This window comes from Streptomyces sp. NPDC030814 (genome assembly GCF_055572155.1).
The window spans coordinates 215385-271555 of sequence record NZ_JBVIDX010000012.1; the positions used below are offsets into that span (position 1 = coordinate 215385).

The 56171-nt window shown below is 70.7% G+C and carries 51 protein-coding genes and 1 rRNA gene; 19 read left to right on the forward strand and 33 right to left on the reverse strand.

Going from position 1 to position 56171, the window contains the following annotated elements; all coding sequences use genetic code 11:
• Positions 1–211: 211 nt before the first annotated feature.
• Positions 212–703, reverse strand: coding sequence for an ATP-binding protein (locus ACZ43N_RS25485; RefSeq protein ID WP_468100623.1), 492 nt, complete (start codon positions 701–703; stop codon positions 212–214).
• 406 nt (positions 704–1109) lie between these two features.
• Here ACZ43N_RS25485 and ACZ43N_RS25490 point away from each other — a divergent pair, with 406 nt between their 5' ends.
• Positions 1110–1877 carry a transglutaminase domain-containing protein gene (locus ACZ43N_RS25490; protein ID WP_468100624.1) on the forward strand — a complete coding sequence of 256 codons (768 nt, stop codon included), beginning with the start codon at positions 1110–1112 and terminating at the stop codon, positions 1875–1877.
• Positions 1878–2277: 400 nt separating this feature from the next.
• Here the strand turns inward: ACZ43N_RS25490 and ACZ43N_RS25495 are convergent, their stop codons facing one another.
• Entirely contained in the window at positions 2278–3768 is a 1491-nt protein-coding gene (locus tag ACZ43N_RS25495; protein ID WP_468100626.1) for a HAMP domain-containing sensor histidine kinase, read from the reverse strand.
• An 11-nt stretch (positions 3769–3779) separates the two neighbouring features.
• Positions 3780–4529, reverse strand: a complete 750-nt coding sequence (locus ACZ43N_RS25500) for a response regulator transcription factor (protein ID WP_468100627.1) — start codon at positions 4527–4529, stop codon at positions 3780–3782.
• Positions 4530–4772: 243 nt separating this feature from the next.
• Between ACZ43N_RS25500 and ACZ43N_RS25505 the strand changes: the two genes are divergently transcribed.
• Entirely contained in the window at positions 4773–6074 is a 1302-nt protein-coding gene (locus tag ACZ43N_RS25505; RefSeq protein WP_468100701.1) for a glycosyltransferase family 4 protein, read from the forward strand.
• 27 nt (positions 6075–6101) lie between these two features.
• Here ACZ43N_RS25505 and ACZ43N_RS25510 read toward each other — a convergent pair whose 3' ends face one another.
• A complete protein-coding gene (locus tag ACZ43N_RS25510; protein WP_468100703.1) occupies positions 6102–7181 on the reverse strand; it encodes an LLM class flavin-dependent oxidoreductase in 1080 nt (359 codons plus the stop codon).
• Positions 7182–7322: 141 nt separating this feature from the next.
• Between ACZ43N_RS25510 and ACZ43N_RS25515 the strand changes: the two genes are divergently transcribed.
• The gene (locus tag ACZ43N_RS25515) at positions 7323–8150 is read left to right on the forward strand and encodes a DUF6597 domain-containing transcriptional factor (RefSeq protein ID WP_468100629.1); all 828 of its coding nucleotides are present in this window, start codon (positions 7323–7325) and stop codon (positions 8148–8150) included.
• Here ACZ43N_RS25515 and ACZ43N_RS25520 read toward each other — a convergent pair whose 3' ends face one another.
• Complete coding sequence (locus tag ACZ43N_RS25520) at positions 8151–8306, reverse strand: hypothetical protein (protein ID WP_468100631.1); 156 nt, start codon at positions 8304–8306, stop codon at positions 8151–8153.
• Entirely contained in the window at positions 8306–9082 is a 777-nt protein-coding gene (locus tag ACZ43N_RS25525; RefSeq protein ID WP_468100632.1) for an SDR family NAD(P)-dependent oxidoreductase, read from the reverse strand. Before ACZ43N_RS25525 ends, ACZ43N_RS25520 begins: the two co-directional genes overlap by 1 nt.
• Positions 9083–9186: 104 nt before the next feature.
• Here ACZ43N_RS25525 and ACZ43N_RS25530 point away from each other — a divergent pair, with 104 nt between their 5' ends.
• Entirely contained in the window at positions 9187–9624 is a 438-nt protein-coding gene (locus ACZ43N_RS25530; RefSeq protein ID WP_468100633.1) for an ester cyclase, read from the forward strand.
• A 75-nt stretch (positions 9625–9699) separates the two neighbouring features.
• On the opposite strand, the gene ACZ43N_RS25535 is transcribed toward ACZ43N_RS25530, so the two are convergent.
• Positions 9700–10893, reverse strand: coding sequence for an RtcB family protein (locus tag ACZ43N_RS25535; RefSeq protein WP_468100634.1), 1194 nt, complete (start codon positions 10891–10893; stop codon positions 9700–9702).
• Between the two features lie 213 nt (positions 10894–11106).
• Between ACZ43N_RS25535 and ACZ43N_RS25540 the strand changes: the two genes are divergently transcribed.
• From ACZ43N_RS25540 to ACZ43N_RS25550, 3 genes are all read left to right on the forward strand, one after another.
• Complete coding sequence (locus tag ACZ43N_RS25540; protein ID WP_468100636.1) at positions 11107–11997, forward strand: DUF3558 domain-containing protein; 891 nt, start codon at positions 11107–11109, stop codon at positions 11995–11997.
• A 142-nt stretch (positions 11998–12139) separates the two neighbouring features.
• On the forward strand, positions 12140–13111 hold the full coding sequence (locus ACZ43N_RS25545; RefSeq protein ID WP_468100638.1) for a hypothetical protein: 972 nt from the start codon (positions 12140–12142) through the stop codon (positions 13109–13111).
• Between the two features lie 225 nt (positions 13112–13336).
• Complete coding sequence (locus tag ACZ43N_RS25550; RefSeq protein ID WP_468100639.1) at positions 13337–14710, forward strand: DUF2637 domain-containing protein; 1374 nt, start codon at positions 13337–13339, stop codon at positions 14708–14710.
• Positions 14711–14782: 72 nt separating this feature from the next.
• Here ACZ43N_RS25550 and lysS read toward each other — a convergent pair whose 3' ends face one another.
• Entirely contained in the window at positions 14783–16528 is a 1746-nt protein-coding gene (lysS, locus tag ACZ43N_RS25555; protein WP_468100640.1) for a lysine--tRNA ligase, read from the reverse strand.
• 451 nt (positions 16529–16979) lie between these two features.
• Here lysS and argS point away from each other — a divergent pair, with 451 nt between their 5' ends.
• A complete protein-coding gene (argS, locus tag ACZ43N_RS25560; RefSeq protein ID WP_468100641.1) occupies positions 16980–18767 on the forward strand; it encodes an arginine--tRNA ligase in 1788 nt (595 codons plus the stop codon).
• 120 nt (positions 18768–18887) lie between these two features.
• On the opposite strand, the gene ACZ43N_RS25565 is transcribed toward argS, so the two are convergent.
• Positions 18888–19595, reverse strand: coding sequence for a hypothetical protein (locus tag ACZ43N_RS25565; protein ID WP_468100642.1), 708 nt, complete (start codon positions 19593–19595; stop codon positions 18888–18890).
• A gap of 187 nt (positions 19596–19782) precedes the next feature.
• Here ACZ43N_RS25565 and ACZ43N_RS25570 point away from each other — a divergent pair, with 187 nt between their 5' ends.
• Positions 19783–20607, forward strand: a complete 825-nt coding sequence (locus tag ACZ43N_RS25570; protein WP_468100643.1) for a DUF4253 domain-containing protein — start codon at positions 19783–19785, stop codon at positions 20605–20607.
• Positions 20608–20805: 198 nt separating this feature from the next.
• Here ACZ43N_RS25570 and ACZ43N_RS25575 read toward each other — a convergent pair whose 3' ends face one another.
• Positions 20806–22029 carry an aminotransferase-like domain-containing protein gene (locus ACZ43N_RS25575; protein ID WP_468100704.1) on the reverse strand — a complete coding sequence of 408 codons (1224 nt, stop codon included), beginning with the start codon at positions 22027–22029 and terminating at the stop codon, positions 20806–20808.
• 184 nt (positions 22030–22213) lie between these two features.
• Between ACZ43N_RS25575 and ACZ43N_RS25580 the strand changes: the two genes are divergently transcribed.
• A complete protein-coding gene (locus tag ACZ43N_RS25580; protein WP_468100645.1) occupies positions 22214–23146 on the forward strand; it encodes a phosphotransferase family protein in 933 nt (310 codons plus the stop codon).
• A 47-nt stretch (positions 23147–23193) separates the two neighbouring features.
• Here the strand turns inward: ACZ43N_RS25580 and ACZ43N_RS25585 are convergent, their stop codons facing one another.
• Positions 23194–24096 (reverse strand): SAM-dependent methyltransferase, encoded by a 903-nt coding sequence (locus ACZ43N_RS25585; RefSeq protein ID WP_468100646.1) that lies wholly within the window; start codon positions 24094–24096, stop codon positions 23194–23196.
• Positions 24097–24190: 94 nt separating this feature from the next.
• The gene (locus tag ACZ43N_RS25590; protein WP_468100648.1) at positions 24191–25657 is read right to left on the reverse strand and encodes a helix-turn-helix domain-containing protein; all 1467 of its coding nucleotides are present in this window, start codon (positions 25655–25657) and stop codon (positions 24191–24193) included.
• A 248-nt stretch (positions 25658–25905) separates the two neighbouring features.
• Between ACZ43N_RS25590 and ACZ43N_RS25595 the strand changes: the two genes are divergently transcribed.
• A complete protein-coding gene (locus tag ACZ43N_RS25595) occupies positions 25906–26673 on the forward strand; it encodes a DUF4232 domain-containing protein (RefSeq protein WP_468100650.1) in 768 nt (255 codons plus the stop codon).
• Positions 26674–26800: 127 nt separating this feature from the next.
• Here ACZ43N_RS25595 and hemB read toward each other — a convergent pair whose 3' ends face one another.
• On the reverse strand, positions 26801–27793 hold the full coding sequence (gene hemB, locus ACZ43N_RS25600) for a porphobilinogen synthase (protein WP_468100651.1): 993 nt from the start codon (positions 27791–27793) through the stop codon (positions 26801–26803).
• A 185-nt stretch (positions 27794–27978) separates the two neighbouring features.
• On the opposite strand from hemB, the gene ACZ43N_RS25605 reads away from it, so the two are divergent.
• Entirely contained in the window at positions 27979–29814 is a 1836-nt protein-coding gene (locus tag ACZ43N_RS25605; RefSeq protein ID WP_468100653.1) for an APC family permease, read from the forward strand.
• Here the strand turns inward: ACZ43N_RS25605 and ACZ43N_RS25610 are convergent.
• The 5 genes from ACZ43N_RS25610 to ACZ43N_RS25630 form a co-directional block, all read right to left on the reverse strand.
• Positions 29798–31600: a hypothetical protein gene (locus ACZ43N_RS25610; RefSeq protein ID WP_468100655.1), complete on the reverse strand. Its 1803-nt coding sequence runs from the start codon at positions 31598–31600 to the stop codon at positions 29798–29800. The two genes, ACZ43N_RS25605 and ACZ43N_RS25610, sit on opposite strands and share 17 nt — an antisense overlap.
• A complete protein-coding gene (locus ACZ43N_RS25615) occupies positions 31597–32625 on the reverse strand; it encodes a hypothetical protein (RefSeq protein ID WP_468100657.1) in 1029 nt (342 codons plus the stop codon). The genes ACZ43N_RS25610 and ACZ43N_RS25615 overlap by 4 nt, the downstream gene beginning before the upstream one ends.
• Positions 32626–32630: 5 nt before the next feature.
• Complete coding sequence (locus ACZ43N_RS25620) at positions 32631–33071, reverse strand: hypothetical protein (protein ID WP_468100658.1); 441 nt, start codon at positions 33069–33071, stop codon at positions 32631–32633.
• 98 nt (positions 33072–33169) lie between these two features.
• Complete coding sequence (locus tag ACZ43N_RS25625) at positions 33170–33400, reverse strand: hypothetical protein (RefSeq protein ID WP_468100660.1); 231 nt, start codon at positions 33398–33400, stop codon at positions 33170–33172.
• Positions 33401–33609: 209 nt separating this feature from the next.
• Positions 33610–34656, reverse strand: a complete 1047-nt coding sequence (locus tag ACZ43N_RS25630; RefSeq protein ID WP_468100661.1) for a helix-turn-helix domain-containing protein — start codon at positions 34654–34656, stop codon at positions 33610–33612.
• A gap of 752 nt (positions 34657–35408) precedes the next feature.
• On the opposite strand from ACZ43N_RS25630, the gene ACZ43N_RS25635 reads away from it, so the two are divergent.
• Both ACZ43N_RS25635 and ACZ43N_RS25640 read left to right on the forward strand, forming a co-directional pair.
• Positions 35409–35969: an SMI1/KNR4 family protein gene (locus tag ACZ43N_RS25635; protein WP_468100662.1), complete on the forward strand. Its 561-nt coding sequence runs from the start codon at positions 35409–35411 to the stop codon at positions 35967–35969.
• A 239-nt stretch (positions 35970–36208) separates the two neighbouring features.
• Entirely contained in the window at positions 36209–37252 is a 1044-nt protein-coding gene (locus tag ACZ43N_RS25640) for an immunity 49 family protein (protein WP_468100664.1), read from the forward strand.
• A gap of 187 nt (positions 37253–37439) precedes the next feature.
• Here the strand turns inward: ACZ43N_RS25640 and ACZ43N_RS25645 are convergent, their stop codons facing one another.
• Positions 37440–37913 (reverse strand): ATP-binding protein, encoded by a 474-nt coding sequence (locus ACZ43N_RS25645; protein ID WP_468100666.1) that lies wholly within the window; start codon positions 37911–37913, stop codon positions 37440–37442.
• A gap of 128 nt (positions 37914–38041) precedes the next feature.
• Here ACZ43N_RS25645 and ACZ43N_RS25650 point away from each other — a divergent pair, with 128 nt between their 5' ends.
• Positions 38042–38875: a helix-turn-helix domain-containing protein gene (locus ACZ43N_RS25650; RefSeq protein WP_468100668.1), complete on the forward strand. Its 834-nt coding sequence runs from the start codon at positions 38042–38044 to the stop codon at positions 38873–38875.
• Positions 38872–39075, forward strand: a complete 204-nt coding sequence (locus ACZ43N_RS25655; RefSeq protein WP_468100670.1) for a DUF397 domain-containing protein — start codon at positions 38872–38874, stop codon at positions 39073–39075. Before ACZ43N_RS25650 ends, ACZ43N_RS25655 begins: the two co-directional genes overlap by 4 nt.
• A gap of 83 nt (positions 39076–39158) precedes the next feature.
• Here the strand turns inward: ACZ43N_RS25655 and ACZ43N_RS25660 are convergent, their stop codons facing one another.
• The 5 genes from ACZ43N_RS25660 to ACZ43N_RS25680 all read right to left on the reverse strand — a co-directional run bounded on the left by ACZ43N_RS25660 (position 39159) and on the right by ACZ43N_RS25680 (position 44967).
• Positions 39159–40910, reverse strand: coding sequence for a bifunctional uroporphyrinogen-III C-methyltransferase/uroporphyrinogen-III synthase (locus tag ACZ43N_RS25660; protein WP_468100671.1), 1752 nt, complete (start codon positions 40908–40910; stop codon positions 39159–39161).
• Positions 40907–41899 (reverse strand): hydroxymethylbilane synthase, encoded by a 993-nt coding sequence (hemC, locus tag ACZ43N_RS25665; protein ID WP_468100672.1) that lies wholly within the window; start codon positions 41897–41899, stop codon positions 40907–40909. The genes ACZ43N_RS25660 and hemC overlap by 4 nt, the downstream gene beginning before the upstream one ends.
• Positions 41896–43620 carry a glutamyl-tRNA reductase gene (locus ACZ43N_RS25670; protein WP_468100674.1) on the reverse strand — a complete coding sequence of 575 codons (1725 nt, stop codon included), beginning with the start codon at positions 43618–43620 and terminating at the stop codon, positions 41896–41898. Before ACZ43N_RS25670 ends, hemC begins: the two co-directional genes overlap by 4 nt.
• Positions 43617–44372 (reverse strand): redox-sensing transcriptional repressor Rex, encoded by a 756-nt coding sequence (locus ACZ43N_RS25675; RefSeq protein WP_159771274.1) that lies wholly within the window; start codon positions 44370–44372, stop codon positions 43617–43619. Before ACZ43N_RS25675 ends, ACZ43N_RS25670 begins: the two co-directional genes overlap by 4 nt.
• Positions 44373–44688: 316 nt before the next feature.
• A complete protein-coding gene (locus ACZ43N_RS25680) occupies positions 44689–44967 on the reverse strand; it encodes a glutaredoxin family protein (RefSeq protein ID WP_468078307.1) in 279 nt (92 codons plus the stop codon).
• 157 nt (positions 44968–45124) lie between these two features.
• Between ACZ43N_RS25680 and ACZ43N_RS25685 the strand changes: the two genes are divergently transcribed.
• The 3 genes from ACZ43N_RS25685 to ACZ43N_RS25695 all read left to right on the forward strand — a co-directional run bounded on the left by ACZ43N_RS25685 (position 45125) and on the right by ACZ43N_RS25695 (position 48842).
• Positions 45125–46063 (forward strand): HAD family hydrolase, encoded by a 939-nt coding sequence (locus ACZ43N_RS25685; RefSeq protein WP_468100676.1) that lies wholly within the window; start codon positions 45125–45127, stop codon positions 46061–46063.
• A gap of 379 nt (positions 46064–46442) precedes the next feature.
• A complete protein-coding gene (locus ACZ43N_RS25690; protein ID WP_468100678.1) occupies positions 46443–47270 on the forward strand; it encodes an ECF subfamily RNA polymerase sigma factor, BldN family in 828 nt (275 codons plus the stop codon).
• Positions 47271–47561: 291 nt separating this feature from the next.
• A complete protein-coding gene (locus ACZ43N_RS25695; RefSeq protein WP_468100679.1) occupies positions 47562–48842 on the forward strand; it encodes a DUF5667 domain-containing protein in 1281 nt (426 codons plus the stop codon).
• Between the two features lie 101 nt (positions 48843–48943).
• Here the strand turns inward: ACZ43N_RS25695 and ACZ43N_RS25700 are convergent, their stop codons facing one another.
• From ACZ43N_RS25700 to rrf, 9 genes are all read right to left on the reverse strand, one after another.
• The gene (locus ACZ43N_RS25700) at positions 48944–50023 is read right to left on the reverse strand and encodes a lysophospholipid acyltransferase family protein (protein WP_468100681.1); all 1080 of its coding nucleotides are present in this window, start codon (positions 50021–50023) and stop codon (positions 48944–48946) included.
• 14 nt (positions 50024–50037) lie between these two features.
• Positions 50038–51105, reverse strand: coding sequence for an NAD-dependent epimerase/dehydratase family protein (locus ACZ43N_RS25705; protein WP_468100683.1), 1068 nt, complete (start codon positions 51103–51105; stop codon positions 50038–50040).
• Positions 51106–51379: 274 nt separating this feature from the next.
• A complete protein-coding gene (locus tag ACZ43N_RS25710) occupies positions 51380–51478 on the reverse strand; it encodes a 30S ribosomal protein bS22 (protein ID WP_003948845.1) in 99 nt (32 codons plus the stop codon).
• Positions 51479–51644: 166 nt separating this feature from the next.
• Positions 51645–51857: a helix-turn-helix domain-containing protein gene (locus tag ACZ43N_RS25715; RefSeq protein WP_004984898.1), complete on the reverse strand. Its 213-nt coding sequence runs from the start codon at positions 51855–51857 to the stop codon at positions 51645–51647.
• A 129-nt stretch (positions 51858–51986) separates the two neighbouring features.
• Entirely contained in the window at positions 51987–52802 is an 816-nt protein-coding gene (locus ACZ43N_RS25720; protein ID WP_468100685.1) for a phosphatase, read from the reverse strand.
• A 129-nt stretch (positions 52803–52931) separates the two neighbouring features.
• On the reverse strand, positions 52932–54104 hold the full coding sequence (locus ACZ43N_RS25725) for an acetoin utilization protein AcuC (RefSeq protein WP_468100687.1): 1173 nt from the start codon (positions 54102–54104) through the stop codon (positions 52932–52934).
• Positions 54055–55275, reverse strand: a complete 1221-nt coding sequence (locus tag ACZ43N_RS25730) for an MFS transporter (RefSeq protein ID WP_468100688.1) — start codon at positions 55273–55275, stop codon at positions 54055–54057. Before ACZ43N_RS25730 ends, ACZ43N_RS25725 begins: the two co-directional genes overlap by 50 nt.
• A gap of 54 nt (positions 55276–55329) precedes the next feature.
• Positions 55330–55974: an HAD family hydrolase gene (locus ACZ43N_RS25735; RefSeq protein ID WP_468100690.1), complete on the reverse strand. Its 645-nt coding sequence runs from the start codon at positions 55972–55974 to the stop codon at positions 55330–55332.
• Positions 55975–56090: 116 nt separating this feature from the next.
• Positions 56091–56171: ribosomal RNA gene (gene rrf, locus ACZ43N_RS25740) — 5S ribosomal RNA — on the reverse strand; the annotation flags it as partial.

Sequence of the window (56171 nt, forward strand, 5' to 3'; positions counted from 1 at the left end):
CCGTGGAGGAGCTGGGTCTGGAGGTCGGCATGGAGGCCACCGCCCGCGTGAAGTCCACCAACGTCCACATCGACCGGACCTGAGCCGCCGGCTCCCCCACCACCGGCTCCCCCACAGCCGGCCGTGCTCCAGGCCTTGAAGCAAGGAACCCCTGTCAACCCCCGGTTGATCCGCGCGCGTCCACCCCGAGGACGGCCCCTCGCTCACTGCTCTAGTTGGGCGAGGCCAGGTCGAACCAGACCGCCTTGCCGTCGGGGTGGACCAGACCGCCGCCGTAGGGGAGGGCGGCGGCCGTCCCCCAGTGGCCCTCGGTGAGGGCGTCCACGAGGTGCAGGCCGCGGCCTCCCTCCTCCCACCCCTCGGGGGTCAACTCCCGCATGACCGGCGGGCTCTCGTCACCGTCGTAGACGATCACCCGGACCCGCCAGGTCTCCACCGCCAGCCACAGAACCGATCCTGCACCTTTGGCGTGGACGCACGCGTTCGTGACCAGTTCGGAGGTGCACAGCGCGGCCGCGTCGACGAGGTCGTCCAGGCCGAGGGCGCGCAGCACGGTGGCGACGAAGTCGCGGGCGATGAGCGGGGAGGTGTCGAGGGGCGGGCAGAACAGGGTGTAGGTCGTCGCCGACGGTGAGACCCAGGGGGTGGGGGACGACGTACGGGGGGACGGTACGGCGGGGAGGTTGGGGGCGGTATCGGGCATGGGCAGACCAACTCCATTGCGACGAGAAGGGATGAGGTGGGTCCCTACCGCGTCTGGCTCCTCCTCGGGTGTCGACGGCCCGGGGTGCGCTTTCAACTGGCGGTACTCAGGGGGTGAGTTGCGGACTGGTTGCTCTTTGTTCATCACTTGAGCACTCTCCGTGAGCGCAGGAATGACCGTAGTCGGCGTATTTGCACCGCCGCAATGGGGTCGCTGGAAGTACTACGAAAGCGCGTCGCCGGAGGAGCCGACACGGGGCCCTCGTCGTCGAGCGGATCACCGGCCTCGCGGGAGGGGGACGGTCACGGCCGCGGGCCCGCCTCGTGTGAGGATGGACGGGGCGCTCGCCGGGGCCGCGCGGGGGCCCGTGCGGGGAACAGCGGGACGCAGGGGGATCGGGACGGACATGACCAGTCGGTTGCTCATGGCGTACGGCGCGCGGGACAGGCGGGCCGGCGCGGCGGTACGGAGCGCGGAGGACGTGCGCGGATCCACGCGGGCCACCCCCGTCCTGGACCACGACGACCCGCGGGTGAGGGCGATCGCGGGCCGGGTGGTGAGCGAGGCGACCCCGCTGGAGGCGCTGCGCGTCGCGCACCGGATCGTCGCGCGGGATGTGCGCCCGGTGTACTCGGTCGAGGACCGCCGCCCGGTGTCCCGGACCCTGCGACTGGGGCGCGGCTCGTGCAGTCAGCGGATGGCGGCGCTGGAGGCGGTCGCACGTGCTGTCCGGGTGCGGACCCGGGTCCGCGGGCTGCTCGTCGACGGCGCGTTCTGGTATCCGCGCTTCCCGCGGCTGAAGCCGTTCGTGCCGGCGCAGGTCGTGCTGGCCTGGCCGGAGTTCCGGATCGACGGCGCGTGGCTGCCGATCGGTGAACTGTTCACCGGGCCCGCCGCGGACGGCCACTACGCCAACGACGGCGGAGAGACCCTCTTCGACGCGGTGGCCCGCACCGGCATCGCCTGGGACGGCGGCTCCCGGGCCGGGCGAAGCGCCTGTGCCGCCGACGGGGGCTCCTGCGACCTGTCCGCCCAGCTCATCGCGGACCTCGGCCACTTCGACGACCGCGACGCCCTCTTCGACCGGCACGGCCAGACCCTCTGCCGGACGGCCCGCACCCTGACCGAGCCCGTCCTCGGCCGCTGGACCCCGGGCACCCGCACCCCGGAGTGACTCCCGGGCGGTCACTCACCGTCCGCCCCCGGCCGTCGGTCACTCACCGTCCCCCCGGCCGCCGTCAAACCCTCACCGCCCGCCCACCAGCCGTCGATCCCTCACCATCCCCCCGGCCGCCGTCAAACCCTCACCGCCCGCCCACCAGCCGTCGATCCCTCACCATCCCCCCGGCCGCCGTCAAACCCTCACCGCCCGCCCACCAGCCGTCAATCCCTCACCGCCCGCCCCCGGCCGTCAATCCCTCACCGCCCGCCCCCGGCCGTCGATCCCTCACCGCCCGCCCCCGGCCGTCGATCCCTCACCGCCCGCCCCCGGCCGTCAATCCCTCACCGCCCGCCCGCCGGCCCGGCGACCTCGCGCCGACGCAGGCCCGTTCGGCGCCTGCCGTCACGGGACGTCAGTTCTCGATTCCCCGCACCGTGAAGCCGGTCACGAGCCCCCCGCCCTCCCGCCGGAAGGCGAACGGCGTGCCGCCGTGGGCGGAGGCCACCGCGCGGACGATGGACAGGCCGAGGCCGGAGCCGGGAAGGCTGCGGGCGTCGGGGGCACGGTAGAAGCGGTCGAAGATGCGTTCCAGGTCGCAGTCGGCCACGCCGGGCCCCCGGTCGAGGACCTCCACCCGGACCACCTCGGCCCCGTCGTCCTGGCCCACGTCGTCGAGGTCGACGAGGTCACCACCGCCCCGCGACGGCCCCCGCGCGACCACGACCTCGATCGCCCCGGTCCCGGCGCGGTCGAACTTGGCGGCGTTCTCCACCAGGTTGGACACGGCCCGCTGCAGCGCGCCGGCCCGCCCCTCGACGGTGGTGTCCCCCTCCACCCGTACGGCGACCTCCCGCCCGGTCCGCCGCCGCGCGGTCGCCGCGACGTCCTCGGCGATGTCGGCCAGCTGCACCCGCTGCACGGGCTCGGTGCCCGACTGACCGGCGGCGAGGTCCACCAGCTCGTTGACGAGGTCGGTCAGTTCGCGAGCCTCCTGGGCGAGGTCGTCGACCAGTTCCTCCCGCACCCGGGCGGGCAGTTCGTCGATGCGCCGGAGCAGCGAGATGTTCGTCCGCAGGGACGTCAGCGGTGTCCTCAGCTCGTGCCCCGCGTCCTGCACCAGCCGCCGCTGGTCCTCCTCCGACTGGGCCAGCCGCACCAGCATCCGGTCGAAGGAACGCCCGAGGCGCCCCACCTCGTCCCGGCCCGCGACCGGCACCTGGATCCCCAGGTGCCCCGTCCTCGCCACGTCCTCCGCCGCCCCGGCCAGCTGCACCAGCCGCCGGGTCTGCCGCCGCGCCAGCCACCACCCGAACAACCCCGCCGAGACGACGACCCCCGACACGAAGAGCAGGGTCCGCTGCTGCAACTCCCGCAGCAGGTCCTCCGTGTCACTGAACTCCTGGGCCACCTGCACGGCCCCCCGCCCGCCACCGAGCGCGACGGTCGCCACCCGGTACCGGCCGCCGCCCACCTCGACCTCGCCGTGCTCGACCATCGTCCCGGCGAACCTCGCGCCCGCGACACGAACGTCGTTGGGCCGCACCGGCAGACCGGGGTCGCCCTTGTCGAGGACCTCCCCCTCGGGGCCGAGGACCTGGACGTCCGTACGGCCGGAGCGGATCAGGTCGTCACGGGGGCCGCCGCTGTCCGAGGGTGCGAAGTCCTCGGGACCCAGCGGATCCTGCTCGACCAGCTCCCGCAGATCGCGGACCACCTCGGCGAACACGGTCTGCTGATCCACCCGTACCAGCCGCGCCGCCGCGCTGTAGCTGAGGATCCCGACGAGCACGGTGACGACGCATGCCACCGCCACGAACGACACGGTGAACGTCGCCCGCAGCGACGGCACCGGACGCAGCCGGGCCGGTACCCGGGCCAACAGCCGGACGAGACGCGGCGCCACCGCCCGCCGCCTCAGTCTTCCCGCAGCGCGTACCCCACACCCCGCACGGTGTGGATCAGCGCGGGGGCACCGGGCTCGTCGAGCTTGCGCCGCAGATAGCCGACGTAGACGGCGAGGTTCTTGGAGCCGGGACCGAAGTCATAGCCCCAGATGCGGTCGTAGATGGTGGCGTGGTCGAGGACGATCCCCGCGTTGCGCACGAGCAGTTCGAGCAGGTCGAACTCGGTCCGCGTCAACTCCAGCTCCCGCGACCCCCGCCAGGCCCGCCGCGCCTGTACGTCCATCCGCACCCCCGCGGCGGAGACCAGCCCCGTCTCCGTCCCCGGAGCCGCCGCACCCGGAGCGACCGCGGCGGACGGCTCCTGGGACGGCTTCCCGGCGAGATCACCGGAGTTGCCGGTCCGGCGCAGCAGCGCGCGCAGCCGGGCGAAGACCTCCTCCACGTCGAACGGCTTGACGACGTAGTCGTCCGCGCCGGCGTCGAGCCCGGCGATCCGGTCGGCGGTCTCCACCAGCGCGGTGAGCATCAGGATCGGCGTCCGGTCGCCCTCGGCACGCAGCACCCGGCACACCTGGAGACCGTCTATGCCGGGCATCATCACATCGAGGACGAGCACGTCGGGCTGCCTGCGGTGCGCCTGCGCCAGCGCCTCGACGCCGTCGGCCACCGCCGTCACCTCGTAGCCCTCCAGCGTCAGCGCCCGCTCCAGAGCGTGGCGGATGGCGCGGTCGTCCTCGGCGAGCAGCACATTCTGGGGCACCTCACCAGTCTGCCAAGGCCACGGCCGCGCACCACTCGCCGAGTGCGCCCGATGACCCCTTCTTACCGGCCTCTCACCCCGGTCGCGCGGCCGGCTCACTCCGCCGGAGCACGGTGTTCGTGTGACACCGGCCCGCAAGGGAACCCGGGCGGAGAGGGCGCATGAAGTAAAAAGGGTCCGAACCCGCCCCAACTCTCCGATACATCACCAATACCGTCGGGAAGGTAGTGCATGAGCCGCCGGATGAAGATCGTGTTCCTGCTGCACAACGCGTACGCCATCGGCGGCACCGTCCGTACGACCCTGAACCTGGCCTCGGCGCTCGCGGACCACCACGACGTGGAGATCGCCTCGATGTCCCGCCACCGGGACGAACCGCGCTTCGACGTCGACCCCCGGATCACCCTCGTGCCCCTGGTGGACATCCGCCCGAACAGCCCCGATCTGCGCCACCCGGCCGTGATGCAGCCGGCCGTCGACTTCCCGGCCGCCGAGAAGCGCCACCGCCAGTACAGCCGACTCACCGACCGGCGCGTCCGCGGCTATCTGGCGGGCTGCGGCGCCGACGTCGTCATCGGCACCCGCCCCGGTCTCAACGTGTACGTCTCCCGCTTCGCCCCGCGCCGCGCCCTGCGCATCGGCCAGGAACACCTGCGCCTCGACGCCCACTCCAAGCAACTGCGCAAGGTCCTCGCCCGCCACTACCGCGCCCTGGACGCGGTCGTCACGACCACGGCCGCCGACGCCGAGGTGTACCGCGCACGGATGAAACTGCCGGGCGTACGGATCGTGCCCGTGCCCAACATCGTGCCCGCCACGGGCATCGCGCCGTCGGACGGCACCGCCCCCGTCATCGCCGCCGCTGGACGCCTCACCCGCGGCAAACGCTTCGACCTCCTCCTGGAGGCGTTCGCCAGGATCGCCCCGAAGGAACCCGACTGGGAGCTGCGCATCTACGGCGGCGGCAGTCAGAAGGACCGTCTGGAGACCCTCATCGAGGACCTCGACCTCACCGGCCGCGCCCATCTGATGGGCCCGCGCACGCCGATGGAGGCCGAGTTCGCCCGTGCCTCCCTGGTCGTGAGCGCCTCCGACGCCGAGTCCTTCGGCATGACCCTCGTCGAGGCCATGCGCTGCGGCGTCCCCGTGGTGAGCACCGACTGCCCCCTCGGCCCCGCCGAGATCATCACCGACGGCGTCGACGGCCGCCTCGTCCCCGTCGACGACCCCCACGCCCTCGCCGACGCCATCCTCGACCTCATCACCGACGACGCCCTGCGCCGCGACATGGGTCGAGCGGCCCTGAAGTCCGCCCACCGCTACGATCCCGCCCCGATCGTGGGGCGGTACGAGGAGTTGTTCGAAGACCTCCGCGCGACCAGGCTCCAGCGCACCTGGGAGAGGGAGAGGACGAGGGCGAGGGGCTGGCTGTATCGCAGGGCGCGTGCCTGGAGGGGGGCGACTGTCGTCCTTGGGGGCGCGGGGCTGTCACATGAGCGGCTCCACCGCGCCGGCGCGAGCAACCACACACAACGCGCGGCCTGAATCGAACCGCACCCCCAACGGCGGGACTCAGCCCTTGGCCCCGGCGGTGGCCAACGACCGATGGGTCGGCGCGTCCGGCACCCCGGCCGGCCGGCCCTTCGCGAACTCCTCCCGCAGCACCGGCACGACCTCCTCCCCCAGCATGTCGATCTGCTCCAGCACCGTCTTCAACGGCAGCCCGGCGTGGTCGACGAGGAACAACTGCCGCTGGTAGTCGCCCGCGTACTCCCGGAAGGACAGCGTCTTCTCGATCACCTGCTGCGGCGACCCCACGGTCAGCGGCGTCTGCTCGGCGAAGTCCTCCAGGGACGGCCCGTGGCCGTACACCGGCGCCACGTCGAAGTACGGCCGGAACTCCCGTATCGCGTCCTGCGAGTTCTTCCGCATGAACACATGCCCGCCGAGCCCCACGATCGCCTGTTCGGGCGTGCCGTGCCCGTGGTGGGCGTACCGCTCCCGGTACAGCTCCACCATCTGCCTGGTGTGGTCGGCCGGCCAGAAGATGTTGTTGTGGAAGAAGCCGTCGCCGTAGAACGCGGCCTGCTCGGCGATCTCGGGCGAGCGGATCGACCCGTGCCAGACGAACGGCGGCACTCCGTCCAGCGGGCGCGGGGTGGCCGTGAAGCTCTGCAGCGGCGTACGGAACTTGCCCGCCCAGTTCACGACGTCCTCACGCCACAGACGGTGCAGCAGCGCGTAGTTCTCGATGGCGAGGTTGATGCCCTGGCGGATGTCCTTGCCGAACCACGGGTAGACCGGCGCGGTGTTGCCGCGCCCCATCATCAGGTCCACCCGGCCGTCGGCCAGGTGCTGGAGCATCGCGAAGTCCTCGGCGATCTTCACCGGGTCGTTGGTGGTGATGAGGGTGGTCGCGGTGGAGAGGATCAGCCGCTCGGTGCGGGCGGCGATCCAGCCCAGCATGGTCGTGGGCGACGACGGCACGAACGGCGGGTTGTGGTGCTCACCGGTGGCGAAGACGTCGAGTCCGACCTCCTCCGCCTTCAGCGCGATCTCGACCATCGCCTTGATGCGCTCGCGCTCGGTCGGTGTACGGCCCGTGGTGGGGTCCGGCGTCACGTCACCGACGCTGAAGATCCCGAACTGCATCATCGCTGCCACCCTCTCAGGTTGTTTACGATTCAACTATAGCGCCGAACAGGTACTCCGCTCCCACTATTCCGCCGGCACCGCACACCGGCCTCCCCGCACCGGCGCAGAATGTCAGTCCCCGTCCCTACCCTCTCCCCCATGGCCGCCCCACGCCGTGACACCCGAGGCATCGTGGACGCCGCGGAGCTCTTCGCGCGCGTCCGCTTCCGCCGCCGTGAACCCGCCGAACCGCTCCGCCCGTACCTGGAGCACTACTGGCTGATCGACTGGGACCTGCCCGAGCCGTACGTCTCCCAGGTCGTCCCGCACCCCTCGGTCAACATCGTCTTCCAGCGGTACGCGGGACAGGCCCCCTTCGCCGAGGTCTCCGGCATCGGGCTCGGCCTCTTCGCCCAGAAACTGGAGGGCAGCGGCCGGGTCTGCGGCGTCCAGTTCCGGCCGGGCGGCTTCCGCCCCTTCGCCGCCGGCACCCCCGCGTCCGACTGGACCGGCCGCCGCGTACGACACCCGGAGGTGTACCCGGACATCGACCCCGACACGGTCCTCGCACCCGACGACGAGGACGCCCGCGTCGCCGCCCTGGACGCGTTCCTCCTGACCCTCGGCCCGCGCCCCGACCCCCAGGCCGACCTCGCCATGGCCCTCGTCGACCGCATCCGCACCGACCGCGCCATCCGCCGCGTCAGCGACTTCGCCCGCACCGAGGGCCTGTCCGTACGACACCTGCAACGCCTGTTCGCCGCGTACGTCGGCGTCGGCCCCAAGTGGGTCATCCTCCGCTACCGCATCCACGAAGCCCTGGAACACGCCGAGACGGAACGCGCGGTCGACTGGGCCGCGCTCGCCGCCGACCTCGGCTACGCGGACCAGGCCCACCTGGTCCGCGACTTCACGACGACGGTGGGCGTCCCGCCGACGACGTACGCGGAGGCCGTGGCACCCGCAGCACCTTCCGCACCCGGCTGATCACTCCGCGTGCATGACCGCGTAGATCATCACGAACGCCACGAGGTGGATGCCGAAGAGGAAGTACGCCAGGTACCACCACACATACCGCTCGTTCTTCTTCTCCTCGGCGAGCCGGCGCCGCTCGGAGTCGAGGTCCCGCTCCTCGGACGTCATCACAGCTCCCGATGGACCTTGGTGTTGGACGCCTGCGCGCGGGGGCGCAGCACCAGCAGATCGACGTTGACATGGCTGGGCCGGGTGACCGCCCAGGTGATCGTGTCGGCCACGTCGTCGGCGGTGAGGGGCTCCGCGACCCCCTGGTACACACGCGCCGCCTTGGCCTCGTCACCGCCGAAGCGGGTCAGGGCGAACTCCTCGGTCTTCACCATGCCCGGCGCGATCTCGATGACCCGCACCGGAGTCCCGACGATCTCCAGCCGCAGCGTCTCCGCGAGAACGTGCGCCCCGTGCTTGGCGGCGACATAGCCCGCGCCGCCCTCGTACGTCCCGTGCCCCGCCGTCGACGACACCACGACCACGGTCCCGTCACCGCTCGCGGTCAGCGCGGGCAGCAGGGCCTGGGTGACGTTGAGGGTGCCGATGACGTTCGTCTCGTACATCCGGCGCCAGTCGGCGGGGTCGCCGGTGGCCACCGGGTCGGCGCCCAGCGCGCCGCCCGCGTTGTTCACCAGCACCCCGATCGTCCGGAAGGCCGTGGCGAACTCGTCCACCGCCGCCCGGTCCGTGACGTCCAGCGCGTACGCCGTGGCCTGGCCGCCCGACGCGTTGATCTCCTCCGCCAGCGCCTCGATCCGGTCCTTGCGGCGCGCCGTCAGCACGACGCGGTACCCCGCGGCGGCGAGCTGCCGGGCCGTGGCGGCGCCGATCCCGCTGCTCGCACCCGTGACGACGGCGATACGGGAGGCGGCGGACGGTGCGGCGGTGGCCATGAGCTGCTCCTGGGGCGCGAGGACTGCGTTGTCCGGCCAGGATAGGCATGCGGTGGGACAATGGGATGAACGAGACGGGTGATCCCCTGTTCAGGAGGTGGATCATGGGCCAGGCGCGCGAGGTCATGGACCAGCTCACCGAGGCCCTCACCACACATCAGGACCCGAAGACCATCGGCAACCTCTTCGCGGAGGACGCGGTCGCCCACACACCGGACGGCGGAGAGATACACGGCCGGGAGAACATCGCCGAGTACTGGCGCCAGATGACGGACGCCGTACCCGAGGCCCGCTTCGAGGCGCTCAGCTCCTTCGAGATCGGCGACACCGCGATCGACGAGGGCGTCTACAGCGGCAGGAACACCGGCCCCCTCGCATTCCCCGACGGCACGACCCTCCCCGCGACCCAGAAGGACATCAGCATCCGCGGCGTGGACTTCGCCACGGTGGAGAACGGCCAGATCACCAGCTACCGGCTGTACTTCGACCAAGTGGAGTTCCTCGGCCAACTGGGCCTGCTGCCGGAGGAACTGACGCAGTAGGAACTGACACAGCAGAAACTGACGCGGCAGCAGGAACGGGCGGGAGGCAGTGACGCACCGCCTCCCCGTACTCGTTCATCCCTTGACGCAGACGACCTGCTTCAGCTTCGCCACGACCTCGACGAGGTCCCGCTGCTGGTCGATGACCTGCTCGATCGGCTTGTAGGCGCCGGGGATCTCGTCGACGACCCCGGAGTCCTTGCGGCATTCCACGCCGCGCGTCTGCTCCTCCAGGTCCTTCGTCGTGAAGCGACGCTTCGCCGCGTTGCGGCTCATCCGCCGGCCCGCGCCGTGTGACGCGGAGTTGAAGGCCTTCTCGTTCCCGAGGCCCTTCACGATGTACGAACCCGTGCCCATCGAGCCGGGAATGATTCCGTAGTCGCCGGAGCCGGCACGGATCGCGCCCTTGCGGGTCACGAGAAGGTCCATGCCGTCGTAGCGCTCCTCCGCCACGTAGTTGTGGTGCGCGCTGATCTCGGGCTCGAAGGTCGGCTTCGCCTTCCGGAACTCCTTGCGGACGACGTCCTTGAGGAGCGCCATCATGATCGAGCGGTTGTACTTCGCGTACTCCTGCGCCCAGAACAGGTCGTTGCGGTACGCCGCCATCTGCGGGGTGTCCGCGACGAAGACGGCGAGGTCGCGATCGACCAGGCCCTGGTTGTGCGGCAGCTTCTGGGCCACGCCGATGTGATGCTCCGCAAGCTCCTTGCCGATGTTGCGGGAGCCGGAGTGCAGCATGAGCCATACAGAACCGGTCGAATCCGTGCAAATTTCGACAAAGTGGTTGCCGCTACCCAGGGTTCCTATCTGCTTCTGCGCCCGCTCATGACGGAACTTCACCGCCTCCGCCACACCGTCGAAGCGCCCCCAGAAGCCGTCCCACCCCGCCGCGGCGAAGCCGTACAGCTGCCCGGGGTCGACGGGCTCGTCGTGCATCCCCCGTCCCACCGGAATCGCCTGCTCGATCCGCGACCGCAGCCGGGAGAGGTCGCCCGGCAGGTCGTTGGCCGTCAGGGACGTCTTCACCGCGGACATGCCGCAGCCGATGTCCACGCCCACCGCCGCGGGGCACACCGCGCCCTGCATGGCGATGACCGACCCGACCGTCGCACCCTTCCCGTAGTGGACGTCCGGCATGACGGCCAGACCCTTGATCCAGGGAAGGGTCGCGACATTACGGAGCTGCTGGAGGGCGACGTCCTCGACCGACGCGGGGTCGGTCCACATACGGATCGGCACCTTCGCGCCCGGTATCTCTACATACGACATCTCAGCCTCATTCCCCCGCAATTCCAGCAAAAGTCTCAGAACGCAAAACCGGCGCCAAGGTCAACGAAAGGGATACCGGACCGGCGTCCACGGCAGTGCGTGCGATACACATGGTGCCCGGGGGCCACCCCCGGTCGGCAAGTGAAATAAGCACAGGCCACAGGACAACTGCGCAGGCGTCCCCCAGGGACCCCGTCGAGAGGAGCCCCCACGGTGCAGCGGAAGGCGTACGTACCCGGCGTCGCCGTGCTCCTCGCGGCGCTGCTGACCGCATGCACGGGGTCGGACGACAGCGACGCCCCCGACGACCCGCGCCCCGGCGAGGCCGCCGCGTCCGCCCCGACCGCGCAGCCCGGCCGCTACGACACCCTCCCCGAAGCCTGCGGTTCCATCGACGGCGACACCCTCGACGCCCTTCTCCCCGGCCTCAGGCAACTCCCGGACGCGGAGCAGCGCGAGGAGGCGTACGAGGGCCAGGCGACGCTGACGTACGACACGGAACGGAAGGCCGGCTGCCGCTGGAAGGTGGAGTCGCCGACCGCCACCGACTATCTGTTCGTCGATTTCGAGCGCGTGGTGTCGTACGAGAGCGCGGTCAGTGACGACAGCAAGGCGCAGGAGGTGTACGGCGGCAAGGTGGCGGCCGCGGACCTCCCGGAGCCTTCACGGAGCACGACCGAGGACGAGGAGGACGGCGGTGACGACGGTGACGGTGACTCCACGGCGTCTCCGTCGCAGAGCGCTTCCCCGTCCGGCGCGGCCAAGTCGCCCAAATCGTCCGACTCTCCCAATCCTTCTGGTTCTTCCGGCTCTTCCGGTTCCAGTGGTTCTTCCGATTCGTCCGGTTCCGCTGCCGCGTCCGCGACTCCGGCCTCCCTGCAGCCCCGCACGCTCGACGGTCTCGGGGACGAGGCGTTCCTGGACGACGCGCTCGGGACGAGCCGGCAGCGCACGGTGACTGTGGTGTTCCGCACGTCGAACGTGATCGTGACGATCGAGTACGAGGAGCAGCCGGCGACGACGACGGATGTGCCGGACAGCGAGGAAATGCAGGACAGGGCCCGGAATCTGGCCGAGTTGCTGGCGGAGTCGTTCGACGAGTGAGCGATCGCCGGGGGTGGTTCGGGCGGTTGGGCGAGCCCCCTGATTCAGGACCGCGTTTCTTCCTCACCGCGTACCGTGGCCCCTCGGACCCGATCCGACCGCAGGAACCACGAGCGTGATGAACGTCATGAGTGAAGGAACCATGCAACGAGCCGCAGAGTCAGGTCATCGTCAGCAGCAGTCGCGTACCACGCAGGGCACGGGCGTCGCTCGTGCCGGGCGTCCGGGGCGGGCACGGGTGCTCGTCGGCGCCGCTGTCGTCCCGGTGATGCTGTTGGCGGTCGGCTGTTCGTCGGACTCCGGCTCCGACACCTCGTCGCAGGACAAGGCGTCGGCGGGGGCGACCTCGGCGGCGACGAAGTCGGCGACGCCGGAGGTGGTCGAGGCCGCGTACGCGGTACTGCCGGACGCGTGCGAGGTGTTCGCGTCGAAGACGCTGAAGTCGATGGTCCCGCAGGGCGCGAAGTCGGGGAAGGCGATCAACACTGCCGAGAAGAACGTGACCGGCGACTGCCGTTGGACCAGCCTCGACAACAACGGTGTGGACGGTTCGCAGTACCGCTGGCTGAGCGTGTCGCTGCATCTGCTGGCGTCGGACGCCACGAACGGTCCGGGCGAGGACCGCGCGCACGAGGCGTTCGAGTCGAAGGTGACCGCGGCGAAGGCCGTGGACGGGGCGAAGAACGTCAAGACGGAGCCGGTGACGGGCACGGGCGACGAGGCGACGGCGGTGCGTTACGACCTGAAGAAGGACGGCGACACCTTCAAGCAGCAGACGATCGTGGTGCGCACGGAGAACGTGGTCGTCACCCTCGACTACAACGGCGCCGGTCTGGCCGGCGACAAGACCCCGGACCCGGCGGCGCTGCTGAAGTCGGCCAAGGCCGCGGCGAAGGAGGTCGTGAAGGAGGTCGGGGAGGCGAACGACGGCGACGGCGGGTCGTCGTCCCCGTCGGCGAGCGCGTCGAAGGCGCCGTCGAAGACCCCGTCCACGGGGGCGACGAAGGCGGCGGGTTCCGGCTCCGGTTCGGACCTGGGCACCGGCTCCGACTCCGCTTCCGGCTCCAAAACCTCGACGAGCGGCTCGTCGTCCACCCGTAAGACCTCGCGGTAACGGACGCGCACGACCGGTGGGGCACCGGGCCGCTCGGGCCGGGGACGTAGTGCCCAACTCGTAATGCGCGGCGGGTGACGCCCTGCCCCACCTGGGCTTTCGCCGGGGACCGGTCCTCTCGTGGGCCGGGCCCGGTACGTACCGGCAACCCGTTTGCCGTACACATGTGCCACCCTGTTGCGCGCAACAACACGCAAGGGGAGGGGAGTACGGGTGGCCGCGCCAATGCAGCTGACTCGAATGCACCGCGTTCTCATCGGCGTGGTCGTGTTCGGCGCCGTCATCATCGCCGGGATCGGCTTCGCGGGTTCCTACGCGGCGGTGCGGGAACTGGCCGTCAAGAAGGGCTTCGGGAACTTCTCCTACGTCTTCCCGATCGGTATCGACGCGGGTATCTGTGTCCTGCTGGCCCTGGACCTGCTGCTGACCTGGATCCGCATCCCCTTCCCCCTGCTGCGTCAGACGGCGTGGCTGCTGACGGCGGCGACGATCGCGTTCAACGGCGCGGCGGCCTGGCCGGACCCGCTGGGTGTGGGTATGCACGCGGTGATCCCGGTGCTGTTCGTGGTGTCGGTGGAGGCGGCGCGGCACGCGATCGGGCGTATCGCCGACATCACCGCCGACAAGCACATGGAGGGCGTCCGTCTCACGCGCTGGCTGCTCTCCCCCGTCCCCACGTTTCTCCTGTGGCGCCGGATGAAGCTGTGGGAGCTGCGCTCCTACGACCAGGTGATCAAGCTGGAGCAGGAACGTCTCGTCTATCAGGCCCGCCTCCGCTCGCGCTTCGGCCGGGCCTGGCGCCGCAAGGCCCCGGTGGAGTCGCTGATGCCGCTGCGTCTGGCCCGCTACGGCGTCCCCCTGGCGGACACGGCCCCGGCGGGTCTGGCGGCGGCGGGCATCGAACCGGCGCTCCTGCCGCCGGCGTCGCAGGTCGAGCTCGACCTGGCCGCGGGAGACCGTACCGCCGGTGCGGCCCGGGCGGGGGTAACCGCGCCCGCCGCCGAGCGGCGCCCCCAGCTGGAGAGCTTCCCCGCCCAGCAGCAGCCGGAGTACCCCGAGTCCCAGCAGCAGGGGTACGCCGAGCAGGAACCCCCGGCCGAGGAAAGCCCCTGGCTCCATGCCCGCCACCCCCAGGAGGTCCCCTACCAGGGCGGCTACGACCCCTCGTACGACCCGGAGGAGGAGTACGAGCGGTGGTACGAGGAGCAGGACCCGGAACAGTACCAGCCGGAGCAGTACCCGCCCGAGCGGTACCAGCCGGAGCAGTACCCGCCCGAGCGGTTCCGGCAGCGGTTCGAGGAGCCGGAGGCGCCGGAGGAGGAGCCCTCACCGGAGGAGACCGGCAGTTTCCCCATTCCGGTGGCCCCGGGCCGCACCCGTGAACTGGGCGAGGGCGGCGGTACTCCGGAGCCGACCGAGGAGGACTACTACCTGGTCTTCAAGAAGTCGATAGACGGCAGCTACCCCACGTCCGGCCAGTTCCGGGACGACGTCGAAGCGACCTACGGCATCACGGTGCCCCAGCGGGAAGCGGACCGCATGGTCAACCGCTTCACCAACCGCCACACGGCGGAACTGCAGGAAGACCACATCGCGTAACGCACCGGCACCGTCGCAAAGAGGGGGCGCCCGGCATTCGCCGGGCGCCCCCTCCTCCTACGTACGGGGGTTCTACTCCCCGAGCAGTGCCCGTACCCGGTCCTGGCCCACCGCGAGGAGCAGCGTGGGCAGGCGCGGGCCGGTGTCACGGCCCACCAGCAGGTGGTAGAGCAGCGCGAAGAACGACCGCTGGGCGGTCTTGATCTCCGGGGGGAGCTCCTTGGGCGTGGCGTCCGCGGCGAACCCGGCCTGGACCTTGGGCACGCCGTAGACGAGGTGCGTGAGCCCGTCGAGGGACCAGTGGTCGGCGAGTCCGTCGAGCAGCAGCCGCAGAGAGCCCTGGGCCTGCTCGTCGAGGGACTTCAGCAGCTCGGCGTCGGGTTCGTCGCGCACGATGGTCCGCTGGTCGGCGGGGACGTGCGTGTTGATCCAGGCCTCGGCCTTGTCGAGGCGGGGCCGTACGGCGTCGAGCGAGGACAGCGGGTCTGCGGGGTCGAGCTCGCTGAGGATGCGCAGGGTCTGGTCCTCGGCGCCCGCGGTGATGTCGGCGACGGACGCGAGAGTCCGGTACGGCATCGGGCGGGGCGTGCGGGGCAGCTCACCGGCGGCGGTGCGCACGGCACGGGAGTGGGCGGCCACGTCGGCCGGCAGCGCGGAGCCGTCGGCGACCTTGGCGTCGAGCTTGTCCCACTCGTCGTAGAGGCGCTGGATCTCCTGGTCGAAGGCGATCTTGAAGGACTGGTTGGGGCGGCGACGGGCGTAGAGCCAGCGCAGGAGCTGCGGCTCCATGATCTTCAGCGCGTCGGCGGGGGTGGGCACGCCACCCTTGGACGACGACATCTTGGCCATGCCGCTGATGCCGACGAAGGCGTACATGGGCCCGATGGGCTGCTTGCCGCCGAAGATCCCGACGATCTGCCCGCCGACCTGGAAGGAGGAACCGGGGGACGAGTGGTCGACGCCGCTGGGCTCGAAGACGACGCCCTCGTAGGCCCAGCGCATCGGCCAGTCGACCTTCCAGACGAGCTTGCCGCGGTTGAACTCGTTCAGCGCGACGGTCTCCGAGAAGCCGCAGGCGGTGCAGGTGTAGGACAGCTCGGTGGTGTCGTCGTCGTAGGCGGTGACGGTGGTGAGGTCCTTCTCGCACTGCCCGCAGAAGGGCTTGTACGGGAAGTACCCGGCGGAGCCGGAGCTGCCGTCGTCCTCGGCTGCGGCGCCGGAGCCCTCCGCGGCCTCCAGTTCGGCCTCGTCCACCGGCTTCTGCGACTGCTGCTTCTTGGCAGGGGCCTTCTTGGTGCGGTACTGGGCGAGGATCGCGTCGATGTCACCGCGGTGCCTCATGGCGTGCAGGATCTGCTCGCGGTACACGCCGGAGGTGTACTGCTCGGTCTGGCTGATCCCGTCGAACTCGACGCCCAGCTCGGCGAGCGCGTCGACCATCGCGGCCTTGAAGTGCTCGGCCCAGTTGGGGTGGGCGGAGCCCTTGGGGGCCGGGACGGAGGTGAGCGGCTTGCCGATGTGCTCGGCCCAGCTGCCGTCGACGCCCTCGACGCCGTTCGGGACCTTGCGGTAGCGGTCGTAGTCGTCCCAGGAGATCAGGTGCCGGACCTGGTGGCCGCGCCGGCGGATCTCGTCGGCGACGAGGTGCGGCGTCATCACCTCGCGCAGGTTGCCCAGGTGGATGGGGCCGGACGGGGAGAGCCCGGACGCGACGACGACCGGTTTGCCCGGGGCCCGACGCTCCGACTCCTCGATGACCTCATCCGCGAAACGGGAGACCCAGTCGGTGGTCTCGGTGCTCTGAGCCACGATCGGCACGTCCTCTTTTTCTGAGTGTTCTCCGGGGGCCGGCCGGTACGGTCCCGGCCGACGGGGCCATTCTCCCAGCTCTGGCCATAACCACGAAACCGCGTTTTGAGGGGGCCGGGCGCGCCTTGTGACTCGGGGGTGCGTGTTCGTCGGCGGCTGCGGGTGGTGTGTGGTTTCTCGCGCAGTTCCCCGCGCCCCTGAAGGCATGGGCCTGCGGCCCGGCCTTCATCGGGTGGCGCCGTTGCGATCGGACAGGCGCCGTTGAAAAGCACGGGGCGCAGCCCCGGCCGCTTTTCAGGGGCGCGGGGAACTGCGCGAGAAACCACGAACCACCCGCACCCGCCGACGAACCCGCACCCCCGAGCCATGAGGCGCCCGCAGCTCGCCAGAAAACCCCTTTACCCCCGTGGGATACTGAACGACATCCATCCGTACCCCGAGGAGAACGGCTCCCCATCTCATGGCTCCGGTCACGTCCCTCACCGCCTCCGTCCACCAGCGCCTCGCGACCGCCCTCTCGGCCACCCTGCCGGAGGCCGTCGCGGACCCGCTGCTGCGACGCAGCGACCGGGCGGACTTCCAGGCCAACGGCATCCTCGCCCTGGCGAAGAAGGCGAAGGCGAACCCGCGGGAGCTGGCGACGCAGGTCGTCGCGAAGGTCGAGTCCGGGGTGACCAGCGATCTGATCAAGGAGATCGAGGTCTCGGGCCCCGGCTTCCTCAACATCACGCTCACCGACGCGGCGATCACCCGTAACCTCGCGGAGCGCTACGCGGACTCCGCCCGTCTCGGCGTGCCCCTCGCGGAGCACCCCGGTACGACGGTCATCGACTACGCCCAGCCGAACGTGGCGAAGGAGATGCACGTCGGCCACCTCCGCTCCGCGGTGATCGGTGACGCGGTCGTCCAGATCCTGGAGTTCACCGGCGAGAACGTGGTCCGCAGGCACCACATCGGCGACTGGGGCACCCAGTTCGGCATGCTGATCCAGTACCTGCTGGAGCACCCGCACGAGCTGGACCACAAGGCGGACAGCGAGGACACGGCGGTCTCCGGCGAGGAGGCCATGTCGAACCTGAACCGCCTGTACAAGGCGTCGCGGGCGCTGTTCGACTCCGACGAGGAGTTCAAGACGCGGGCCAGGCGCCGGGTGGTCGACCTCCAGGCGGGCGAGCCGGAGACGCTCGCGCTGTGGCAGCGGTTCGTGGACGAGTCGAAGATCTACTTCTACTCGGTCTTCGAGAAGCTGGACATGGAGATCCGGGACCCGGACATCGTGGGCGAGTCGGGTTACAACGACATGCTGGACGAGACGTGCCGGCTCCTGGAGGAGTCAGGTGTCGCGGTCCGCTCCGAGGGCGCGCTCTGTGTCTTCTTCGACGACATCAAGGGCCCGGACGGCGACCCGGTCCCGCTGATCGTGCAGAAGTCGGACGGCGGCTACGGCTACGCGGCGACCGACCTGTCCGCGATCCGCGACCGCGTCTTCCACCAGAAGGCGAACACCCTGCTCTACGTCGTGGACGCGCGGCAGTCCCTGCACTTCAAGATGGTCTTCGAGACGGCCCGCCGGGCGGGCTGGCTGAACGGCGACGTGAAGGCGCACCAGCTGGCGTTCGGCACTGTCCTCGGCAAGGACGGCAAGCCGTTCAAGACCCGTGAGGGCGAGACGGTCCGGCTGGAGGACCTCCTCGACGAGGCGGTGCAGCGGGCCACGGCCGTGGTCCGGGAGAAGGCCGAGAAGGTGGGCCTGTCCGAGCAGGAGATCGTCGAGAACGGCCGGTACGTGGGCATCGGCGCGGTGAAGTACGCCGACCTGTCGACGTCCGCCGTACGGGACTACAAGTTCGACCTGGACCAGATGGTGTCGCTGAACGGCGACACGTCGGTGTACCTGCAGTACGCGTACGCCCGTATCCAGTCCATCCTCCGCAAGGCGGGCGAGACCCGTCCGGCCGCCCACCCGGAGCTGGAACTGGCCCCGGCGGAGCGGGCGCTGGGACTGCACCTGGACCAGTTCGGCGAGACGGTCGCGGAGGTGGCGCAGGGGTACGAGCCGCACAAGCTGGCCGCGTACCTCTTCAAGCTGGCGACGCTGCTGACGACGTTCTACGACCAGTGCCACGTGCTGTCCCCGGACAACGCGCCCGAGGTCGTGGAGAACCGTCTGTTCCTGGTCGACCTGACGGCCCGCACCCTCCACCGCGGCATGGCCCTGCTCGGCATCAGGACCCCCGAGCGCCTCTGACCTCACCTGCCGTTGCCGTCGCGCGGGGACACCCCCACGTCGTGTCCCCGCGCGACGGTGTCGCGAGTGCGCCTTCCGTGCGTACGGCGAGAGGCCGCCCGCGCTGCGAGGGGCGATCGGTCAGCGGTTGCCGATCCAGGCGTTGAACTTCACGTTCACCGTGGAGGTGGTCTGCGGCAGGGCGAGCGTGGTGGTGCCCGCGGAGCGGTACAGCGGCTTGGCCTGCCATGTGGTGGTGGCCTGGATGTTGCGGCCGATGACCTTGATGGCGTCCTTCCGCGCAGGCGTGATGGCGAAGGCGCCGTTGAGGTTGGTGACGGAGCGCTTGTACTTCGGCGACTTCACGGCGGTGCCGTAGTCGTAGGACAGGACGGTCTTCTGGGTGATGACCGTGATGCCGTAGATCCGCTCGCTGGCGGTGAAGGTCAGGGTGATGTGCGACCCGCCGGGAGCGGCCTTGCGGACGCCCTTGACGTCCGCCACGAAGCGGACGTCCTTGTTGTAGGCCTGCTCGTGGTGGCCGCCGCGGTGGATGTAGCCGCCGGCCCGGACCTCGTACGCCTCCTGGACCTTCCGGTTCTGGAGGTAGTCGACGAACTTCTGCTGCTTGGCCTTGGGCAACTTGTCGAACGCCTTGAGCACCTTGACGGAGGCGGCGCCCTCGTCGTTGTTCTTCAGCCAGTCGCGGTACTTGGCGACGGTGAGCTTGCTCGCCTTGCCCTGCGGTGCGGCGACGGCCGTGCCCTGGGCGGCGACACCGGTGAACAGCAGGGCGCCGGCGGTGGCGGCGAGGACACCGGTGCGGGTGGCGGTGGCGAAGGTACGCATGGGGGAGGGGGCCTCTCGAGACGGCTGCAGTGGTGCAACCACCGTAAATTCCAGCCCAGTTGGGCGAAATCGTCTCTTGGGGCACTGCCCTTCGGGGCACGGCGGAGGGCCCGCCGACGGGGCTGCCGGGCCCCTGCCCGAGCAGCCCCGAGGGCTGGTTGTCAGTGCCCGGCCCTACAGTCGCGGCATGGCGACACTTCCCAACCCGCTGCCCGGACTCGCGGCGGACCCGACCGGCCGTTCCCTCGGGCTGGAGCGGCCTCTTCCGCCCGGCCGGCTGATCGACGCGACGGACGAGGGACCGTGGCACGAGCCGCTGCTGTGGTACGCGGACGAGCCGGCCGCGCCCGGGGCCTGGGCGTCTGTGCAGCCGGCCCGCCGTACGGCAGGCCTCCTCCCGGTGCTGCTGGACGTCGGGGACGGCCAGGGCGGCCCGGAGGAGTGGGAGCTGATGCCGGGCGAGATGTCGTACCCCGGGGACCACGACCCCGAGGAGGTCCTGGCCGACCTCTGGGACATCTGCGCGGCGGACGAGGACCCGACCGGGGAGGAGGCCGAGGACTGGCCGGGCCTCGCGGAGGCCGCCGGCCCGGACGAGGACGGCCCCGACCCGGACGCCCTCGCCGCCGAAATCGCCGACTCGCTCCTGGCCGACCACGCACGGCTGAAGGAACCCCGCCTCGCGCTGGTCCCCGCCCGCCGCAGCGCCGACATCCCGGCGGCCATCGGCTGGGGCGGCCCGATGAACCACGAGAACGACGTGGCCCGCCTGTGCGCCGTGCTCCGCTCCTGGGAGGACCGCTTCGGCATCCGCGTCGTCGCCCTCGGCTTCGACCACCTCGTCGTCTCGGTGGCCGCCCCGCCCACCACCGAGACCGATGCCCGGCACCTGGCCGCCGAGCACTTCTCCTTCTGCCCCGACAACATCTGGCAGGGCACGCGCGACGCCTCCCGCGACACCTACGCGAAGACGCTGATCGGGGCCGGCACATGGACGTTCTGGTGGGACTGAGGCCCGTGCGGGTGAGTGGGGGCTGATCGCGCAGTTCCCCGCGCCCCTGAAAGGCGGCCGGGGCTGCGCCCCGTGCTTTTCAACGGCGCCACCCGATGAAGGCCGGGCCGCAGGCCCAAGCCTTCAGGGGCGCGGGGAACTGCGCGAACAACCCCCACGCACCCGCACCCGCCGAACAAACAGCACCTTTCGGAGCTCTTAGGCGCCCAACCCCTCCCCCAGCCGCCTCAACCCTTCCCGGATCTCCCCCGGCGCCTGCGTCACGAAGCACAACCGCATCGTCGTGCGATCAGGCTCCCCCGCGTAGAACGGCGCCCCCGGCACGTACGCCACGTCATGCTCGACCACCCGCGGCAGCAGTGCCGTCGTGTCGTACCCCGCGGGCAGTCGCGCCCAGAGGAACATGCCGCCCTCGGGACGGTTCCAGGCGGAGCCCTCGGGCAGGGCGTCCGGCAGCCCGGCGAGCATCGCGTCGCGACGCTCGCGGTACGCCGCCGCGACCCGGGCCACATGGGCGTCGAGGTCCCGGTCGGCCAGATACCGCGCCGCGGCGAGCTGGTTGACGGTCGGGGTGTGCAGATCGGCCGCCTGCTTGGCGACAGCGCAGGCCCGGCGCAGCCCGGCCGGTGCGCGCAGCCAGCCCAGCCGCATGCCGGGGGCCATCACCTTGGAGAACGAGCCCAGCAGCGCCGTACGGTCCTCGGCGCCCGGGCAAGAGGCGATCCACGGCACCCGCTCCCCCTCGAAGCGGAGTTCGCCGTACGGGTCGTCCTCGACGATCCACAGCCCGAGCCTGGCCGCGACGGAGGCGACGGCCGCCCGCCGCTCGGCCGGCAGGGTGCGCCCGGTGGGGTTCTGGAAGGTGGGCACGGTGTAGAAGAGCTTGGGCCGGGTCCGCGCCACCAGCTCCGCCAGCGCGTCGGGGTCGACACCGTCCGCGTCGCCGGGCACGGCCAGCACCCGTGCCCCTGCGAGCCGGAACGCCTGGAGCGCGGCAAGATAGCAGGGGTCCTCGACGAGAACGACGTCGCCCGGTTCGAGGAGCGCGGTGGCCAGCAGCGACAGCGCCTGCTGCGAACCGGTGGTGACGAGCAGTTCGTCGGCGTCCGTGGGCAGCCCCCGGGCGCCGTACCGGGTGGCGAGCGCCTCGCGGAGCACCGGCTCGCCCTCGGTCGTCGCGTACTGCAGCGCACGCCCGGCCGACCCGGCGAGGACGTCCCGGTAGGCCGCCGCCATTCCCTCGGTGTCGAAGAGCTCCGGCGCCGGCAGACCGCCCGCGAAGTTGACGACTTCGGGCCGTGAGGTGACGGCGAGGATGTCCCGTACGGGGGAACCCCCGACGGAGGTGACGCGCTCGGCGAGAGCGGGCACGGGCGCCCCGGCAGCCGCCGCCACGCCGTCGCGCGCTTCACCCGCAACCACCGAACCCCCGACAAAGCGCACGTCGTTCACGGCCCGCACAGCGCCCACAGCACCCACCCCACACCCGTAGCGGCATATTCAGGGCGGTTCAGCCCCGCCCCGCCCCCACTCTAGAGAGATATATGCCCCTTACACTCACCAATTCCGCGATACGGACCGCCCCCGAACCCCCTAGGCTGCGCGCATGCTGCCCAGCGTGGACACGAACGACGAACTGGTCGAAGTCGTCGGTGACGAGGCGCTGCTGCGACCGGCCGCCCAGGATCTCTGTGCCCAACTCGGCCTCGAGGGCGCGCGGATCGCGCGTTTCCCCGAGGGCTCGTTGCCGGTGTACGCGGTCGGTGACACCCTCGTCCTGAAGCTCTATCCGGGTTTCGAGGCGTCCGAAGCCGTGCGAGAGGCCCGGCTGTTGTCCCACCTTTGGGGCCAACTACCGGTCCCCACACCCCGGTTGCACGCCGCCGACCAGTACAAGAACGGCTGGCGCTTCGTCCTGATGTCCCGGCTGCCCGGCGAGGACCTCAACGAGGTCTGGCCGCGTATCCCGAGAGCGGACCAGGAGCGGATCGTCGCGGAGACCGCCGAGTGTCTCGCCGCCCTGCACGCCCTGGACCCGGCCCCGGTGTCCGCCTGCGTCGGACCGCCCGACTGGTCCAGGTTCGTCGCCGGCCAACGGGCCGCCGCGGTCGAGCACCAGGCCGGCGGGGGCCTGTCGGAGCTCTGGCTCGAACAGATCCCCGACTTCCTGCGCTCCGTACCGCTGCCCGCCCCCCGCCGACCGGTGCTGCTCCACACGGAGATCATGCGTGAGCACCTCACGGTCGACCCGCAGGGCGGCTGGCGCCTCACCGGTCTGTTCGACTTCGAACCCGCCATGATCGGCGCGCCGGCGTACGACTTCGTCAGCGTCGGCCTGTTCCTGACCGGCGCCGACCCGGCGCTCCTGAAAATCTTCTACGAGGCGTACGGACGCCCCCCGTTCGACCCCCGGGAACTGATGGCGTACACCCTCCTGCACGTCTACAGCGACCTGAACTGGTACCTGCAGAGGCTCCCCGACCCGCCCCGCAAGGACCTGGACGCGCTGGCGGAGACCTGGTTCGGGACGGGAGGCTGAAAGGAGGCGGGCGGTCGCTCCCCCTTCCGGGGAAGGCGGGGCGGTCGCTACGCCTTCCTCCCGGTGGCCGCGTACACATTGATGTCCGCGTCGGTCACGTCGTTGATGTCCCGGTACCGGACCTTCTCGATGTCGTCCAACGCGGCCAACGTGTGCGGTTCCACCTCCGGGGGCAACGGCGCGCCCTCCTCGAACCGCCAGTGGTGGACGGGAACGACCCCCGGCTCGTCCACCACGAGCCCGCTCTGCTCGAAGAACCGCGCCACCTCGTCCTTGGAGCGCAGCACGAAGGTGAACCCCCGCTTGGTGTACGTCTCCTGCACGGCGCGGATCTTCGAGGGATTGAGGTCCTCCGTGAGATGGGTGAGGACGAGCCGGCTCCCGGCGGGAAGCGCGTCGATCAGTTCGCGTACGACGGGGTAGGCGACCTCGTCCTCGACGAAGTGCAGGAGCGCCACCAGGCACAGCGCGATCGGCTCGTCGAAGTCGAGTGTCCTGGCGGCCTCTTCGAGAATGCCCGCCGGTTGCCGGAAGTCGGCGTCGATGTAGTCGGTGGCGCCCTCCGGCCCGCTGGTGAGCAACGCTCGGGCGTGCGCCAGCACCACCGGGTCGTTGTCGACGTACACGACCCGGGTGCCGGGGGTGATGTCCTGGGCGATCTGGTGGACGTTCTCGGCGGTCGGCAGCCCGGTGCCGATGTCCAGGAACTGCCGGACGCCCTCGTCCTTGGCGAGCGTGGTCACGGCCCGGCGCAGGAAGTCCCGGTTGTGCCGGACGTCGAGGTACCCGCGCGGGTTGGCCGCGAGTGCCGCGCCGGCTGCCTCGCGGTCCACGGGGTAGTTGTCCTTGCCGCCGAGGAAGACGTCGTAGACGCGTGCCGGGTGCGCCTTGGTGGTGTCGATCCTCCTCCGCAGGTCCGCGGGGTCCTGACTGAGCGCGTCTCCGGCCATGAAGCCTCTCCTGGGGGGGTCATTGAACGAACAACAACCTAGCCGCAAAAGGGAGTTCACAACGCCGAAATCCGGACGCCCGCCCCGCCCCGGCTCAGCCGTCCTCGCCGAGGGTCGTGCCCTCCTTCACCCACTGCTTCCCGTTCAGCGGGTACTCGTAGGCCGGGCGCCCGTTGTTGCCGCTCGTGCGGAACGGTTGGCCGCCGTTGTCCACCTTCAGCGTGTCGCTGCGGGAGCCCGACGACCACTTGACCTCCAGGTACCAGCTGACGTCGTACACCGAGGCGTCGGCCGTGATGAAGTACACCTCCGGGTCGGACTCGCTGACGGAGTACGGGAAGTCCTTGCTCCCCGCCTTGGGCTTGACGACGGGCCGCGCGGCATCGAGAGCGACCGTGAAGGACCGGGTCGGCACACCGGCCCCGCACCCGACACCGGGATACCCCATGACGTAGTCGTTCCAGGGCAGGGGCTGCCGTTTGGCGACCGTGCGGACCTGGACGCTGTTCACGACGACCGTCTCCTTGCCGGTGCCCTGGACGGTGAGCCTCAGGTACTGCCCGCCGGACGAGACCGCCCCCGTCCGCGCCACCCAGGACGCCGCGTCCGGCTCCGGCGGCGGCTCGGGGACGTCCGTGGGCGGCCGGTTCACCAGATACCGCTGGTCGCACGGGCTCTCCCAGAGGTACGGCTCCACCTTCACGGACAACGGCGGGTCGAGGGACGCGGAGTCACCGCCGCCCGCCCCGGAACCCGTCGGGGTGGCGGCACCGGTGGGCGCGGGCGCGCCCTTCCCGTCGCCCTTCGCCCCCTTGCCGTCCTTCGTGCCCTTCCCGTCCGTCTCGCTCCCGGAGGGTGAGGGCGAGGCGTCGGACGAGGACGGGGAGCCCTCCTCCAGCCCGTCCCCGGCGGGCATGTCGGCGAGGGAACGGCGACCGCCGTCGTTCCCGGACTCGTCCGGGAGGCTCACCGCCAGCGTGACGGCACCGACCAGGGCGGCGACGGCCACACCCGCGACGAGGGCGGCCCGGGTCCGCCGACGCGGCCGGGGAGCCGTACGGAACGACCGGGCCCCCGGGCCGCCCTCGACGACCTCGCCCTCGGACATGGGGGCCCCGGCCGCCTCGTCAGCCCCGGAAGCCCCAACGGGCACGGCCTTCGCCGGCGCCGGCGTCTCGGGCTCACCGGTGGCTTCCCCCGTGCCCGCCGCCGGGGCCGGCGTCTCGTGCGCGACCGCGCCCCCGTCCGGAGCCGCCGTGGAATCCCCGCCGGCCGCACGGAGGTCGCCCCCCTTGCGTCCGCGCGTCGCGTCCGCGAGCACCCACTTGCGGTGCAGCTCGACCAGTTCTGCGGGCGTGGCCCTGCAGAGGCGGGCCAGCCGCTCCACGGGCGCGTAGTCCGTCGGTACGGCGTCCCCGTTGCAGTACCGGTGCAGCGTCGACGTACTCATGTGGAGCCGCTTGGCGAGCACCCCGTAGCTCAGCCCGGAACGCTCCTTCAACTCCCGCAGCTGTTCCGCGAAACCAGCCGCCATGCCGTTCCCGGCACCGCTCCCCGACACGTTCTCTCCGTCCCCTCACATCACCGGCGTCCCGTTCCGCGTTCCAGGGAAGGGACGTTCGCCCAGGTCACGGGCGTTGCGAGCATTCCAGCGTCCCTGATCGCCCGCCGGAGGTGGCGGCCGGGACGGATCACCCCGCAAGCTCTGGTCATCCAAACACGCCGCTCCCGAAAGTCCGGTCGAGCGGCGCGCGTTCGACCACTTGTTCTCAGCCTTCTCCACCGGCTTTGTCCGAAAGGGACTCCGTCATGCGTACGTACCGCACCGCCCGCACCGTCCGCCCCTCCCGTCTGCTCGTCGCGGCCGGAGCGGCCCTCGCGGCGCTCTCCCTCACCGCGTGCGGTGACGGCACGGGCATGAAGGACGAGGGCGCCGCGCACGCCTCGGTGTCGGCCGCCGAGGGCTTCACGCAGACGGACTCGGGCAAGGGCACGGACACCGGCACGGGCGGCAACAAGACGTCCCCGAACGGGCAGACGGGCGCCGAGACCTCCGCGACCGGGGATCGGCAGGGCGGGAGCGCGGGCCAGGGCAAGAGCACCGTGGGCCAGGCGTCGCAGAAGGGCGGGGAACCGTCCGACCCCGCGAACCGGGTCACCTGCAACGGGGCGAACACCGCCGTGACCATGAAGCCGGTCTCCCGCCCCCTCAACCACATGCTCATCACGGTCAAGAACACCGGCACGAAGGTCTGCGACCTCTTCTACTACCCGACCGTCCGCTTCGACCAGGTCCAGTGGGCCCCGCGGGTCATGGAGGAGTCGCAGCCGCAGGCCGTGGTGACCCTCGCCCCCGGTGAGTCCGGCTACGCGGGCGTCCTGCTCTCGGCCGCCGACGGCAGCGGGGAGAACGGCACCACCGCCAAGAAGGCCACCATCCGCTTCCAGGGTCAGAAGCCCGGCAGCAACGGCGGCGCCACCGCGTCCCCGTCCCTCCCCGCCAAGGGCGTCTACTACGACAGCACCCTCGCCGTCACGTACTGGCGGTCGACGATCGACGAGGCCCTCATGTACTGACGGGACACGGGGCCGCGACGGCACCGGAGGCCGAACGGCCCCGGACCAGGGGCGGGCCGGAACGACGAACGGCCCCGGACGACGCACACGCGTCGCCCGGGGCCGCGCCCGCACAGGGGTCGGTCGCTCAGCGCACCATCCGCGCGGCCTCGACGGCCCAGTAGGTGAGGATGTTCTGCGCGCCGGCCCGCTTGATGCCGGTCAGCGTCTCCAGGATCGCCCGCTCCCGGTCGATCCAGCCCTTCTCCGCGGCGGCCTCGACCATCGAGTACTCACCGGAGATCTGGTACGCGGCGACCGGCACGTCCACGGCGTCCGCGACCTTCGCCACGATGTCGAGGTAGGGACCGGCCGGCTTCACCATCACCATGTCGGCGCCCTCCTCCAGGTCGAGGGCCAACTCCCGCAGCGACTCCCGCGCGTTGGCCGGGTCCTGCTGGTAGGTCTTGCGGTCCCCCTGGAGCGAGGAGGCGACGGCCTCGCGGAAGGGCCCGTAGAACGCGGACGCGTACTTGGCCGTGTAGGCCAGGATCGCCACGTCCTCCCGCCCGATCTGGTCGAGCGCGTCACGGACGACGCCGATCTGGCCGTCCATCATGCCGCTGGGCCCGACCACGTGCGCACCGGCGTCGGCCTGCACCTGCGCCATCTCGGCGTACCGCTCCAGCGTGGCGTCGTTGTCGACGCGGCCCTGCGCGTCGAGCACACCGCAGTGCCCGTGGTCGGTCGTCTCGTCGAGACACAGGTCCGACATCACCAGCAGCTCGTCGCCGACCTCGGCCCGTACGTCGCGGAGCGCGACCTGGAGGATCCCGTCGGGGTCCGTCCCCGGCGTGCCCAGGGCGTCCTTCTTGGCGTCCTCCGGCACCCCGAACAGCATGATCCCGGAGATCCCGGCCTCGACCGCCTCCGCGGCTGCCTTCTTCAGGCTGTCGCGCGTGTGCTGCACGACCCCCGGCATCGCGGCGATCGGCACCGGCTCGCTGACACCCTCCCGTACGAACGCGGGAAGGATGAAGTCCGCCGGATGCAGCCGCGTCTCCGCGACCATCCGGCGCATCACGGGCGAAGTGCGCAGCCGCCGCGGCCGCGTACCGGGGAAGGATCCGTACGTCGACATACCCCTACGCTACGCCCGCCCCGGCACCCCCTTTACCGACGTACCGTCGGCGGCACCGCTCCCCCGCCCGGTAACGATCCGCTCCCCCGCGCAGTGACGATCGCGTCATTCATCTCACCAGGTGTGTCCACGCGTGCGTAACCTGCGAGGAGGGCACTTCGGACCGGTACTCAGGTCAAAGGGGGATGACGTTGGGTCGTACGGGGGAGCGTGGTCCCGCGTGTGAGAACACGGCGGAGGCCGCGGACGAACGGCGCCGCCTGTCCACCCTGGACCTCGTCGGCCTGGCGGCCGGCGGCGTGGTGGGGTCCGGGTGGCTGCTGGCGGCGGGCCCCGCCTTCTGGGGGCTCGGTGAGCACGCCATATGGGGATGGGTGGCGGGCGGGGGGCTGATGCTCCTGATCGCCGCCGTGATGGTCGAACTGGGGATCGCCGTCCCCAAGACGGGCGGGCTGATCTTCCTGCCGCTCCAGGCCGCCGGGCCGCTCGTGGCCACGGTCGTGGCCGCCGGCCTGTGGATCGTCTACGCGGCGAACCCGGCGAGCGAGGCGGCGGCGATGGTCCGCGGGCTGGCGTACGAGTACCCGTGGCTGCTGGAGAACGGGGAGCGGCTGGCGGGGGCCGGCGGGCTCGGCCGGAGCGTGCCCCGGCCCTACGACCTGTCGGGAACCGGTCTGCTGTGCGCGGTGGCGTTCCTGGCGTTGATCATGGCCGTCAACCTGCTGCCGCAGCGCCGGCTGATCCGGCTGAACCTCGTCGTCACCGTGGTGAAGGTCCTGATCCCGGTGCTGATCGTCGTCTGCCTGTGGCAGTACGCGCTCGACAACGCCCACACCTGTGCGCCGAAGGACGTCTGGTATCTCAGCGGGCAGGAGGGGACCAGGGCGGGCCTGCAGGCGAAGGCCGGGCACCCGCGGCCGCAGGACTTCCTGTACATGGTGCTGGGCGGCAGCATCATCTACGCGTACATCGGTTTCCAGGCGCCGCTCGACTTCGCGGGCAACGTCAAACGGCGCGGCAGGGGCGAGGCCGCCCGGCTGCGGTGGGCGGTGTACGGCACGCTCGTCGGCGCGTTCGTGCTGTACACGGCGCTTCAGTGGATCTTCGGCGGGCTCTGCGGTGAGCTCACCGGGAACATGCTGGCGTCCCCGTACGCCCAGTTCGCCACGGCCCTCGGCGGCATCTGGCTGGTCTGGCTGATCCGGCTGAACGCGGTGCTGTCCCCCATGGGTTCCGGGATCGTCTTCACCCACGCCCTGACACGAGAGGTCGCCGCCCTGAGCCGCGCCCACCTCACCCACCGGGGGCTGCAGACGGCCCGCCGGGCGTCGTTCCGGTTCCGGGGGGCCGAGATCGACGCGTTCTGGATGATCCTGCTGGTCAACTTCACCATCGGCCTGGTGATGCTCCTGCTGGTGGAGGGCAGCTGGGAGGATCTGGTCGCCCTCAACAGCGTGCCGGCGCTGGTGGTGTACGCCATGCCGGGCGTCGTCCTGGTGGCGCTGAAACCGCCGGGGTTCCCGGGCGCACGCCGTGTGCTGCACCTGGTGCTGTCGTCCACCGCGTTCATCGCGATCGCCGTGGTGATCCACGAGGCCGGGTGGGGCAAGGTGTGGCGGGGCATGGCCGCCGTGGCGGTGGGCTCGGCCCTGCTGCTCTGCCTGCCCTGGCTCGCCCGGCTCGACCTGCCCTTCCTGGGACGCCTGTTGCGCCGCTACGACGCCCGGGACCATGTCTCCCGCTTCGCCCGTCCCGACGACCCCGCCGTACGGCCGGTGCTGCTCTTCCTCACCCATCTGGCGGTGCTCGTGCTGTGCACCGGGCTGCGGGACGCCCTGGACGGGAGGTTCGAGGACGTGGGCCTGGTGACCCTGCCCGTCGCCGCCCTCTCCGCGGCCGTCCTCTTCCCCTTGCTGGTCAACGCCTGCCGCCGCTACATGGCCGCCGTACCGCCGACCCTTCCCGGGCCCCGGCGCGAGGCGGAACAGGAGCCGAGGGCGGCGGTCACCGCAGGGACTTGATGACCCACTCCGCCGCCTCGCGCCGCCCTGCGTCCCGTAGCGCGGTCACCGCGTCGTCGCGGTGACCGACGTCGGACCAGCGGCCCACGGTGGCGCGCAGCAGCAGTTCCGCGTCCGGCAGCGGCAGCGCGAGCACCCCGCCGACGACCTCGACCACATCGGCCGGCGTCACCAACTGCTCGTTCTCCAGGAGCCGTTCGAGCAGGGTCCAGGCGATCTTGTGGAGCCTGGCGCGGTGCAGCCGACCCGCGACATCGGCGACCAGCGCGGCGTCGACCGTCAACGCGTGCGAGGGGTCGGACAGTTCACGGCACGCGGCGCGTACGGCGACGGAGTACCGGGCGTCGTGCAGCGCACGCAGGCAGTCCACGAACCGGTCGCGGTCCGCGTCCGGCCGCATCACGGCCATGGCGAGCCGGCGCCCCACCGTGTCCGCGGCGCGGGTCCGGTCGCGGCTGCGCGCGACCCGGCCCAGCAGGGTCACCAGGTCGGCGCCGGAACGCCCCTCCACGTGCACGGCGGCCGCGTGGCCCAGCATCTGGGAGCACTGCGGGTCGGCGTCCTCCACCCGCAGCCACTCGTCCAGCTGCCGCAACTCGTTCAGCGTGCGGGGCGCGGCCCCCGAACCGTCGGGCCCCGCCCCCGAACCGTCGGCGACCACCCTGGCCCCCTCGGCAGGCGCCCCGGACCCCCCGGCGGCCACACCGGACCTCTGGGCGGCCACACCGGAGCCGTGGGCGCCCGCCCCGGCGCCCGCCACGATGTCCGTCAGCAGCTCACGGGTCGTGCGCGTCAGGGCCGGCTCCTTGTGCCAGAACGTCACCAGCACGGCCAGCTCCTGCACGTTCTTGTGCCCGGCCGCGTACCGCCGCACCAGGGCGCACTTGGCGGGGGACGCCGTGTCGCCCCGGGCGAGCAGCGCGCAGAGCTTCACCACGTGGCGGGGCTGCGCGGTGCGGCCGATGTGCTCGGCGAGGGCGTCGTGTCCGGCGCCGCGCCGGGCGATGAGCCGCGCCACGAGCTCCCTGGTGCGCTCCACCTCCGTGGCATCCGAGGCGTTCAGCCGTTCCTCGACCCAGCGTTCCAGGACCCGCCCGGCGGGGCTGAGGTGCTGGAAGGCGCCAGCGAGGTCGGCCATCTCCTCGCCCTCCTCGCCCGCCCCACCCGGCCCCGCGGCACCCGGCGGGCTGTCGGCGATCGCCCGCAGGGTCAGCCCGAGCAGCCGGTCGGCCTCGCGGTGGCAGCCCTCGTCGCGCAGCGCGGTGTGCAGCAGCGCCTTGTCGAGGTTGGTGCGGCCGGAACCGGGGCTCGCGAACACCTGCACGGTCCGCTTGGCGAGCGTCGGCTGCCGCTGCTCCAGGACCCGTACGAACACCGCCACGTCGAACGCGGTGCGCTGGCAGGCCACGTCGTGCACGATGCTCGCGGTGATCGGGGCACGCTCACCGCCCGCCTCCGCCTCGTACTGCATCAGCGCCAGCTCGGCCGCCTCGCCGACCGGCCGGGACAGGGCCGCCGTCGCCATCAGCATCACAGCGTCCCGCTTGTCGAAGTGGTCGGCGAGCCGGACCAGTTCGTGGACGGGGCGGCGCAGCGCGAAGGCGTGCAGGGCACGCATGGCCATGGCCTCGCGGTGCTCCTCCCTCATCCGGGCCAGGATGCCCACGAACTGGGCGACCTGGATCCGCGTCACCCAGGCGTACGCCTCGTTGAGCGACTCGGCGAGGTCCAGCTGGAAGAGATGCTCGGTCCGGCGGTCGGCCGCCCGGCCGTTGGCGCCGCTCATCCGCCGCCCAGCATCGCGGGTTCGATCTCGCCCCAGTACCTGACGAAGTCGACCGGGTCGGGCAGGAGTTCGGCGGCCCGCCGGTCCACGCGGTGGGCCAGTTCGCGGCTCTGCTCGTCGCCCGCCTTCAGCCGTACGACGACCCGACCCGCGAGGTCGGGGCGGCGCATCAGGTCGGGCAGGTTGCGCTCGCCGTTGAGGAGCAGCTCGCGGACCCATCCGTCCACGGTGTCCAGCACGCGTGCCCGGGGCCGGCGGCCCTTCGCGTGGTTGGTGAACAGCGTGGCCGCCTCGGAGGCGTCGTTCAGCAGCATCCGGGGCGCGTGGTGGACTCCGCACTCCTGCATGCTCTCGTCGATCCCCGCGCGGAGCGCGCCGAGGGTGAGGTCGTCGGGGTGGTCGGGCATGCCCTCGCCGAGCACGTTCAGCAGGTGCCCGCTGAACGGGGTGCAGGTGTCCAGCGGGCTCGGCAGGTTCGCGCAGGCGTCGGCCCAGGCGTTGTGTACGGTGCCGCCGACCGCGGTGAGCACACAGGTGCCCTGGTAGCGGGTGCCGAGGGCGCCCGGCAGCGCGGACTCGGGTCCCAGGTGGGGCAGCATGTTGGAGTAGCAGCAGTCGGCGATCAGCACCTTGAGGCCGGCCTTGCTCTTCCGGATCGCCCGGTACACGTACCAGGCGGACAGCCAGGTCCAGGGCTCGTTGATCCGGGACGAGCCGACCGCGAAGTGCACCTGGCCGCCCGGCACGTCCTGCCAGTACGCGCCGTGCCCGACGTACACCACGAGCAGGGTGTCCTGCGGCCCCTCCCCGGCGGCGGCAACCTCGTGGAGGGCGCGCATCACGCCGTCCGCGGTCCGGGTCCGCTCGGGCTCCAGCACCGAGGCCCCTGCCTCCGCGCCCCACTGCGGGTCCCGGGCCAACGCCGCCCCGTACGCGCGGGCGCTCGCCTCGATCGTCGGATACCCGTCTATGCCGGAGTCGTCGTCGTACGACCCGACGCCGATCACCAGCGCCCGCGACGCCATGGCCGTCAGCTCCCTTCGGAGGTGGCGGGAGGCCCTGCGGGACCGCCGGCGTCGTCACCGGGGCGCTGCGGCGGCTGGGGGTCCTGCGGGGGCTCGGGCGCACCCGGAGTTCCCGGCGTGCCCGGCGTACCTGCAGTCCCCGGCGCTGGCGGCGCCCCCGGCGTCTGCGGCATCTGGAAGACGATGGTGACCGTCGGCGGGTCGAGCCGCCGCCCCCGCCAGGTGTCGACCGCCCGCTGGGCCGCGACCCCGACCGCCGCGCCGACAGCGCCCTCCAGCAGCGCCTCCAGCAGCGTGAAGGCGAGGTCGCCGCCCAGTGTGCCCTTCTGTCCGACCGTCTCCAGCCGCCAGTTCAGCCCCGTCTCCCGGCCCAGCTCTTCGAGCAGTTCCTGCGGCTCGTCCAGCCCGACCGGACCCTCGACCTTCACCGAGATCATCGCTGTCATGCTCCCGTGCCTCCCCCGTCGGCCCGCGCGATACACGTCCACTCTGCCAGCGCGAACACCCGCTCCGCGAGGGGGAACTGACGCACACCGCGCCGTTCTTACGCCCCCTGAACGCCACCTCCTTGCGTTCGGGCACCTTCCTCGCTCCTGACGACCCGCAACGCGGGCTCCGGCGCGAACTCACCGATCTCGAACGCGGCGTCCCGCCAGTGCGCGGCCAGGTCCAGTTGCCGCTGGGGCTCATGGTCGGCGGGCGGCCCCGGCTGGCAGGGCAGAACGGGGTGCAGAACCGCCACGGCGAACCGCACCGCGTGTCGCGGCTCCGGCATAGGGCTCCGCATAGCCTTCCCCGGCGCCCGTACGCTTCAGTTCCTCCAGTGCGGCGGCCGCTTGACGCAGGGTGTTGTACACCTCGACGTAGGCGGAGTGGGTCGTGTGGTGGGGCATGGGGTGGGCCATGTCAGCTCCCTCGAAGTGGTGGGGCGTTTTGGTCGGTTCGAAGGCTCATACGTCCCGCGAGGGGCTTCCTGCCGGGCGCTCAGGCCGCACGGCCGCAGACGGCTTCCGCTTCGGCGGTGCGACGGTCGCGCTCGGCCCGGCAGTCCCGGCACCACGTACCCTCCGGCTGGCGGAAGGCACGATTGCAGCCACCCGCGCAGTCGACCATGGGGTACGAGGAGGACGGCTCGGCCTCTGGGACCCCGCTCTCGGAAGCCGCCGACGAGGGCGGCAAGGGTGGTGGCAGCAGTTCTCGCAGCCGATAGGCGAGGAAACCGGCCGGATGCTCGACAAGGGCAGGCACGTCGGCCGTCATGGCGTGGTGCACCGCCGTCGCACTTGCACCGTTGTCGAACCAGGCGATGACAGCCGGAGTGAGACGGCGTACGTCCCGCCGGGAGAGCGTGAACCGGTCGTCGGTCCGGCGCAGCCCCACGAGCAGGGCGACGGCCTTGTCGTGATGCTCGCTGCCGGACGGCTCGGGTTCGGTGGACTCCGAGGCGGCGGACTCCTGGGCGGTCGGCTCCGAGGCGGCGAGTACGCCGTCTTCGGCGCGGGCGGCGTCTTCCACGCCCGTCGGGACCGGAGCGGGTGGAACAGCGGACGGCACGGAATCCGCGGAGCCGGGTGGACTCGCGGAAACGCCCTCGCCGACGGGCACAGGCCGCGGCGGCGCGGCGGTGAAGCCCACCCCGCCCGTGACCGCCCGACGGGCACGCGTGAGTGCCGGAGCGTTGTACGCGTACGTACGCGTGACGACACGCCCCCCGTCGACCCGCTCACGCACCCGCTCGATATATCCGTGCGCCTCCAGCTCACGCAGGGCGAAGGCGATCCGGTCCCGCCCCTCGGGGAACCGCTCGGCAAGGGTGCGGATGTCGGCGGAGGCACCCTGGGGCAGCGACAGGATGTGGGTACCGAGCCCGATGGCGGTCAGGGACAACTCAGGGTGCTGCGCGAGGTGGTTGCCGATGATCGTGAACCGGTCGGGCTGATATTCCCTGATGTGGGTGACCCCGGATCGGGTGGCGCTTTGCCGAACAGGCGGCTGCGGGCACACGGCGCCGCTAGGCTTCGTCTCAGCCATGGGGAAGAGGTCCTGTCTTCCTCAGTGGTCAGGCCCTCGCACCGGGATGCCAGTCCCAGCGGGGGCCGTCGCATGTCTGCGGTTGTCTCCGCCGAGACTGCACGCCCAAACCCTTCCCACGCCAGCCGTCTTGAGACAGTTCACCCCAGCGAGTGACGAACACGGGGTTTGGATGGTTTGGAAGGTTTCTTTCCCAAGAGTTCTTTCTCTTTTTTACCGCCCGGAACCCCGACGTACGGACGACCGGAACCCGTGTTCCCGGGCTCCGGCGCAAGGCGCTTCGGGGCGAGCTTTGGCCAGAAGCACATGGAATCGCGATCGCAATTTTGCACAAATGATCGACTTGTTGTTCCCCTCACGTTCCCGCGTCGGCGCGTCGCACCTGTGGGCAGGGCGCCGAGTTGGGAGCAGGCGATCTGCGCACGGATCTGCGAGGGCGTCACCCGGGGGTAGGCGTGAGCGAGGACAGGCCCGTTTTCTCGGCCGAGATACCGGAGTTCAAGGGGAATTAGGAGCAACTGGAGACGGACGCCGGGGACGTCGCGTTCGACGGCATGGCGATCAGTGCAGCGGGTCTGCTTGATGCCCGATTGGTGACGTCTCGTCGTGTTGGGTGGAGTCCGATGCGGAACAGGCACGGGCGTCCGCGATCACGGAGTTCTCCACGCTCTGTAACTTTGGACTGCCCGTGCCCGCCGAAGCGACGCAGCCGTATAGGGCGTCCACGCAGAGAGTAGTGGGGAATGAGTGTTATGGAGAGCTGGTCCCGCGTGATGAGTCTTCTTCAGGAGCACGCCCCGGCCGATCATGCGGATCTGCCCGGGCCAGCCACGGAACGGATGCTTGCGGCCGCCGAGGAACGGATGGGCATCCGGCTTCATCGCGAACTGCGGGCCTGGCTGTTGCAGAACAACCTTGATCTTCCTGAGGAAGATGTGGACGACGATGTGGCGTGTTGCGGTTTCGCCGGGTTTCCGGACGAGGGGAGTTTCTTCCTGGGCATCCGGGCGATGGAGAAGCTCTACGCGAACCACTCCATGCCCGGTGGGGTCAACCCTCCGGATCAGCCGGACAATCCGTTCTGGCGCAATGAGTGGATCCCGTTCCTGTCGGACCAGGACGGCTGGACAGGAAAGTTCATCGACGTGCAGGACGGCCGTGTCGGCAGGTGGTTCGTGGGTGAGATCACGACCACGGGCGAGTACGCGTCACTGGCTCACTATTTCGACTCCGTGGCAGAAACGCTGACGGAAATCGCCGATGGAAGCCATCCGACCTGCTCGGTCGCCGGAGGACGACTCGCCTGGTCGTGACACTAAAGTGCCCCCGGTTGTTCCGGGGGGCAGAGCTTCGGCGTTGTCCGGCCTCGTCCGTTTTGATCATGTGGGGCCGAGGAGGGCGAGGGCCCCGGTTTGGTCCCGGGCTGCTCGTCGGAGTGCGGAGGCGATGTTCCGGACGCCGACCAGGCGAAGCGCTCCGATCGCAAGGTTCCTACAGGTGGCCATTGCTCTGGGTGCGTTCCCGGTCCGCACCTGGGAGGCGTCCTCGGACTATGCCGAAGCCCTGGGCCCCGGAGGCCGACCAGCTCTTCGCGACGACGGCGCCCGTCGCGTCGGCCGGCTACGACCTGCAGACCGAACTGGGCACGGTCTCCAAGGCGCTGCTCGATTACGCGGCCGAGGTCCGGCCCCTGGTCGACCGGCTCCATCAGCAATCCCGGGAGCAGCCGATGACCACACGCGTGCCGCGCGAGGACGAACGTCCCTCCGAAGATCCGACGAGCTTCATCGAGGCGGCTGACCGGCGCTTGCTCGAAGAGATAGAGGTTCTCGCAGAGCATCCCGAGATGTTCGGCCTGATCTTCAGCAGCGCCTTGAGCAAGGCGGCGCTGCACTGTCTCCACGACGCCACCGCCGACAAGTCCGAGACCTGGGAAGCCTGGGTGGCGGCGATGCAGGTCGGCTGCGCCATGTTCGCGGCGGCCACCACGGATCAGGAAACGGTGGAGTGCCGGATCGCGCACAAGGTACGTGCGGTTCAGGCCATCGGCGCTCAGCACTTCACCGACGCCGGCAACTGGATCACCGCGTTCTGGCTGGCGGTCATCTGCCGCGACCAGGACGGCATGACGCGTTTGTCCGACGTGCCGGTCGATCTGCTGCTTGGTTCGGGGGCACCGGTGTACGACGACTACATCTATGACTGGGTCGACGCTCTGCAGGCGTACTGGATGGAGCGTCCGGGGCTCGGTGACAAGTTCACCGCAGCCTTTCGGGGAGCCGACCCGGATCGGCTCCGGGTTGCCGACCGTGAACTGATGCTGAAGGTCCTCTACCCGCCGCTCAACCTGTTTCTGCAGTTCCTCAAGCGGGACGAGGGACAGTTCAACACCGCCCTCGCCGAGGCCCTCCGACTCCACAAGGAGTACTGGACCGTGGACGAGGACCGCGAACGGAGCACCGACGGAGCTGTCGCCCTCGGCCCTCTCGCCATGGCCTGCCTCGCCTACGACGTGGGTATGCCCATCAATGTCGAGTCCGAGTACCTGCCCAAGCATCTGCTGGAGCGTTCCTGGGTGGGCGAGTTCGAGACGTGAGGCCTGCCTGCGTCTGGGCGGGCGCGATCGACATGTGAGCGGACGAGAACGCTCACCGGGCACCGACGTACGGCGAACAGCGCGGCCCCCCTGAAGGACGGGACCCGGGAAGCGATCAGGAAGAAAGCTCGACCCTGACGCCTGTTCAGGGCCGAGGACGCGCCCACACGGACCCACCGCAACGGCTTCAGCGCCTGATGTCCAGCTCCGCCCACACCGTCTTGGTCGGCACCGGCCCGTCCACCACACCCCACCGATCCGCCAACTCCTCGACGAGCAGTAGCCCGTAACCGCCCTCGGCGACACCTGGCCCGCTGACCGGCGTACACCCGGGCAGCCGCTCCCCACGCGCGTCCATCACTTCGATACGAAGCATGGACGGCGGCGTGACGGCGAGGGTGAGCCGGAAGCTCCGGCCGGGAACACGGCCGTGCAGGGCTGCGTTGGCGGCGAGTTCGGCCACGATGAGCTGGGCGGGATCCAGGGGCAGCCCCCACGAGCACAGGTGCTCCACGGCCAGGAGCCGGGCCAGGCGGGCTCCGCGACGGGTGGCGGAGAGCGGTACGGAGAACCGGCGCTGCGGGTCGGCGACAGCCGCGGTCCCGGCCTGTCCGGCCGCGGCGGTAACGGAACTGCTGATTCGGGTGATTCGATCGCTCACGTCACACAGCGTGGTCGCACATGCATAGCCTGTGAAGGGTCGATGCCCGTGCGGAGCGCGGCTGTCCGGGTGGGCTGCGGGCTCTGTCCGGGCCGTACCGGGAAACGGCAAGGCGGAAGGCGGACGACGTGGGCGACTGGGACGCGGGCCCGGGGGACGACGAGGCCGGGGCGGTGATCAGGACCGTCGCACGCCAGCTGAAGCTGTGGCGCGAGGCGGCGGGGCTCACCCAGGCGGAGTTCGGGACGGCGATCGGGTACGGCGAGGAGCTGGTCTCCTCGGTCGAGCGGGGGAGGCGGATTCCCCGGCCGGAGTACCTGGACCAGGCGGACGAGGCCCTGGGCGCGAACGGCAAGATCATCGCGATGAAGCGGGACTTGGCGGAGGTCCGGTATCCGAAGAAGGTGCGGGACGTGAAGCGGCTGGAGGCCGAGGCCGTCGAGATCTGCTCCTACAACAACTCGGTCATCGACGGGCTGCTTCAGACGGAGGAGTACGCCCGGGCGGTGTTCGGCTCACGACGGCCGCCGTTCAAGGAGGACGAGCTGGAGCAGAGGGTGGCCGCACGCCTGGCACGACAGGAAATCATCGAGAGCACCACAACCCTGCCGGTTCTCAGCTTTGTTCAGTGCGAGTCGACACTGCGACGCCCCTACGGCGGCAAAATGGTGATGCACAGGCAGCTCGAACGGTTGTTGCAGCTCGGGCAGTTGCGGAACGTCGACGTACAGGTCATGCCCCTGGACCGTGAGGGAAACGCCGGCGTCGACGGCCCGTTCCGAGTGCTCAGACTCAACGACGGCTCCACCGTGGGTTACAACGAAGTCCAACTCATCAGCCGTGCGATCGCCGAGCCGAAACTCATTCAGATCCTCGATATCCGCTATGGGACCATCCGGTCACAGGCTCTCACGCCACACGAGTCGCTGGCCTTCATCGAGAAACTGCTGGGAGACACATGATCCGCAAGCCCGACGGGGGCGAGACGTCGCTGGAGTGGATAAAGAGCAGCCACAGCGGCGCCGATACTCCCTCATGCCTCGAAGTCGCCACCACCCCCGCCACGATCCTGGTCCGCGACTCGAAGAACCCCCAAGGCCCCCGCCTCGCCCTCACCCCCACCGCCTGGTCGACGTTCCTGCCGTACGTCTCCGGCAACTGACAGAGCGACCGCACAAGACGGAGGGCGGCGGTCCCCAAGAACCGCCGCCCCTCCCGTACAACCCGTACAACCGATCAACCCGCTCAGGTCGTGTTGCGCCTCCGCCGAGCCCCCGGCCGCCGCTCGCTCGGCCGCGTCACCGGGTCCCCCGCCTCCAGCGCGGCGGCGCGACGCCGCAGCCCGAAGTCGGCGAGCGCCTCGGCCAGCTTGTGCACGGACGGCTCGGGGGCCATCACGTCCACCCGCAGCCCGTGCTCCTCGGCGGTCTTGGCCGTGGCAGGTCCGATACAGGCGATCACCGTCACGTTGTGCGGCTTGCCGGCGATACCGACCAGGTTCCGCACGGTGGACGACGACGTGAACAGCACGGCGTCGAAGCCGCCGCCCTTGATCGCCTCACGGGTCTCGGCCGGCGGCGGCGAGGCCCGCACGGTCCGGTAGGCGGTGACGTCGTCGACCTCCCACCCGAGCTCGATCAGCCCGGCGACCAGCGTCTCCGTGGCGATGTCGGCACGCGGCAGGAAGACCCGGTCGATCGGGTCGAAGACGGGGTCGTACGGCGGCCAGTCCTCCAGCAGCCCGGCCGCGGACTGCTCCCCGCTCGGCACCAGGTCCGGCTTCACACCGAAGGCGACCAGCGCCTTGGCGGTCTGCTCGCCCACCGCGGCGACCTTGATCCCCGCGAAGGCACGGGCGTCGAGCCCGTACTCCTCGAACTTCTCCCGTACGGCCTTGACCGCGTTCACCGAGGTGAAGGCGATCCACTCGTACCGGCCGGTCACCAGGCCCTTGACCGCCCGCTCCATCTGCTGCGGGGTGCGCGGCGGCTCGACGGCGATCGTCGGCACCTCGTGCGGCACGGCCCCGTAGGACCGCAGTTGGTCGGAGAGCGAGGCGGCCTGTTCCTTGGTCCGCGGCACGAGGACCCGCCAGCCGAACAGCGGCTTGCTCTCGAACCACGACAACTGGTCGCGCTGGGCCGCGGCGGAACGCTCACCGACCACGGCTATCACCGGCCGGCCGCCCTCCGGCGAGGGCAGCACCTTGGCCTGCTTCAGCACCTGCGCGATCGTGCCGAGCGTGGCGGTCCAGGTCCGCTGCCGGGTCGTCGTACCGGCGACGGTGACGGTCAGCGGCGTATCGGGCTTGCGGCCGGCGGCGACCAGCTCACCCGCGGCGGCGGCCACGGTCTCCAGCGTCGCCGAGACCACGACGGTCCCGTCGGACGCCCCGACCTCGGTCCAGCACCGCTCGGACGCCGTACGCGCGTCCACGAAGCGCACATCCGCGCCCTGCGCGTCCCGCAGCGGCACACCGGCGTACGCGGGCACGCCCACGGCGGCGGCCACACCGGGCACCACCTCGAACGGCACACCCGCGGCGGCGCACGCCAGCATCTCGCCGGTGGCGTACGTGTCCAGGCCGGGGTCCCCGGACACCGCACGGACGACCCGCTTGCCGCCCCGCGCGGCCTCCATGACAAGATGTGCCGCATCCCGCACAGCGGGTGCACCAACGGTTGTCGACGCGCCGTCAACAACCGTCAGCTGAGGCGTGCCTGTGCCCGAAAACGTATCCGCTGAAGTAGCCGCGGAAGAGGCCGAGGGCGCCGCGGCCACGGGCGACGGCGGGCCCGTGTCGGTGTCCAGGACGGCGACGCCCGGACGGGCATGCGCACGCACCACGTCGAGCACCTCGTGCTCGGCGACGAGGACGTCCGCGTTCGCCAGCGCCTCCACGGCGCGCAGTGTCAGCAGTCCCGGATCCCCGGGTCCGGCACCGAGGAAGGTGACGTGACCGTGGTCCGGACCGGCGGGAAGGGTGGTGGGGCTCAATGTGCTCGCTCCCCCATCAGACCGGCCGCGCCCTTGGCGAGCATCTCGGCCGCGAGTTCACGGCCGAGCGCCATTGCTTGGTCGTACGTCTCGGGCACGGGACCGGTGGTGGACAGCTGCACCAGCGTCGAGCCGTCGGTCGTGCCGACGACGCCGCGCAGGCGCATCTCCTTGACAGTCTGCCCGTCGGCCAGAAGGTCGGCGAACGCACCCACAGGTGCGCTGCAACCGGCCTCCAGGGCGGCGAGCAGGGACCGCTCGGCGGTCACGGCGGCCCGTGTGAACGGGTCGTCGAGTTCGCCGAGCGCGGCGACGAGGGTCGCGTTGTCCGCGACGCATTCGATCGCCAGTGCCCCCTGGCCGGGGGCGGGCAGAACGGTGTCGACCGAGAGGAAGTCGGTCACCTCGTCGATCCGGCCGATCCGGTTCAGTCCGGCGGCGGCCAGCACGACGGCGTCCAGCTCACCCTTCCGCACGTATCCGATCCGGGTGTCTACGTTCCCGCGGATCGGCACCGTCTCGATCGTCAGGCCGTGGCTGCGCGCGTACGCGTTCAGCTGGGCCATCCGCCGCGGCGAACCGGTGCCGACGCGGGCGCCCTCCGGCAGCTCGGCGAAGGTGAGGCCGTCGCGGGCGACCAGCACGTCCCGCGCGTCCTCGCGCACCGGCACGGCGGCCAGCGCCAGCTCGGCGGGCTGCGCGGTGGGCAGGTCCTTGAGCGAGTGCACGGCGAAGTCGACCTCCCCGCGCAGCAGCGCCTCCCGCAGCGCGGTGACGAAGACGCCCGTGCCGCCGATCTGCGCCAGGTGCTCGCGCGAGACGTCGCCGTACGTCGTGATCTCCACGAGTTCGACGGGCCGTCCGGTCACCTGACGGACCGCGTCCGCCACCAGCCCGGACTGGGCCATGGCGAGCTTGCTCCGCCTGGTCCCGAGCCGCAGCGTCCCATCGGCTTGCCGCTGGGGCGCCTCACGTGCCTGCTCACTCATGATCGCCCTCGGTTCTCGGCGTTCTCTTGGCTGTCATCGGCCCGGGACACGGCGGCGACCGTCTCCTGGTCCAGGTCGAACAGGGTCCGCAGCGCGTCGGCGTACCCGGCGCCGCCGGGCTCGGCCGCGAGCTGCTTGACCCGTACGGTCGGCGCGTGCAGCAGCTTGTCGACGACGCGCCGCACGGTCTGGGTGATCTCAGCTCGGTGCTTGTCGTCGAGGCTCGGCAGCCGGCCCTCCAGGCGGGAGATCTCGCTCGCGACGACATCGGCGGCCATGGCACGCAGCGCCACGACGGTGGGGGTGATGTGCGCGGCCCGCTGGGCGGCGCCGAAGGCGGCCACCTCGTCCGAAACGATCCTCCGCACCATGTCCACGTCGGCGGCCATCGGCGCGTCGGCGGACGCCTCGGCGAGGGACTCGATGTCGACCAGCCGGACGCCGGGCAGCCGGTGCACGGCCGCGTCGATGTCGCGGGGCATGGCCAGGTCCAGCAGCGCCAGCACGGGTTCCGGCCGGGGCACCTCGACCACCGGCTCGGGCCGGCGCAGTTCGGTGATCCGCCGGGTGACGGCGAAGGTCGCGGCGAGCGCGGCGATCAGCTCCGCCTCGGCGGCGGGCGTCCGGCGGGCGGCGGTGCGCCGGTCCACGGTCGCGTTGTCCACCCAGGCCGCGTGCTGCTCCAGCGTCGCCGCGTCCATCCCGGCGACCGCCGCCTCCCCGTGCACGGAGAAGCCGCCGCCCTGCACGGCGGGAAGGTCGAGCGGACAGTCCTCGTCACCGCCGACGGCGGCGGACGGCAGCACGGGCCGTATGCCGCCCCGCGTGTCCGTGCGGTCCTCGTGCCCGGCGGCGACCGCCCCCTCGGGCAGCCTCCCCTCGACGGCCGCGGCGACGGCGTCGGCGCTCAGGACCAGGCCCGTGGCACCCGTACAGGAGACGACGACATCGGCACGTGTCAGCTCGGAAGGCACCGATTCCATCGGTACCGCGCGGGCCACCACGTCCGTTTCGCCCTGTTCGCCCTGCTCGCCGAGGATCTGCGCGAGCCGCTCGGCCCGGTCGTACGTCCGGTTGGCGACCACGATCTCGGCGACCCCGGCCCGCGCCAGCGTGGCGGCGGCCAGCGACGACATCGACCCGGCGCCGATCACGACGGCCCGCTTGCCCCGGGCCCACCCCTCGACGGCGCCACCGGCGGTGAACTGCTCCAGGCCGAAGGTCACCAGCGACTGCCCGGCCCGGTCGATCCCGGTCTCGGAGTGCGCCCGCTTGCCGACCCTCAGCCCCTGCTGGAACAGGTCGTTCAGCAGGCGTCCGGCGGTGTGCAGCTCCTGGGCCCGGGCCAGCGCGTCCTTGATCTGCCCGAGGATCTGCCCCTCGCCGACGACCATGGAGTCCAGTCCGCAGGCCACCGAGAACAGATGGTGGACGGCCCGGTCCTCGTAGTGCACGTAGAGATAGGGCGTGAGCTCGTCGAGCCCCACCCCGCTGTGCTGGGCGAGCAGCGTGGACAGCTCGGCGACGCCCGCGTGGAACTTGTCGACGTCCGCGTAGAGCTCTATGCGGTTGCAGGTGGCGAGGACGGCGGCCTCGGTGGCCGGCTCGGCGGCGACCGTGTCCTGAAGCAACTTGATCTGCGCGTCCAGGGACAGCGCGGCCCGCTCCAGCACACTCACCGGAGCGCTGCGGTGGCTCAGCCCGACGACCAGGAGACTCATGCCGGCATCACGGCGGGGACATCCCCGTCGGGTCCTTTCCCGGACTCCTTGGGAGCCAGCGGTACGGCCCCGGGCTCGCCCGCGGCCTCCTCCCCGGCCTTGCGCTGCTCGTGGAAGGCGAGGATCTGCAGCTCGATCGAGAGATCCACCTTGCGTACGTCGACACCGTCCGGCACGGAGAGAACGGTGGGCGCGAAGTTCAGGATGGACGTGACCCCGGCCGCGACGAGCCGGTCGCACACCTGCTGGGCGGCACCGGCGGGGGTGGCGATCACGCCGATGGAGACCCCGTTGTCGTCGATGATCTTTTCCAGTTCGTCCGTGTGCTGGACCGGGATGCCCGCGACCGGCTTACCCGCCATCGCCGGGTCGGCGTCGATCAGCGCGGCCACCCGGAACCCACGGGAGGCGAAGCCGCCGTAGTTGGCCAGGGCGGCGCCGAGGTTACCGATACCGACGATCACGACCGGCCAGTCCTGGGTGAGGCCCAGCTCACGGGAGATCTGGTAGACGAGGTACTCGACGTCGTAGCCGACGCCCCGCGTCCCGTAGGAGCCGAGGTAGGAGAAGTCCTTGCGCAGCTTGGCGGAGTTGACCCCCGCCGCGGCCGCCAGTTCCTCGGATGAAACGGTGGGTACCGAGCGCTCCGACAGCGCGGTCAGGGCACGGAGGTACAGCGGAAGCCTGGCGACGGTGGCCTCGGGAATCCCTCGGCTGCGGGTCGCCGGTCGGTGAGTTCGGCCAGTTGCCACGGTGCTCCTGCGGGTAGAGCGGGGCTGCGGGCGGTCATGCGTCCCCAGACCGCCCCGTCGACAGCAGGCTATGTCTTTGTGAACGCGTGCACAAAGATGGTGTCCGATTTGCCCGGCCAACGTGACCGGGGTCACGCACGCTCGACGCGCACGCGGGGAACCGGCACTCGCGTGCCTTCGTCCCTCACGCGACGCCCAGCTCGGCGCCTTGCTCCACGGGGGCAAAACCGTCCACTCCCTCACGAATCCCGCCCCCGAGACCAACCAGCCCGTCGATCCTAAGCGACTTTTTGGACCACTTGGACTGGTCGGTCAGTCACAGCTGTGTAAGGGCTTTGCGCAGACGCGCCTCGTCCACCCGCCAGAAGGTGTGCTGCGCGCCGTCCACCAGCACCACCGGGATCTGCTCCCAGTACGCGCGGTGCAGCTCCTCGTCCTGGGTGATGTCCTTCTTCTCCCAGGGCACCCCCAGCTCCCCGCACACCTTCTCGATCACCGACTGTGCGTCATCACACAGATGACACCCCGGCTTGCCGATCAGTGTGACGAGCCGCTCCCTCGGATCACGCGACCGTCTCCGGAACATGGCACTCATACCGCCATTGTCGCAGCGTGGCCCCGCCCCCTCGTCGCCCGTCCCGCACGCGGACACGCCGTGCGGAACATCGCTTCGACGACAAGTCCGCGGAGAGTTCACACGTTGCAAACCTCTCTGCTCCAGAAGTACCGAACAGACTGGCTATGCTCACGACATGGCCGCTCTAGGATGGCTCACTCCTCGTAGGCGCTCCGCCACGGCACGGAGTGTGTTGGCAGGCGAGGCCTCTGCTGAGGCCGCACGCAAGTCCTCCCAGGAACTGGAGGACATCACTCCCGCGCCCGACACCCCTGCCGCCGAACCGGAGTTCCCGGTCCTCGGCGACGAGAAGGCCGCCGCCTTCTTCGACCTCGACAACACGGTCATGCAGGGCGCGTCGTTGTTCCACTTCGGCCGGGGCCTGTACAAGCGGAAGTTCTTCGAGACCCGCGACCTCGCCCGGTTCGCCTGGCAGCAGGCGTGGTTCCGGCTCGCCGGCTCCGAGGACCCCGAGCACATGCAGGACGCCCAGGACTCCGCGCTCTCCATCGTCAAGGGCCACCGCGTCGCCGAACTGACCATCATCGGCGAGGAGATCTACGACGAGTACATGGCCGAGCGCATCTGGCCGGGCACCCGTGCCCTCGCCCAGGCCCACCTCGACGCCGGCCAGAAGGTGTGGCTGGTGACAGCCGCGCCGGTGGAGATCGCCCAGGTGATCGCCCGCCGCCTCGGCCTGACCGGGGCGCTCGGCACGGTCGCCGAGTCGGTCGACGGGGTCTACACCGGCAAGCTGGTCGGCGAGCCGCTCCACGGGCCCGCGAAGGCGGAGGCCGTCCGCGCCCTGGCCGCCGCGGAGGGCCTGGACCTCTCCCGCTGCGCCGCCTACAGCGACAGCCACAACGACATCCCGATGCTCTCCCTGGTGGGCCACCCCTACGCGATCAACCCTGACTCCAAGCTCCGCAAGCACGCCCGCTCCATGGACTGGCGCCTGCGCGACTACCGCACGGCCCGCAAAGCGGCCAAGGTCGGCCTGCCGGCGGCGGCCGGCGTGGGCGCGGTGGCCGGCGGCACGGTGGCCGCGATCGCGCTGCACCGTCGCCGCCGCTGACCGCGCACACCTTTGCGAACGCCGGAGGGGCCGGGAAACCGGCCCCTCCGGCGTTCGGCGTTCCCGCAGGGCCCGCCCGCATTCCGGCTCTCCTACCCCCACCACGCGCCCGTCAGTCCCCTCATCCGCACCCGACCACAACCCGCCCTGCAGCCATACGGAACGCGAACTCAATCGATCAGTAACCGATCAGGGACCGGAACTTGAGCAGCCGTCAATCGGTAACAGAAGCGACGTAATCGATGATTTGAGCAACTGGGCGTAGCAGAGCCTGCACGAAGCGTTATTCTCCTCAAACGCAAACCGGTACCCCTCCGTCGCTACGACGGGTGAATGGTTCCGTACTGCACGTGATGGAAGCTCTGCCTCTGGGAGTCCCGTGTACCCACACGTCGGGGTTGACGCCTCGGGCCTGGCTACGCTGCGCGCGACGGTCAACGACCTGTTGCGCGGCTTCGTCCCCACCGCGTACGCCGTCCCCGCCCTCGCCTCCGCCGCCGCGCCCGTAGGCCCGTGCTACGCACTCGCCGACGGCATCGAACAGGGGTCGGCACGCAGCTCCGTCGTTGGGGGGCGGAGGTCGGGTGACGGGCGGGAGGTGGGCAGACGAGGCCGTTCGGGATCCACCGCCACCACTCGCCGTCCCGCCGCGGACAGCGACAGCGCCCGCATGATGGACCTCGTCGAACGCGCCCAGTCCGGCGAGGCCGACGCGTTCGGCCGTCTGTACGACCAGTACAGCGACACCGTCTACCGCTACATCTACTACCGCGTCGGCGGCAAGGCCACCGCCGAGGACCTCACCAGTGAGACGTTCCTGCGCGCCCTGCGCCGCATCGGGACGTTCACCTGGCAGGGCCGCGACTTCGGCGCCTGGCTGGTCACCATCGCCCGCAACCTGGTCGCCGACCACTTCAAGTCCAGCCGTTTCCGGCTGGAGGTCACCACCGGCGAGATGCTCGACGCCAACGAGGTCGAGCGCTCCCCCGAGGACTCCGTCCTGGAGTCCCTCTCCAACGCCGCGCTCCTCGACGCCGTACGCCGTCTCAACCCCCAGCAGCAGGAGTGCGTCACCCTCCGCTTCCTCCAGGGCCTCTCCGTCGCCGAGACCGCCCGTGTCATGGGCAAGAACGAGGGCGCGATCAAGACCCTCCAGTACCGCGCGGTCCGCACCCTCGCCCGTCTCCTGCCGGACGACGCCCGCTGACCCGCCCCCGGTAGGACCCACCCAGCGACCCATCGCGGTCCCACGCCGAGCCCTCCGCTCGCATACGCTCGGCAACCTTCAACTCGCTTTCGGTCGCCCTCCGTTGACTTCTTCGCCGGTTCCTCCGCCGTCCGTAACCCAAGTGCCGCGCCACTCGTTGTGCGGGATACAGGCTCCCTGTGGTCACGGCCCGGCCGACATCGATCACTCGATCGTGTGGATTGGTCGTGGGCGTGCAACCCTCAGGACCCCCTGGGGAGTCGACCGTCATGACGAGAGGAGGTGCCGCCAGTGATCGCGAACGTATCGGCGCACCGGCGGGCGAACGCCTTCGCCCAGGCCCTGGAGGAGCTGTCCGACCGGGGCACGGCGGCCGAGCAGCCCGAGGGATCGGCACCGGCCCCGGCAGCGGAACAGACCGACCAGGGCCGCATGTTGACCCTGGCGAGTGCTCTGGACGAGCTGCCCAAGCCGGAGCTTGACCCCGAGGTCAAGGTGGTCCAGCGCGCCCAACTGGTGGCCGCGATGGAAGCCATGCTGCGGGACGGCACGCTCGCGGGGCGTGAGGCGAAGGACTCTTCGGTGCCCCGACAGAAGGGGAGCGCTGCGACTTCCGCAGAAGGGCGGTGGCGGGAGACGGGCGGGCGATCCGGCAGGGCGCGGGGCGCTCACCGGGCGAGCCCGCTGGGAAAGCTGCGACCACGATCGCGACTGACGAAGGGGCTCGCCGCGGGCGGGCTCAGCGTCGGTGTCGCCGCGGGAGCACTCGGCGGTGTGGCCGCGGCCAGCTCGGACGCCCTCCCCGGCGACTCGCTCTACGGCCTCAAGCGCGGCATCGAGGACGTGAAGCTCACCCTGGCCGACGACACCGACGACCGCGGCCGGCTCTATCTCGACCAGGCGTCCACCCGGCTCAGCGAGGCCCGCAGGCTCATGGAGCGTGACCGCGGCGGACACCTCGACCACGAGTCCCTGGGCGACGTCCGCCGGGCCCTGACCGGCATGAAGCACGACGCCTCCGAGGGCCACCGCCTGCTGCACGAGGCCTACGAGCGCAACCCGGGCTCCCTCGGCCCCATCCAGGCCCTGTCGTCCTTCTCCCAGTCCCACCGGGAGACGTGGGGCGCACTGCGCGAGCGGCTGCCCGTACAGCTCGGGGACGTCAGCCGCCAGGTGTCGCAGGTCTTCGACGCCATAGACGAAGAGGTCGCCCCGCACCGGTCGTTGCTGCCACAGCCCCACTCCCCGGGCGGCGGCGACAAGCAGCGCCGATCGCCGGGCTCCCGCTCCCCCGGCTCGGCCGACTCCGGCCGTCCGGCACCCAGCGCCACCGGCGGCTCCGCGGGCAGCCAGGACACGGACGGCAAGCCCAAGCCGTCCGCCTCGAACAGCGGGGAGAACCTCGTCGGCGGTACCACCGGCAGTCTGCTCGACCCGCCCCAGGACGACACGTCCAACACCTCGCCGTCCACGGACAGCAGCGCCCCCGTACAGGAGCCCGACGTCACCGTCCCGCCCCTCCTCCCCGGCCTCCTCCCCGGCCTGGGCATCGACGGCGACGACACGAACTGACCCGGCACGACGATGGGGCGCCCTTCACGCGAAGGGCGCCCCATCGTCGTACGCGGCGCTCGGAGAAGCGGACGGAGCGCCGACCGCCTCAGTGCAACACCTCAGAAGAACACCGACCGCCGCTGCACCAGCAGCTTGTACAGGGTGTGCTGGATCTGTTCCCGTACCTGGTCCGTCAGGTTGAACATCAGCATCGGGTCCTCCGCGGCCTCCGGCGGGTAGCCGTCGGTCGGAATGGGCTCGCCGAACTGGATGGTCCACTTGGTGGGGAGGGGGATCGCACCCAGCGGGCCGAGCCAGGGGAACGTCGGAGTGATCGGGAAGTACGGGAAGCCGAGGAGACGGGCGATCGTCTTGGAGTTGCCGATCATCGGATAGATCTCCTCCGCGCCGACGATCGAGCACGGGATGATCGGCGTGCCCGCCCGCAGCGCGGTGGACACGAAGCCGCCGCGGCCGAACCGCTGAAGCTTGTAGCGGTCCCCGAAGGGCTTGCCGAGGCCCTTGAAGCCCTCCGGCATGACTCCGACCAGTTCGCCCTGCTGCAGCAGCCGTGAGGCGTCCTCCGCGCACGCCAGGGTGTGTCCCAGCTTGCGGGCCAGCTCGTTCACCACCGGCAGCATGAAGACCAGGTCCGCCGCGAGCAGCCGCAGATGGCGCCCGGCGGGGTGGTTGTCGTGGACGGCGACCTGCATCATCAGGCCGTCCATCGGGAGCGTCCCGGAGTGGTTGGCGACGATCAGGGCGCCACCCTCCGCCGGGATGTTCTCGATGCCCTTCACCTCGACCCGGAAGTACTTCTCGTACACGGGCCGCAGCAGGGACATCAGCACCTGGTCGGTGAGCTCGGCGTCGTAGCCGAAGTCGTCGACCTCGTAGTCCCCGGTGAGCCGCTTGCGCAGAAAGGCGAGGCCGCTCGCGATCCGTCGCTCCAGCGCCCCGCCGTCCGCTGCCTCGGCGGCCTCCAGGGGCGTCTCCGGCTTCTCCCGTGTCACAGGAACATCATCGGTGCTCGCCGGCACTCCGGGGAGGGCCTGGACGTCACCGGATTCCCGGACGTCGCGTACGACCGCGTTCTCGCCCTTGCGACGGCTCCCCGCGCTCCGGCGGCGCGACGGGCGCTGCGCGGCGCCCCCACGGGTCCGGTCGTCGTCGAACGGAATGACCTTGGCATCCGCCATCGTTGATGCGCTCCTCAGTTGGCGCTCTGCGTCGGGGTGTGGCCGCCGCCCGGGGCGGGCACCGGAAGTGCGGCGAGCCGGTCGATGGCCCCCGCGACGGCCTCGGGGGGCAGCAGGCCGGGACCCTTGCCGCGCGCGAAGTCCGCGAAGGTCTCCGCGGTCGTGTACTTGGCCCGGTACCCAAGCGTCTCGCGCATCTGGTTCGTCGACACGACCCGGCCGTGGGTCAGCAGCCGCAGCTGCTCCGGCGAGAAGTCCGTCACCCCCAGCGTACGGACCATCGTGCCGACCCAGCTGACCGCCGGCATCAGCAGCGGCACCGTCGGCCGGCCGAGCCGCCGCGCGCACTGCGACAGCAGCAGCACACCGTCACCGGCGATGTTGAAGGTGCCGCTGTTGAGGGTGCCGCGAACCGGCTCGTGCGAGGCGATCCGCAGCACCTCGATCACGTCGTCCTCGTGCACGAACTGCAGCCGGGGGTCGTAGCCGAGCACGGTCGGCAGCACCGGCAGCGAGAAGTACGACGCGAGCGGGGAATCGGCGCTCGGGCCGAGGATGTTCGCGAACCGCAGCACGCACACGGCCACATCGGGCCGGCGTCGCGCGAAGCCGCGCACATAGCCCTCGACCTCGACGGTGTCCTTGGCGAAGCCACCGCTCGGCAGGGACTTGGGCGGTGTGGTCTCGGTGAAGACGGCCGGATCGCGGGGCGCGGAGCCGTACACGTTCGTACTGGACTTCACGACCAGACGCTTGATCAGCGGGGACTTCTGGCAGGCACCGAGCAACTGCATGGTGCCGATGACATTGGTCTCCTTGAGCGTCGCCCGGCCGCCGCTGCCCAGCGGGGTGCCCGTGACGTCCAGGTGCACCACGGTGTCGACGTTGTGCTCGGCCAGCACACGGGCGATGGCGGGGTGGCGGATGTCGGCCTGCACGAAGTCCGCGCCGCCCAGATGGTGCTCCGGCGGCACGGCGTCCACCGCGATGACGCGGTCGACATCCGGCTCACGCTGGATCCGACGTACGAACCGGCCGCCCAGCTGACGGGCCACCCCGGTCACGAGCACGACCTTCCCCAAGATCAGCGCCTTCCTTCCCAACGTCGGCGCCCGTAGGCGTATCTCTGCTCGTCCTCTGCCGCGTTCCCCGTGTGCGGCCACGTTAGCGGGTTGTTGTTGCGCTGTGATGACTGCGACCCCGCCAACGACCGGCAAAAACACTGAGACCCCCCACCGGGGTCCGGTGGGGGGTCTCAGCAACGCGCTCTCCACAGCGCTCGCACAAACGTGCAAGGCGGGCGACGCCCGTACGGGACGGACGTCTGCCAGGCCCCCTTTCAGGGGCCGGGCCGCCTTACTTCTTGTTGCGACGCTGAACGCGGGTGCGCTTGAGCAGCTTGCGGTGCTTCTTCTTCGCCATCCGCTTGCGCCGCTTCTTGATAACAGAGCCCACGACTACCCTCGCTCACTTCTCATCACTCGGTGTTTGGGCGCCATGGGCCCATACGACCTACGAGGGGCCAGCCTACCCGTCCGAGCGCTGAGGTCGTAATCGAGGGTGAGCCAGGGGTATCCCGGACGCCACGCGCGGCCCCCGGGCACTCCTGACCCCATGACCGTCAGGCAGTCTCCACCCCCACATAGCTCTCGCGAAGGTACTCGTGAACCGCTTGCTCCGGCACCCGGAAGGACCTGCCCACCCGGATCGCCGGCAGATGACCGCTGTGCACCAACCGGTACACGGTCATCTTCGACACTCGCATCACCGAGGCGACTTCCGCCACGGTAAGGAACTGAACCTCGTTCAGAGGCCTCTCGCCAGCTGCAGCCATGACACACCTGCACCTTCCGCACTCGACGGCCACCGGCTTCCCCTTCCGGTGACTCTTCGTCGCTGCGTGCTCACTCCCCAATGTAGGGGCGGGTGATGCGAGTGGGGAAGAGGGGATGCCATCGGCGGCCTACTGTGACAGACACGCCCGATTGAGTACGTAGCGGGTCAGCGGTCGGTAGTAACCGGACCGCACACCGTCATCAAGTGGAACGACGACGGACACCCGTCCCTCCGCCTCCCCCACGAAGAGCGCCGGATCGTCCGTGTCGGCCAGCCCGATTGCCTCGAACCCCAGCTGACCTGCACCGCAGACCCATCCATGGTCCCCGACCACGAGTTCCGGGAGCCGCCCGCCGCCCTCCGCGGCGGCCGCCAGAACCGTCCGAACCGGGAGGGGTGAATGCGTGTGCACGCCGGTCGCACAACGGGAGCGCGAAGCGGTCGCCTCCCTTACGACGGAGACACGTCTTACGTAGTCGAGGTTGTACGTGCGTAGGCCGAACCGGGTCGTTATGTCGACACGTCTACCCGTCGCAGGGGTGAGGACCTCACATCCCGCCGCCGACAAAGCGTCCGCCAACGCGCCGTAGAAGCCGATCAGCCGATGCGGATGCCCGGTGCCGAACAGCACCGGCCCACCACTGCGCGCGACCGCCGCGAGCCGCTCCGCGAACCGGTCCAACGCCGCCAGGGTGAACCGCGGGTCAATCACATCCTGCCCGGTCGTGCACCCCGGATCGGCCGAAACCCCACACCTCTGGGCCATCAAACCGAGCACATCCCGCTGCCGCCACGTCATCTCGGGGTCGAGCCCGATCAGAAACCGAGGATCACGGGCGGCGAACAGCCGGTAACTCCGCAGACTCGACTCCCGCGAGGTTGCCACCCTCCCGGCCAGCCCCGCCGCCACCAGATGAGCCCGCAACTCCCCCGCACTCAACACACCCCGATGCTGACGCACCAGCCCCAGGCCACCACCAGAATCCCTGGCCGAACCACACAGTTGGCCTAAGGGGTCCTTTCCCTATGAGCGTCCGGGTCGAGTGAAAGGACCCCCTGAGCCCGGCCGACCTCAGGGCAGCAGCCCCCGCAGCGGGAACACCGCCTTGCGCGCGGCCAGCACCGCCTGGTCCAACCGGTCCGCGGGGTCGTACCCGGCCGCCCAGTCGGTCCACGCCACGGGCCACCGCCCGTCGGTCATCCGCACCGGCGCCAACTGCCGTGTCCGGGCGAAGACCTGTTGCCGCCAGTCCTCAGGGATCATGGTCTCCGGCGCGATCTCCCGCCCGGCCACGATCCCGACGAGATGCGTCCACGATCGCGGCACCACGTCCACCACCGCATATCCGCCGCCGCCGAGCGCGATCCACCGCCCGTCGGCATGCTCGTGCGCCAGGTCGTGCAGCGCCATCTGGACCGCCCGCTGCGCGTCCAGCGACACCGCCAGATGCGCCAACGGGTCCTCGAAGTGCGTGTCCGCACCGTGCTGGGTCACCAGCACCTGCGGCCGGAACTCGGCCAGTACCTCAGGCACCACCGAGTGGAACGCCCGCAGCCAGCCCGCGTCCCCGGTCCCGGCCGGCAACGCGACGTTCACGGCCGACCCCTCCGCCTTGTCCGCCCCCGTCTCCTCCGGCCAGCCGGTCTGCGGGAACAGCGTCCGGGGGTGCTCGTGCAGCGAGATCGTCAGGACCCTCGGGTCCTCCCAGAACGCGGCCTGGACCCCGTCCCCGTGGTGCACGTCCACATCCACGTAGGCAACCCGTTCGGCGCCCAGCTCCAGCAGCCGGGCGATGGCGAGGGAGGCGTCGTTGTAGATGCAGAACCCGGAGGCGCCGCCCGGCATGGCGTGGTGCAGGCCGCCGGCGAAGTTCACGGCGTGCAGCGCGTCGCCGCGCCACACTGCCTCCGCCGCTCCCACCGACTGCCCGGCGATCAGCGCGGACACCTCGTGCATCCCGGCGAACGCCGGATCGTCCATGGTCCCGAGCCCGTAGGACCCGTCGGCGCCGCCGGGGTCGGCGGACGCGGCCTTCACCGCCGCCACGTAGTCCTCGCGGTGCACGAGCCGCAGGGTCGAGTCCCCCGCCAGCTTCGCCGAGACGACATCCATCTCCCGGTCGAGCCCGAAGGCGCTCACCAGACTCCGGGTCAACGCGAGCCGGACCGGATCCATCGGATGGTCCGGGCCGAAGTCATAGCCCGTTACTGCCTCGTCCCACATCAGCTGTGCGCGGCCGCTCATGTCCGCCACCGTATCGGTCCGGTTCAGTCTCGAACGACCGGGCGTACACCAACGTCACCAGCACCAACGCCATCGGTACGAGCATCGCCCCGCGGTAGCTCCAGGAGTCCCCCAACGCCCCCACCAACGGAGAACCGATCAAAAAGCCCACATAGTTGAAGATGTTCAGCCGGGCGACGGCCGCGTCCGAAGCCCCTGGGAACAGCCGCCCCGCCGCCGCGAACGTCTGTGGCACCAGCACACACAGCCCCAGCCCCAGCAGCGTGAACCCGAGCATTCCCACCCAGGCCCCCGGCGCCCCCGCCACCACCGCGAACCCGATGGCCGCCACCACCGCTCCCGCCCGTACGACGGCAGCGGCCCCGAACCGGCGCACCCCGAAGTCACCGATGGACCGCCCCAGCAGCGTGGTGACCATGTAGACGTTGTACGGAACGGTCGCCAGCTCGTCCGAGCTCCCGAGCACGTCCTCCAGGTACTTGGCACTCCAGTTGGAGACGGTGGAGTCCCCGATGTACGCGAAGCACATCACCAGACAGAGCGGCAGCAGCAGCTTGAAGGCGACATGCCCGCCCGCGGCACCGGCGTCGGCGGCGGCCTTGTCCTCGGGCCCGCCCCCGTCGACGTACCACCGGCTCCCCACCAGCGCGGCCGGCAGCAGCACGAGGACCACCGGCAGATACGACACGAGCAGCGGCAGATCCCAGTGCGCCCCCACCCACGCCAGCGAGGCCCCGGATATCCCGCCCAGGCTGTACACGGCGTGAAACCCGAGCATGATGCTCCGCCCGTAGGACCGCTGGAGGCTCACCCCGAGCATGTTCATCGAGGCATCGAGCGCCCCGACCGCCAGCCCGAACGCGGCCAGCGAGACCCCGAGCTCGACCATGTGCCCGCCGGCCCCCACCCCCAGCAGCGCCAGGAGCACGACGGGCTGCGACCACCGCAGCACCCGGCTCGCCGGTACCTTCTTCACCAGTTGCTCGGTGCAGACGCTGCCGACGCCGGCGAGCACCGGCACCGCGGCGAGGAAGGCGGGCAGCAGCGCGTCGGAGACCCCGTACCGGTCCTGAATGGCCGGAATTCGCGTCACGAGCAGTGCGAAGGCGACGCCCTGGGCGAAGAAGCTGAACGCCAACGCGGCCCGGCCGCGCCGCAGCACATCTGTCATGGCGGAACAGTAGGGGTCGTCCGCTACTCATGGGTAGAGGAAGTTGAAGATTGCTCAACTAAGCAGGGGGAGCAGCTCCGCCATGTCCGAGAAGTGCCCTCGGGCCCCGGTCAGCTTCTCCGCCGGTGTCATCGCCGTGAACCCGTACACGTCCATCCCGGCCGCGAGTCCCGCCTGGACGCCGAGGGGGCTGTCCTCGATCACCGCGCATCTGTCCGGCGCGACCCCCATTTGCTCGGCCGCGTGCAGAAAGAGGTCGGGCGCCGGCTTGCCCCGCCCCACGTCCTGCGCGCTGAACACCAGTCCGTCCCCGAACCACCGGTGGAGCCCCGTTGTCCGATGCCCCACTCGGATCCGCTCATGGCTCCCGGACGACGCCACACAGTAAGGCACCCCTTCGGCCACGAGCTTCTCCATGACGTCGACGATCCCGGCGACCGGCGTCAGGTCCCGCTCGAACGCCGCGAATACCCGTGCGTGGAAGACATCGTCGAAGTCCTCGGGCAGCCGCCGCCCGGTCCGCTCATGGATCAGCTCATGGATCCGGTGCATGGCCGACCCCATGTAGTCCCGGATGGAGTCCTCGTACGAGGTCGGGTGTCCGAGCTCGGTCAGATAGGCGGCGAGGTGCCGGTTGGAGATGGGCTCACTGTCGACGAGCACACCGTCATTGTCGAAGATCACGAGGTCGTAGCGCATCCGACCACTTTACGAAGTCGACGCGGCGGGCGGTCGCGGCGCATTCTGGCCCCCGATAAATCACGGTGAAACGCAGAAAGGCCCACACCATAAGGTGTGGGCCTTTCTCAATGATTGTTCGGCGGCGTCCTACTCTCCCACAGGGTCCCCCCTGCAGTACCATCGGCGCTGTAAGGCTTAGCTTCCGGGTTCGGAAT

What these genes read in the sequence shown, in the direction of transcription:
- ACZ43N_RS25700 (WP_468100681.1), bottom strand. Translation starts at nt 50,023, where the DNA reads ATGGCGGATGCCAAGGTCATTCCGTTCGACGACGACCGGACCCGTGGG.
- hemB (WP_468100651.1), bottom strand. Translation starts at nt 27,793, where the DNA reads ATGTCGACGTACGGATCCTTCCCCGGTACGCGGCCGCGGCGGCTGCGC.
- ACZ43N_RS25580 (WP_468100645.1), top strand. Translation starts at nt 22,214, where the DNA reads ATGCTGCCCAGCGTGGACACGAACGACGAACTGGTCGAAGTCGTCGGT.
- ACZ43N_RS25620 (WP_468100658.1), bottom strand. Translation starts at nt 33,071, where the DNA reads ATGACAGCGATGATCTCGGTGAAGGTCGAGGGTCCGGTCGGGCTGGAC.
- ACZ43N_RS25730 (WP_468100688.1), bottom strand. Translation starts at nt 55,275, where the DNA reads ATGACAGATGTGCTGCGGCGCGGCCGGGCCGCGTTGGCGTTCAGCTTC.
- ACZ43N_RS25515 (WP_468100629.1), top strand. Translation starts at nt 7,323, where the DNA reads ATGGCCGCCCCACGCCGTGACACCCGAGGCATCGTGGACGCCGCGGAG.
- ACZ43N_RS25630 (WP_468100661.1), bottom strand. Translation starts at nt 34,656, where the DNA reads ATGGCTGAGACGAAGCCTAGCGGCGCCGTGTGCCCGCAGCCGCCTGTT.
- ACZ43N_RS25605 (WP_468100653.1), top strand. Translation starts at nt 27,979, where the DNA reads ATGACGTTGGGTCGTACGGGGGAGCGTGGTCCCGCGTGTGAGAACACG.
- ACZ43N_RS25715 (WP_004984898.1), bottom strand. Translation starts at nt 51,857, where the DNA reads ATGGCTGCAGCTGGCGAGAGGCCTCTGAACGAGGTTCAGTTCCTTACC.
- ACZ43N_RS25625 (WP_468100660.1), bottom strand. Translation starts at nt 33,400, where the DNA reads ATGCCGGAGCCGCGACACGCGGTGCGGTTCGCCGTGGCGGTTCTGCAC.
- hemC (WP_468100672.1), bottom strand. Translation starts at nt 41,899, where the DNA reads ATGAGTGAGCAGGCACGTGAGGCGCCCCAGCGGCAAGCCGATGGGACG.
- ACZ43N_RS25680 (WP_468078307.1), bottom strand. Translation starts at nt 44,967, where the DNA reads ATGAGTGCCATGTTCCGGAGACGGTCGCGTGATCCGAGGGAGCGGCTC.
- ACZ43N_RS25735 (WP_468100690.1), bottom strand. Translation starts at nt 55,974, where the DNA reads ATGCGCTACGACCTCGTGATCTTCGACAATGACGGTGTGCTCGTCGAC.
- ACZ43N_RS25510 (WP_468100703.1), bottom strand. Translation starts at nt 7,181, where the DNA reads ATGCAGTTCGGGATCTTCAGCGTCGGTGACGTGACGCCGGACCCCACC.
- ACZ43N_RS25550 (WP_468100639.1), top strand. Translation starts at nt 13,337, where the DNA reads ATGCAGCTGACTCGAATGCACCGCGTTCTCATCGGCGTGGTCGTGTTC.
- ACZ43N_RS25610 (WP_468100655.1), bottom strand. Translation starts at nt 31,600, where the DNA reads ATGAGCGGCGCCAACGGCCGGGCGGCCGACCGCCGGACCGAGCATCTC.
- ACZ43N_RS25530 (WP_468100633.1), top strand. Translation starts at nt 9,187, where the DNA reads ATGGGCCAGGCGCGCGAGGTCATGGACCAGCTCACCGAGGCCCTCACC.
- ACZ43N_RS25485 (WP_468100623.1), bottom strand. Translation starts at nt 703, where the DNA reads ATGCCCGATACCGCCCCCAACCTCCCCGCCGTACCGTCCCCCCGTACG.
- ACZ43N_RS25725 (WP_468100687.1), bottom strand. Translation starts at nt 54,104, where the DNA reads ATGAGCGGCCGCGCACAGCTGATGTGGGACGAGGCAGTAACGGGCTAT.
- ACZ43N_RS25565 (WP_468100642.1), bottom strand. Translation starts at nt 19,595, where the DNA reads ATGCGTACCTTCGCCACCGCCACCCGCACCGGTGTCCTCGCCGCCACC.
- argS (WP_468100641.1), top strand. Translation starts at nt 16,980, where the DNA reads ATGGCTCCGGTCACGTCCCTCACCGCCTCCGTCCACCAGCGCCTCGCG.
- ACZ43N_RS25535 (WP_468100634.1), bottom strand. Translation starts at nt 10,893, where the DNA reads ATGTCGTATGTAGAGATACCGGGCGCGAAGGTGCCGATCCGTATGTGG.
- ACZ43N_RS25595 (WP_468100650.1), top strand. Translation starts at nt 25,906, where the DNA reads ATGCGTACGTACCGCACCGCCCGCACCGTCCGCCCCTCCCGTCTGCTC.
- ACZ43N_RS25685 (WP_468100676.1), top strand. Translation starts at nt 45,125, where the DNA reads ATGGCCGCTCTAGGATGGCTCACTCCTCGTAGGCGCTCCGCCACGGCA.
- ACZ43N_RS25640 (WP_468100664.1), top strand. Translation starts at nt 36,209, where the DNA reads ATGCCGAAGCCCTGGGCCCCGGAGGCCGACCAGCTCTTCGCGACGACG.
- ACZ43N_RS25585 (WP_468100646.1), bottom strand. Translation starts at nt 24,096, where the DNA reads ATGGCCGGAGACGCGCTCAGTCAGGACCCCGCGGACCTGCGGAGGAGG.
- ACZ43N_RS25545 (WP_468100638.1), top strand. Translation starts at nt 12,140, where the DNA reads ATGCAACGAGCCGCAGAGTCAGGTCATCGTCAGCAGCAGTCGCGTACC.
- ACZ43N_RS25570 (WP_468100643.1), top strand. Translation starts at nt 19,783, where the DNA reads ATGGCGACACTTCCCAACCCGCTGCCCGGACTCGCGGCGGACCCGACC.
- ACZ43N_RS25670 (WP_468100674.1), bottom strand. Translation starts at nt 43,620, where the DNA reads ATGAGTCTCCTGGTCGTCGGGCTGAGCCACCGCAGCGCTCCGGTGAGT.
- ACZ43N_RS25525 (WP_468100632.1), bottom strand. Translation starts at nt 9,082, where the DNA reads ATGGCCACCGCCGCACCGTCCGCCGCCTCCCGTATCGCCGTCGTCACG.
- ACZ43N_RS25635 (WP_468100662.1), top strand. Translation starts at nt 35,409, where the DNA reads ATGGAGAGCTGGTCCCGCGTGATGAGTCTTCTTCAGGAGCACGCCCCG.
- ACZ43N_RS25490 (WP_468100624.1), top strand. Translation starts at nt 1,110, where the DNA reads ATGACCAGTCGGTTGCTCATGGCGTACGGCGCGCGGGACAGGCGGGCC.
- ACZ43N_RS25520 (WP_468100631.1), bottom strand. Translation starts at nt 8,306, where the DNA reads ATGACGTCCGAGGAGCGGGACCTCGACTCCGAGCGGCGCCGGCTCGCC.
- ACZ43N_RS25615 (WP_468100657.1), bottom strand. Translation starts at nt 32,625, where the DNA reads ATGGCGTCGCGGGCGCTGGTGATCGGCGTCGGGTCGTACGACGACGAC.
- ACZ43N_RS25505 (WP_468100701.1), top strand. Translation starts at nt 4,773, where the DNA reads ATGAAGATCGTGTTCCTGCTGCACAACGCGTACGCCATCGGCGGCACC.
- ACZ43N_RS25655 (WP_468100670.1), top strand. Translation starts at nt 38,872, where the DNA reads ATGATCCGCAAGCCCGACGGGGGCGAGACGTCGCTGGAGTGGATAAAG.